Origin of the sequence: Streptomyces sp. NPDC014733, from assembly GCF_043083385.1 — a bacterium.
Classification (GTDB): domain Bacteria; phylum Actinomycetota; class Actinomycetes; order Streptomycetales; family Streptomycetaceae; genus Streptomyces.
Genome location: NZ_JBIBYO010000001.1, coordinates 964,055 through 1,018,318 on the forward strand (window position 1 = coordinate 964,055; position 54,264 = coordinate 1,018,318).

Here is a 54,264-nt window from a genome sequence, read left to right on the forward strand (position 1 = left end):
ATGGAGCCTCTCACCGAGCAGCGCGCAGTAACTGGTCCTGTCGTCTACGGCTTTCTGAGCCTGGTAGGAACCTCATCAGCCCGGCAACAGGCGCTTACCAGAGCTATAGCCGAATATTGCAGCACCCATGAGTTGACGCTCGGCGGCATGTTCGCTGAACGCTCTCCGTCGTCACCAGCCGCTTTCGCGGGACTTCTACAAGCTCTCAAGGTGCCCGACGCGTACGGGGTTGTTCTGCCCACGCTGTCTCATTTAGGCCCAAAGAAGACAGCCCGAGACCGCGAACGGCGCCTCGACATGGCGGGAGCCCGCGTGCTCTTGATGCGCGGCAATCGGCGGGGCCAACCAGTCCATCCCTTCTCGTTCAGGCCATCCACTCCCGTCGTTCCCTCCAAGGAGGCCGCGTCATGAACACCGTGCTCCCCTACGGTGCAGCGGCAAGGGCGTCTCGTCCTGATGACGCCAGCAGGACGGATCGCTTCCTGCGACTCATCGACAGGCTGCACGACGCGTATCTGGCCGAGTACGACGAAGACCTCAACCGGGTCCTCGGCGCGCCCGCTGGGCCGGAGGGCGTCGCCGGGAGCCGCCGGGCACCGGGCCTGATGCGCCGTCGCCTCGAGAGCCCCGCACGGGACCTGGTCAATCCCGCCGAGCTGCCGCACCTCGCGGAGCGGTTGGACCGGCTGCTGGGGCAGCTCGTGAACATGGCCCGCGCCGCGGCCGGCCGTTGCTCGTCTCCGGAGTTCGGCGCAGCACTCAACCATGCCGACCGGCTCCGCACGGGCCCGGCCGCAGCCGCGAGCGCCGATGCGGTCCAGGTGCGTCGGATGGCGATGGCCGCCCAGGACCTCCTCGACCAGCTGGAGCCGGACGTCGCCACCGAACCGCTGCCGACGTTCGAACCTCATCTCCGGGACCGGGAGCTGTGGTGCGCGTGACCCCGCCACCACCGTCCGCGTACTGGGCGCACCTGGACCGCACCAACGACATCGGTCTACCGGTCACCCTCAACGCCGACGGGCCGGTGCCACACAGCTTCGTCGCGGCGAGCCACGACCTGGCGATGGAGTGGCTGCGCGGCTCCGTCCGCGCCGCCCTCCTCGACCTGGACACCGTCGGTTTCGGGGTCGCGTGGGCGTGGCTGGGCGATCACCGCGCCGCCCGCCAGGCGACAGTCGGTCTCCGTCAGGGGCACCCCGTGCGCTTCACCGTGACAACACCATCGGGCTACTGGGCCTGGAGCGTCGCCCCCGTCAGTGCGCCCCTGCCTCTGGCCAACCCGTGCCCCACTCCGCCACCTCCCTCCCACAGCTGCGTCACGCCGCTGGCACCTGGCTCCTCTTTCTTTCCAACTGCCTTGATCTGAAGGGATTTTCTGATGCCGAAGGACCCCGCCGAAAGCGCGGACGTCGAGGTGCTCGCGCGCCGGATCGCCGTCCGCCACGTGTCCGAGGGACTGCGGGCTGCGGACCTACCCGGGGAGGTCTCCCTCAGCGTGGACGGCGGCGACGTCATCCTCAAGGGCCTCTCCGCGAGGCAGATGGATGTCCTGGCCGATCGCCTCTATCCCTCCCTCCTGCCGGTCGTGCAGGAGCTGCGCGAGGCGTTGAAGGTGCACAAGATCCGCGTCGCGCCTCGGATCGCGTTCGGGTTGATCCACCTCGGAGACCTTTGCATCCCGGACGTCGACACCCTCGCCCAGGCCCTGGGCGCATCGGTCCCGCCCACACCGGAGCGGGAGTACTACCCCGACTGGCATGTCGCTCAGGAGGCGTGCACCCGTCTCAAGGTAGCGAGCGAGTCCGCGATCGGATTTCCGCTTCTCGGCGACCTCGCTCCGTACTGCGACCGCTGCCGCCAGGTCGTCACCATGGAACTCCTCCCCCTCGGCGGCGACGAAGCACGCCGCCTGGCCGCGGCCCTGACCGGCGGCTCGAATCCCGCTCACGGAGACGCCTGATGACGGCGGGGTTGACGCCTGCGGAGGCGGATGTGGTGCTGGGGGTCGCCCTCGGGATGTCCGTGGAGGCGGTAGCGACGCAGACCACCCTGCGGGCGAAGACGGTCCGGGGCATGTTGGCGAGCGCCAAGGGCAAGCTGGGGCGCCGCGAGATGACGTGCGCGGGGGCCGTCGAGCGGGCCTATGCCACCGGTGCGCTGCCCGCGCCGCCGCCGGACCCGGTCCGTCATCAGATCTCGGTGCGTCTCTCCCCTGCGCAGGTCGCGCTCATACGGCTCCTCTCCCAGGGCGTGACCGCTCAGGACATCGCCGGGGCGGTCACCAAGCCGGAGTCCGAGGTCGAGCAGGACCTGCGCACGCTGTGCGAGATCACCGGCGCCGACTCCGCCGCGCACCTCATCACCCGCGCCGTCCAGCTCGGTGTCCCCTACCGCCACAAGCTCCCCCGCCGCCCTGTTCCCCTCTCCCGCCGCCACGTCGCGCTCTAGCCACCCGAACCGGAAGGACCCGGTATGTGTACCCACGTCCCCCCGTGCCCCGCGGCCGCTTCCCCCGACCGCGATGCCGCGCGCCCCCTCGTGTCCCACCCCGAGCAGGGATGGAGCCTGTTGTGCAACGGCGTCGTGCTCTTCGACGACACCGGCGACCTCGGCCCGGACGGCGAGGCCACCGGCCCGCGCCGCCCGGCCCCCCAGCTGGCGGTCGCCTGATGACCGTGACCACCGACCTGCTCCCCCTGGCTCCGACGGACGGGGCGCACGACGGACCGCAGCTGTGCGTGCGCCGCGGCGGCCCCGGAGACCACTTCCGGCTCGGCTTCGTCGACGAACGTCCCGGTCACCGGGACCTGCGCGATGTCCTGTGGGACCCCACCGCCCCGGCCGAGCAACGCGCGTTCATGCTCTACCTGACGTGCGTCATGTGCGGACAGCCCGTCCGGCAGATACACAGCACCCGCCCCAAGGTCCGGCCTGGCCTGCTGTTCCTCGTCCCCGGCGGTGCGGACACCTCGCAGTCGGTGCGGACGGTCCTGCCACCGGTGTGCCTGGCCCACGCCCGCATCGCCGCCCGCGAGTCCGCCGCCCTGCAGCACGGCCACACCGCCCTCCTCGTCGCCCGCCACCGCCTCCACGGCGTCATCGGCACCCGGTACCGCTGGGCCGGTCACCAAGTCCAGCAGCTCCCGCCGGCCCCCGAGACCGACGCGCTGCCCGTGCCCTACGGCAGCTACAACGCGCGCTGGACCCTCGCACGGCTCCTCGTCCGCGAACTGACCGAGCACACCGCCGTCGACCTGGACGACAGTGCCCATCTCGCGGAGGCCCCGTGAGTCAGTTCTGCTACGAGGAAGCGCCGCCCCGCGAGGCACTGGAAGACCAGCGCCGCACCAGCCAGCCCGACCTCGCCCCGCTGGCCGCGGCCATCTGGCGCCGCTGCTTTTGCATCCTGGTCGCCGACCACGAGGCCCTGCCCGACGTCGCCCACGCCCTGGCCCTGACCGAACTCCCCGACGGCCACGCCCTGTGGCGTGGCTGCGGTGGAACCACCACGACCGCGGGCGCCACTGCTGGTTCGAGACCCGGCCCAACTGCCCGCACGCGAGCGACACCGGCGAGGCGTGCGTGCTGTTCCTCCATCACTCCGGGCTCCACAGCTGGACCGCCACCCATTCGGAGGCACAGTGACAACCCACCACATCCCGCCCGCCCCCGCGCCGCAGCAGCGCACGATGTCGCCCGCACCCCGCCTCCTCGGCCACGACGTCCTGCTCCCACTCCGCAGACCAGCAGCCCTGTGCGCCCGGTGCGAAGAACTCCGTCACGCCCAGGTCGCCGCCCGCGCCCGCGGCGACGCCTCCGAGGCATCCGACCTCACCGTCCGCATGAACCGCTGCACCACCTGCTGCCCCCGCTAGCTCCCGCGCCTCAGGAGACCCCGTGCCCGCACCCGCCCCCGTCCCGTCCCTCGGCGGCGCCCCGCCCCCCGGCCGCATCGTGGCCACCGTCGCGCTCCGCACCCACCGCACCAAGTTCGGGACACAGAAGGACGCCGCCGCGGCAGCGCCATCCGCCCTCCACGCCGCGAGCCCAACCCCACTGCGCTCCCGCAACCGCCCCCACGGAACTACCTCTTCGGGCCGTCGGCCGAGCAACTCCTCAGTGTCCCGGCTGGAGCGGGCCCAGTACCCCCTGGACCCGCACGTCATCCGAAAACTGCTGACCACCTACGGCGTCGACCCGGACGAGGCCCGCGAGATCACCCACCTCGCCGGTGATGAGGACGGCGGCGAATGGACGGGCCGGATGATCTGCGACTGCGGGCCGAGGTGGTACCAGCGCCTGTCCTGGTGCGAGCAGGCGGCCACCACGATCCGTACGTACGCCGACCGGCTCCTGCCCGCCGTCGTCCGGACCCCCGCCTACGCACACGCGATCTCGATCGGGCCGAGGACCGTCATCCGGGCGCCGCGCGGCCTCCCTCTCCGCCGCGCGGCCTCCCTCACCGCGCTGCTCGACTACCAGACCCTCGCCCGCCCCGTCGGCACCGCCGCGATCACGGCCGCGCAGATGAACCACTTGCTGACCCTCATCGACCACGGTGCCCAGGTGCACGTCCTGCCGCACGGCGGCCCGCCCATCTGGGAGTGGGGCGGCAGCAGTGAACTTGCGATCTCCGCACAGAGGTTGTTCGTCCAGGAGTCCTACAGCGCCATCTATCACACCGGCGCCGAAGGCCGCCCGTTCATCGAGGTCTTGGACGAGGCCCAGGCCGCAGCCCTCCCCGCGGAAGAGAGCCGCCAGCTCATCGCCGCGGCGGCGTCCCGCTTCCGCGACGAAGCCGCCCGCGCCGGCACCGGGGAGGCGGGAGCGTGATCCCGCCGTCCGAACCCCGGTGTGCGTGCGGCGAACCGGCCGTCGAGGACTACTTCATCGACTCGGCCTCCGGCGCGGTGCGCGTCGTCTCCCACTGCCGCTTCTGCCACTACGTCCCCGACTACGTCCCCGACGACGCCCCGCCTCCGACCCTCTGGGACATCGCGGCCAGGGGGCTCCGGACGCTCCTCGGCACGCCGCCACCGAACGCACCCCGGTGACCACCTCTTCCCGGACTTATCGCAAGGAGAAATCGCATGACCGAACAACTGCTGCGGGTGGGTACCTACAACATCCGCGACGGCGGCGCACCGGACTCCCAGGACTTCGAGCGGCAGCTGGCCCTCGTCGCCGGCCTCGACATCCTGGGCATCCAGGAGGCCAAGGACTGGGACCGCGATCGCCAACGCCGCCTGCGGCACACCGCCAGTGCCCTGGGAATGGAGCCCCTGCTCACACCGAGCGCCTCCCACGGCTGCCATCTGCTGCTCCTCATCCGCACGCCTCGCGTGCAGATCATCGAGCACACCCCCAACATCGCCCCCGCGGACTTCCACCACGCCGCCAGCCGGACGCTGATCGAGGCCGACGGTCACCGCATCACCGTCCTGCACACCCACCTCAACCCCGCCAGCCCCGATATGCGGCTCGCGGAGACCGGCTGGCTGACGGAGTACGCGGAGCAGGGCCGCCGCAGCCTCTTGATCGGCGACCTCAACACCGTCGGCCCGGACGACCCCGAACCTCCGAGCTGGGACGCCATCCCCCCACACCTGCACTCCCGTCACCGCCAGGTCCTGCCCTCCGGCGGGCACGGCGGCCTCGACCGCCGGGCGATCCGCGCCCTGACCGCCGTCGGATACGCCGACCCGGCCGCCCACCTCGGCCAGCCGCCCACCCCGACCGCCGGGTACTGGCCGGGCGGCGAGGAATGGGAGCACCGCAGCGACTTCGTCCTTCCCTCCGAGGCTCTCGCCCCGGCCCTGACCGACTGGAGGGTCATCGACAACCCAGTCGCCCGCACGTCGAGCGATCACCTCCCCGGAATCGCCACCTTCGACCTGCGGACCCTCGTCCCGTGACAGCATCCGTGATCACCTACACGGCGATGTGGGGCCAAGAGGTCGACGTGACGCCGCCGGTCATCATGCGCCGGTGCCCGCGCGGCTACCCGCGGCTCGCCTTCCGGGGCGAGCTGGCGCACGACCGTGACCGGCACGAGATCCTGTGGCGCCGCCAGCAGACCGCCCCCGGGCGCGGTCCCCAGCTCACCGGCCGTGTCCACTCCTACCGGCAGCGGCGCGCGATGGACGATCTGCTGTGCCACGTCGACGCCGTCTCCGCTCTCGGCGGGCACCTCCTCCGCGGCGGGCCGGAGCGCACTGGCGACCGGCCTCTGTTCCTCCTCAGCTGCACCGAAGTGCGCGAAGGGCACATAACCGCCGTCCCGCCGGTGTGCTACCGGTGCGCCCCGCGCGTGGCCGGTGCCCGACACCGCCAGCGCCGCCCCTACACCGCCGTCCTCGTGGACGAGGTCCGCCCGTGGGGCGTCTCCGGTCTCCTCCACGACCCGGTCTCCGTCCCCCTCCGACCCACGACCGCCAGCCTCGTCCCCGTCGGTTACCGCAGTGCTCATGCCCGGTGGGTGGTCGCCCACCAGGCGCTTGTCTCCCTGCACGGCATCACGCCCGTACGCCCCCGCCTCCGCAACGCCGCTGCCTGACACGCCCGTCAGACGCGTACGCAACCCCGAGCCCCCTCCCCCTCAAGAAGAAAGAGCCATGACCGGAAAACATTTCTCCCTCCCCGCCCTGATCGCCATGCTTACCGCAGGAGGTGCTCTGCTGACGGGGTGCGGGATCACCCCCCAATACCCCATCGAGAAAGCGAGCCCTGCACATCACCAGCCGGCACCCACGCCATCACATTCCTCTGCCCGCCCTCCCCTGGAATCCATCCCGGGCCTCAAAGCAAAATTCGAATCGTGGTCCGCCGATGACGTCCAGGAGAAGTCAGTTCTCCTGGACGGGAAAATGGCCATTCTCACCGGATACTCAGCCGTCGCAAAAAGCGACCCAGACGCCCCGGAAATCGGGCACTACTACAGCGGCAAAGCTGCACAGGACGCGCGCACGGTGGTCCGCCAGGCGAAGGAGCGCCACCGCGCACCTGTGGGCACCATCCGGTATTCCGACCCGTACGTGGAATCCCTCGGCGAAAACTCCGCGTTCCTGAGCTACTGCATCGGTGATCGCGGACTTGCCGCGAAGGACCCTCGAACCGGCGAGCACTTCGACGGTGCGCCTGCGGGCCCTGAGCGCATGACGGTCGTCATGTACAGGGAATCCGGAGTATGGAAAACCGATTCAATGACACCTTCCGGAGAATGCTGACAGGCGGAGCACGAGCTTCCACCTAGCTCTCCTTTCACTATCACTCATACCAGTTAAAAGGAAACAAATCATGGTCCTGATGGGATACAACGGCGATCCCCTGCCGTTTCCGGGAAGAGACGAGCCCACCAAGTCGGACGGCACCGTCGACCTCGAACAGCTGGCGCTCCAGGGGATCGATAAGGCCACCGCCGCGCTCGCCGCCGAAAAGCTCAAGGACAGCGACCAGACCTAGACCACTGCGCACCGCAGTCAGCCCCACACCATCGCCGTAAGAGCCACGTTCCTTCGCCCCGATCCCGAGGAGGCCCATGCCCACCGCACGGTCACCGCCGTCCGCCGAAGAGGCTGTACCGCGCACCGTCCGCTGGCCGATCGAGGCCAGCCCGTGATCCGTGAACGACCCGCTCCGCACGGCGCGGAGCGGCATCCGGCACTGGGAGGAACCGTGCACGACCTGCTCGGCAGCAAGCCCTCAACGGACTGGACCGCCCTCCACAACTTCGCCGCCCTACGCGGTCAACTCCGCATCTCCCTCACGCCCCGCTGCAACATAGCCTGCTGGTTCTGCCACAACGAAGGCGACGTCCCGCCGCCTCTCACCCGCCGCGACCGCACCCAGCAGCCGCGCGAGCGCGCCCTGACCGCCGACAACTACCTCACGCTCATCTCCTCCCTGATGAGCGCCGGCCTCAAGCGCGTCTACTTCACCGGCGGCGAACCGCTCACCTCACCGCTCGCCCGCCCCGTCCTCGAACGTCTCCCCACACCCACGCCGGACGCCTCCTTCACACTGATCACCAACGGCACCCGTGTCCGCACGCATCAGTCCTGGCTGGCCAAGACCCACCTCGACAAGATCAAGGTGTCCCTGCACTACTTCTCCGACGCGTCCCTCAAGGCCATCGCCGGAACCCGCATCAGCATCGACGCCATCCTCGACGGCATCGAGGCCGCCCGCGAGAGCATCCCGCGCGTCGAGATCAACACTCTCCTGCTGAAGGAGAACGCGCACGAGGTCCCCGCCATCCTCGACTTCGCCCTCCAACGCCGACTGCCCGTGCAGTTCATCGAATTGGTCGGCACCGACTTCAACGCCGCCCGCGCCGCCAGCGCCATGCCCGCCGACGCCATCGTCAACCACCTGCGCACCCTCACACACGACGAGCACGTCGAGGTCGCCGGGACCGGCCAAGGCCGCCGCATCTTCCGCGTCGACGGGGTGGAGATCGACGTCATCCACCGCCACCTCGGCCGCCACCACGTCGGCCAGTGCGGCACCTGCCCCCTGCGCACCACCTGCGTCGAAGGGTTCTGGGCCCTGCGCGCCGACCACAACGGCGGCATCCAGCCCTGCCTGCTCCGCGACGACCTGCGCCTCGACATCCGCGACCAGCTCTCCGACCCCGACCGCCTGGCCCAGTCCGTCGCCGGACACCTGGCCGCCTTCACCGAGGGAGTCCTGTGACCACCCCACCCCCCTACACGCCGCCACCCGCGGCCCGCCGCGGCCCGTTCATCGTCCTCGAAGGCGTCTCCGGAATCGGCAAGTCCACCCTCACCCGCATCCTCGCCGCCCGCATCGGCGCCGCCGCACTGCACACCCTTCCGGCGCCGCACTCCGCCTGGTCCGAGACAGCCAACACCGCCATGAAGCCGCTTCCGCAGTTCGCGTTCTACCTCTCCGGACTCCTGCACGCCTCCGACCTCGTCCGACAACAGCTGGCCCGCGGCCCGGTGATCGCCGACCGGTACGCCTCCTCTGTGATCGCCTGCCACGCCGCCGTCCACCACCTCCACACCGACGACGTCACCCGCCTCCTGACGCCGTTCACGCCCTACCTCACCGCCCCCGACCACACCTTCTACCTGCGGTGCTCACCCAACGCCCTGCGCGAACGGATGACGACCAAACAGGACCTCAAGGCCGACGACACCGCCCTGTTCGGCGTCCCCGGGCGTCTGGAGCGCCTGGTCGCCAACTTCGACGCCGCGGCCGACGCCGACACCACCGCCATCCGCCTCGACACCGACGGCATCTCTCCACGCCAACTCGCGGATACCGTCCTCAACCACCTGGAGCAGGCCCGTGCTTAACCCGATCGACGTCAACGCCGTCCTCACCGGCGGATGCGCCATCGGCCGCTACCCCGGCCAGATCCACGAAGGGGTCGCGTGGTGGATCGGCTCCTGCCTCGTCGTCACCACCCACACCCACCGGATCGCCGTCTCCCACGACGGCCACCCGATCTCCGTCCGCTTCCACGAGCGGCTGTGCCGCGGCGCCATCAACGCACGCCACTACGCCGCCACCGTCACCGACCTCGGCCACGCCACCGAAGACAGCCTGCTGGCCGCCGCCCGCAATCTCGGCGGCGTTCCCAGCGTCTTCGTCTCCACCCTCGGCGACGCCGACACAGGCGCCACGGTGACCCTCACGCTCCACGACCACGCCGGCCGCCGCCTCACCGAGGACAGCGGGCTCGCCGTCATCCGCCGCATGATCGCCGAAGACCACGTCCCGATCCCTGTCAACGATGCCGCCCGCGGCCGCATCGAAGCCCACCGCACCGGCCCGAGGGCGGAGGTTCAGAGGTGATCGACGCGCGCGAGATCATCACCACGGGCACGAACATCCTCTTCGTCACCCTCGACTCCCTGCGCTACGACGTCGCCCAACAAGCCCTCGAACTCGGCGAAACCCCGCACCTCGCCCGCCTGCTCCCCGACACCGGCTGGGAACGCCGCACCACACCGGGCACCTTCACCCTCCCCGCCCACACCGCGTTCTTCCACGGCTTCCTCCCCAAACTCCCCACCCCGCACCAGCCCCCGCGCCTGTGGGAGTGCCGGCCCCCGGCCTTCAAGACCGTGAGCCCGCCGACCTTCGTCTTCGACGCCCCCAGCTTGCCCGCCGGACTCGCGCAGCACGGCTACCGGAGCGTGTGCGTGGGGGGCGTCACCTACTTCTCCCGCGAAACGCCGCTCGGCAACGTCCTGCCCGACATGTTCGACGAGGACCACTGGCAGCCCGCCTTCGGCTCCACCGAACCCGACTCCACCCGCCACCAGACCGACCACGCCCTGCACCTGGCCGAACTCCACGGCGAACGGCCGCTGTTCCTGTTCCTCAACGTCTCCGCCACCCACGTCCCCCACGGCCACTACCTCGGCCACAGCACCGACACCGCGCACTCCCAACGTGCCGCCCTCGCGTACGCCGACGCCCACCTCGGCCGCCTCATCGCCACCCTCACCACCGGCCGACGGTGGTTGATCATCCTGTGCGCCGACCACGGCGACGCCTACGGGGACGACGGCTTCCACGGCCGCGGCATCACCCACCCCGCCGTCACCACCGTCCCCTACACCGCCCTGGTGCGCGGGTAGCCGCTACGCTCCGCGCATGACCGACACCGAACACACCGCCCCGTCCCGGGACGCCTCCGTCGTGGTGGCCCGGGACGACCAGGGTCTCGTCGCCCTCCTCACCGCCGACTTCCCCCGCCACGGCGGCCACCACCTCTTCCTCCCCGGCGGCCGCATGGAGACCGGCGAAACACCAGAGGAATGCGCGCAGCGTGAGCTTCACGAAGAAGCCGGGGTCACCGCACAGCAGTGGCGCCCCCTCGGCTCCTATGCCATGACCTTGGCCTCGACCGCCCGCATCCACCTCTACGAAGCCCGGCACCTCACCCTCGGGCCCCAGCAACTCACCGCGAGTGAAGCGGACTTCAAACTCATGTGGTGGCCCATGGACGACGCCCTTGACGCTGCTCGTCACGGCCGCTTCCTCCTCCCCGCCGGCCCCCTCGCTCTCTTCCTCTCCGAGGCCGACAATCGCCCGCGACACCACCGGTAGCCAGCACGGCAGCTCACCACGCCGGAGAGTTCGATTGCCACCCATTCGCCGTACTGCCGATGCAACTCGGAGCAAGGGCGCCCTTCACCCGCACAGGGGATCATGCGCCGTCTACGTACCGCAGATCCTCCCGCCCCACGCGCACCTCGGCCTCAACATCACCGCCGCCGACAACGGCCGCGCCGCAGGGAAGGAGCTGTAGAGCGCACCGAGTGGCCACCACCGTGCGGCGCGCCTGGCATCTCCGAGCCTTGAGCACCGCTCCCCCACTACCGGTACCGGCGCCCCGGCGCCAGCCACGTCACCGCCAGCAGCCCGCCGCCCTCACCGTCGCTCTCCTCCGCGCCGGGCTCATCCGGAACGGGAGCTTGACGGACCTGCTCGATCTGCCGCTCGATGCCCCTCAGATTTTCCTGAAGGTCCATGGTCACGACGCCGTCGACGGTGACCTTCAGCGGGTCCGCCAACAGCTTCGCCCGGCGCTCCCCAAGCACTTCTAGCGCGACCGCACGCGCCGACCTCAGCCTGAAGTACCGGCGCTCCAGGTCCGCGGGATCGACGTCCGGGCCGAGCTGGGCGAGCAGCCACGACCGCTGGAACTCATCCACCCGTCTCACCTCTCCTTCTACGGCTGTCTCCCGCCGCCGAGCAGACGCCGACGGCGGGAGAGAGCTCACGACTCGGCGGCAGCCGGGCGGCGGCGGGCTCCGGTCCCCTTCCTGCCCCCGCCCGCACCGGGCTGCGGCGGGCCTGCCGGGTCGGGTTCCCCGACCGCGATCGGCACCGCCCCGGCGTCCTCGGGTGGCTCTTCCCAGGCGTGGGGGTTGGTGATCAAGGCGGCCAACTCGGGTGCCGGGCGTGCGCCCGGCACCAGCACCACCACCTCACGGGTGGCGGGGTCCTGGACGTACACGGCGGCCTTCAGCCGCCCCGAGCCCGCCATCACAGGACCTTCGCCACGAGATGGGCATCCGGGGTGTGCATGACCGGCATACCGACGGCGGCGCCCTTGGTCCAGATCTGCACGGGGTCGTCCTGCACACCGCGGGTGATGATCAGCCCCGGCGCGTCCTCCCGCACGATCTCCGGGTTGCTGCCCCGCGAGAGGACCAGGGCCTCCGCCGTGACACCGATCATCGTCTGCGCCCACTTCTCCCGCTCCGGCGGCACCAGCACCCACAGATCCTCAGGCAGCACCTTGCGGGGCGTCCCGTCGACCCGCACCTGGGCCTTGTAGAACTGGATCGGCGGCAGCGAGTAGTTGCCGCGCACCACGTTGATCTGCTGCGGGGTGAGCGTCGCCGTCGGCGTGGTCGACGGCGACACCGACCCGTAGTACGCGGCCCGGTAGGCGTTGTTCGCCGCGAGGAAGCTGAACGCCTTCCTCGACGTGATCACCAACTCCGGCTCCGGCGCGCCGATGTCGTCCAGGTGCGCGATCCACCGCAGCTCATCCGCGATCGGATCCGACGCCGGATCGGACCACGGCCGCGCCGCGACCGGCCGGTTCTCCACCGGCACACCCCAGTCGACCTCCAGCGTCAGCCCGTTCTCCTGCACGAGGGAGAACTTCCCATCAGCCAGCACATCGCCGGCGGCCAGCTCCAGACGGGAACGGATCGCCTCCACATGCCGCTCCACGTCGTCGTACAGCAGCTCGATGAGCCGGTCCTGATCCGCGCCGCGGGACGTCTCCAGCAGGATCTGCTCCTGCTCACCGACCACCAGCTTCTGGCCGAGCGCGGGCAGCGCCCCTTCACGGGAGGTCTGCCACGCCTCACGGGTCGCGAACGGCACCGAGGCGTCGAACGCCCGGTACTTCGCGGCATTCACGTACCGACCCTGGTCCTTCACACGCCACTTGACCTCCGGCAGCACCTTCGTCGGGAAGATCGACTGCGTCAGCAGGAAGTCCGCCGGGGACGGCACCGCGCGGGCGAACGCCGTCAGATCGGCGGCGGCCACATCCTTCAACAGGTCCTGAATCGTCACAGCTCACGCCCCTTTCACGCGAAGCGGATCTGCGCCGCGCGCGGATGCCAGGCCAACTGCGACACGTCCAGGCCACCGGGGACCTTCGACGACCGCACCGCGCCGTGCCACAGCAGCGCCGCCGGGACGCGGGTCTGCCCCGGCGCGAACGGCACCTCCGCGTAGACGAAGCCACGCAGCACCTGACGGCCGCACGACGCCTCCGGGTCGTAGGGCCCGTAGAGGCCGGACTCAGCGACCTTTCCGACCGGAACGCCGGACAGCACCCGCCCATACGGGTCGCAACCGTCACTGCACACGTAGTGCGTCCCCTCGCGGAACAGTGGCAGGTCAAGGGTGATCGTGTCGGTCGAGTCCGTACCGTGCAGCGACAGCAGCCACTCACGGTTCGCGGTCGTGTGCTCGGACGTCGAAACAGGCTGGATGGTCATCTTCTTCTCCATGGACGTGCGGTCTCTTCCCGCGCACCGCCCGCAGCGGCGCCGTCCACGAAGTCGAAGGGGCGTGGTCCCCGTACAGCACGCTTCAGCGGCCCTCGTCCGACGGCGTCAGACCCCGACGGCGGGCCATCTCCAGCCCCGCCGCCCCCGGCCGCGCCACCACCGCCGTACGCGACGGCCCCCGCCCCGCCGGAGCACCTGCCGGAGCCGCCGCGCCCAGAACACGGCCCCGGCCGAACAGCTCGGGCCGACGCCCCTTCAACGCCTCGCTCGCCGCCTGAACCTGCGGCTCGTCGGCTTCGTCGTCAACGTCCAGCAGACGCTCCGCGTCCGCCAGATCATCCCCCTCAGCACCGAGCCCCACCAGCACAGCCCGCCGCAGCGCCGACCGCTCCCGCTCCGCGGCCGCCGCCTCCCGCCGTGCCGCCTGCATCTCACGCTCTTTCGCCGCCTGCTCGCGGCGCTCTACCTCGGACAGTGCGGCCTGCTCCGCCTCCCGCTGCGCGGCGACGAACTCCGTCAGATCCTTCGGCGAATCGAAGCCCAAACTCGCCAACAGGCGTCTGATGGCCGCACGTTCGCCCTGAGCCTTCTCACGGGTCAACAGCTTGCCCAGGCGATCCTGGGACACCGTGACCTGCTGCTCTACGCCGCCGTTCTCCGGGGCAGGGGCGAGGCCGTCACGCGGCTCGTCGGGCACATCCTGCGACGTGCGGTCCTCGGGCGGCAGGGGCCGGACCATACAACTCCTCCAGTGCGCCCCCGCACCGCTGGCCAGTGTAGCCACGCCACCGCCCACCCAGCCCGACACACGCAAGCGGCGTACCGGCCAGCCACAGCCCGGTACGCCGCTGCGTGCTGTGCGGCACGCCCAGTCAGTCGGCGGTGATGACCTCGACCGGAGTGTCGGGACAGCCGTCGGCGATCCGCATCAGAGTCTGCTGCTCGGCGCCGTCGATGGACAGGCCCCACCGGAGCTTGATCGCCGTCCAGTCCGCGACGTACCGGCACCTCACATCCTCGGCGGGCAGCCACGTCGTCGGATCCTGGTCGGCCTTCTGCCGGTTGGAGCGCGCGCTGACCGCCACCAGCGCCCGCGCATCGCCCAGGTCGTTGGCGTACCGTTCCCGCTTCTTCGGCGTCCACGCCGATGCTCCCGAATCCCACGCCTCGGCCAGCGGAACGAGATGGTCGATGTCCAGGCCCCGCGGGCCCTCAATGTCGGCGTGGTCGTACCAGGAGTTCCAGCGTCCCTCGGTCAGCTTGCACCGGCCGGTGACCGTCGGGGCCTCGACGGCCTCTTCGAGCAGCACCTCTGCGCGGGTGTTGCAGCCGTCCCGGTCGGCGTCGATCCAGTGGCGGAAGAGGTGCCGGTCGTAGCCGGTGCGGTCCTCATCAGCCACCGGCAGCGAAGCGACAGCGGCACGCAACGGCAGATGAATGCCCTCGGCGTGGGCCGGAGGAGCGGCACAGAGCAACGAGACGCTGGCAATGAGCGTCGAAAGAAGGCGAGTTGGTGTCTTCACAGCATCGCCTTGCCCACGATCAGCACCTCGATGCGTCTACCGCACGCACTCCCCACCAGGGAGTGAATAGCCATACAACCAGGAGATCCGACAACAGGGCCCCGTCTTGCCGGCCCCCTGTCCGACCGCGCCCCCAGCATGGCCGGACGCCGAAAGGAGCAGCACATGACGATCGCCCCCTACACCACCGTCGGCCTCATCCCCGAGATCACCGAGATCCAAAGCCGCGACGACATCGCCACCAACCTCGACCACCTCTACGGCCTCACCCGCACCGCCGTCGCGATGGGCGGCCTCGACCACCCCGTCCGCCTCGTCGCCCTCCCCGAAGGCGCCCTCCAGGGCTTCGGCGACGAGATCCACGACCTCGACCACGCCGCCTACGCCCGCACCTGCGCCATCCAGATCCCCGGCGCCGAAACCCAAGAACTCGCACGCTGGGCCGCCGAGTTCGACGTGTACATCATGGCCCAGGCCAAGGCCCTCCACCCCGCCTTCCCCGACCGGTACTTCAACGTCGGCTTCGCCATCAACCCGAACGGCGAGATCATCCTGCGCCACTACAAGCTCAACCCGCTCCCGGGAATGGAGACCAGCCTCAGCCCCCACGACGTCCTCACCCAGTGGACCCGCCTCAACGGCAACGGACCCGACGCGTACTGGCCCGTCGCTCACACCGCCATCGGCCGCCTCGGCGTGATGATGGCCAACGAAGCGTCCTTCCCCGAAAACGCCCGCGGCCTGGCCCTGAGCGGCTGCGAGATCGCCTACCGCACCAGCTACCCGCTGCCCGGCGTCGCCTCCGACGCCTTCGACGTCCAAAACCGGGCCCGCGCCCTCGACAACACCATGTACGTCCTCGCCCCCAACCCCGCCTCCTACACCGGCACCGACGGGCCCCGCACCGACTTCTTCGGCGGCCACTCCACCATCACCGACTACACCGGCCACACCGCCGGACACGTCGACCACGGCGGCGTCGCCACCTTCGTCACCGCCACCATCGACCTCACCGCCCTCCGCGCCCACCGCTCCACCGCCACCTGGACGAACTGGACCAAGGACCTACGCGTCGAGCTGTACCGCCCCCTGTACGACCAGCCCATCTACCCAGCGAATCTCTACTCCGACCGCCCGCCGTACCACCACGACGACTACCGCGAACACGTCACCCGCCCCCAGATCAAGCTGATGCACACACGCGGCATCTGGCGCTGACCCTTCACCAGCCAGCCGACGGGCCGGCAGCGCCCGGTGGATCAGGCGACGCTCGGCTCCCGGCGGCTCCCGCTGACGAACGCCGCCAACGCCTCGCGCAGCCGCCCCGCCGGGCGGCGGCGTCCGTAACCGAGCAGCAGATCCCAGGACGAGGCCCGGTTCAGCTCCTGCCGCAGTGCCACCAGCTGCTCCTCGGAGAGCGCCCCGCTCTCCTCCAGGCAGAACTCCAACAAGCTCCGGTCCTCCGCCTGATCCAACTCGTCCCGGCCGCCCCAGGACTCCACCATCGCGTGCGCGACAATCGCACTGTTGTGCGGATCGTAGGTGCACCGCTCCGGATCGCCTTCACACCGGCCCTCCGTCCCCGGGCACCACTGCCTCTCCAATGCCCGCAGTGCCGATCGCACCGCCGCCGCCCGCAACGCCCACCGCTCCATACCCGCACACTGCGCGTATACGTCATCCGCCAGCACAACGACGTCGGACGCACCCCGGATCGTCACCGCGCTGTGCGCCCGCCTCACCAACGTGAACGCCGCATCCAGCTCCGTCTTCCGCTCCACCACGCCGAGGTCCGGAAGGCCCTCCAGCACACGATCGAAGCCGCGCACGGCATCAGCGAACGCCTCATACGCCTCCTGCTCGCGGGCCCGCTGCTCCACAGCCTCCTGCACCAGCACCAAGTCACGGGCCCGGCGCCCACTACACCGATCGATGCACCACGACACCACCGGGCCACACAGGGCGGCCACGGCGCCAACCACAGCAACAACACCTTCCGCATTCACACCCCCAGCCTGGCGGAAGCCGCCCTGCTAGGAACCTCGCCCCCGCAAAGTTCACCCCCAGGGGACATCGACCCTCACAAGCAGCACCGGCTCAGGCCCACTCGTCCGGGCCACCGCCGCGCCACTCGACGACTCCCTGCTCCGTCGCCAGCACCGCGTCCGGATCCTCTGCGCCCGCGCGCCGCAGAAACTCCTCCACATCCAGCAGGCTGTACGCCAGACCCAGAATTTCCCCGTCGACCGTCACCCGACGGCCGCCTGTCCGCGACACCGGATATACGACAACGGTTCTCTTCATAGGGCCATGGTCAGCCGGCGCGCCCCCCACCGCACCCCGAAAACCGCACGGGCGCCGCTCTCCGTCCGCCCCCTGCCGGCTCAGCTACCCGCGCAACACCTCCACACCAGCCCACGACACCCACCCACACCGCCTACGGACGGCGAGGAAGTCACTCACCGGCCACGAGGTGCGACGAAGCCGAACGCGCCGCCCCCACCTTCGCCCGCACCGGGGGCCCCGGGCTCCTCCTGCTCGACTCCCGCCTCACCCCCGGCACCCGCCTCCTCCGGCTGCATCCCCTCCAGGGCGGATTGCTCGGCGGCCGCCCGGATACGGTCCACCTCCTGCGCCGCGTCCTTGATGGGGTAGCCCGCCTCGGTGAGCATCGCCACCGCCGTCTCCAACGACAGCACCCCCGCCCCGAAGCCGGTGACGACCTCCTCCAGGACCGCGGCACGATCGGTCGGAGTGTGCGGCGCCCACGACAGCCTCGCCGGGAACGATTCCCCCGCCGCCCACCCCTCGCCCTGGCCCGCCTGGTAGAGACGCTGCACCATCTTCAGCAGCACCCGGTACTTATGCTCCCGCGCCAACCGCATCATCGCCACCAGCGCGTCCAACGGCCCAAGCGCCAGCTTCAACGCGTACCCCGACGGCACCTTCGAGGCATCCAGCGTGCCCAGACCGGCGGCCGTGACACCGCTGTTCGCCGCGATCCGGTCCAGCAGGTGCTCCACACGCGCCCGCAGCTCCGCCAACTGCCCCGACGTATCCAGCGCATCCATCCGGCCGCTCTCACCGAGCTGCCACACCGCCCCGGCCTCCACCTTCAGCTTCTCCGGACGGCCCGTCACCCGGTCCACCGGCAGCCGCGCGCCCGCCAGCCCGATGATCGGCGTACCCGTCGTCGCCGACGCCGCCGACCCGTCGGAGTCCGTGGCCGCCAGCTCATCCAGGCCCTGAAGAACCCGGGCCAGCGCCGGACGCCCCCAGTGCTCCCCGGCCGGCGGGATGGTGTTCGCCAGATGCACCACCGGCACGAAGTCGATCATCAAGTCGAGCCGGTTCAGCTCCGTGCCGTCCGGCCGCACCCGGAACGACGCCTTGTTCATCGGGAGGTGGTCCAGCGTCTGCCCGCGGGAGATGTCCTCCAGCAGCCACTCCGCATCCGTCAGATAACACGTCACGTTCGACGGCCGCCCCGGATCCCACGGATACACCCGCCCCCCGCCCCCGTCGATCGGCCCGAGTTCGTAGGTCACCCGCCGCACCCTTGCCTTCACCCCCGCCGCGGGATCCTCCGGCAGCTCCCACGCCAGATGCACCCGGGAGGGGAAATCATCGTCTTCCTCGTCGTCCCACTGCGGGAAGAAGAACCCCGGATCCTCCACCCGCAGCGTCGGCCGCTGCCGCTTCGGGTCCCAGGCCACCACCATCACGCCATCCCCGAGCAGCACCGCCGAACGTTCCGCCTGCTGCATCCGGAACGACAGCAGCTCCTTGCCCGCCCACATCCTCAGCCGGTCCTGGGCGGCTGCTGCCTCCATCGCACCGGCAGGAGGCGCCTCCTCCTCCGCGTGCTCGGCGCCCTCCACCACGATCTTCTGCTCCGCACCGAGCAGATACGCCAACGCGGTATCCACCAGGTTCGCGGCGTCACCCAACTCCCGCCGCTCCACCGCCGCCTCATCGCCACCGGCGGCAGCGATCTGACCGGCCTGGTTGTTGTCGTACGCCGCCAACACCTTGTACGCCGCCAGACGCCGTACCTCGTGAGGCGGCAGCCATGACGCGGCGAGTTCCGGAAAGGCCCGGCTTCCCGGGCGGCCGGCTTCAGCGAGGACCGGCTTGTAGTTCAGCCATGACCAGGCATCGATCACGAGTTGGCGCAGGCCCACATCCACTCCAGGAAGGTCGCCCCCGCGCCACCGCCAGCCTATCGGCCGCTCTCACACGCCCCGCCAGTCTCCCGGCGCAACTCACCACGCGCTCAGCGGTTGCCCATCCACACAGCCCTGTCCCTGAACCCGCCTCGCTCACGCGCTTTGGCCTCGCGGATCTTCTCCAGCTGAGCCGCGCCGACCCCAAGGTCCTCAGCGAGCGCGAGCACGACCTCCATCACGTCCGCAAGCTCCTCGGGCGCCGCGTCATCGTCCGCAGCGAAGAACTCGACGACTTCCTCGCCGAGCTTGCGCCGCAGCCTCCAGCGATACTCCTCAGGGCCTGCGGCATAGATGTGAGGGTCCGCTCCGTCCTCCCGGAGCAGCCGAGGAATCTCATCCCGCACCAGCTTGCCGTCCGTAGGGCAGCCCACAGTTGTCCCTTCGCCTCGGAGCGGTCCGATCGCCGCTCACCTGCGGGCGCACAATAGGGAAACGCCCGCAGGCCGCGCCACCCCAACTCCCCTATAACGAAATAGAGTCCGCGTCCGCCCGACGAGGAAGCTCATGCCGGAGGCTGCCCGGCGGCCATCACAGCCTCACCGCCGACCACTCAACCGCCGATCATCCCCGCCCCGTGGCGACGGCATCGCCGGGTCCAAGAACAAGTCCCACAACGCCCACACAGCCGAGTCCAACAGGTCCGGAGAGTCCTCCGTCTCCCCCTGACCGACGAACGTCGTCATCTGCTCCTCCAGCTCCGCAAACAGCCGGGCCGGACCGACATGCGACACCCTCGCCTGCTCGTACAGCTGTGCCGCAGGAGCCGCCCGCGCCCGCTTCCCCCGCGTCGCGTGAACGATTCGCCAGTTCACCGTCGGATCCACCTGCTCCAGGAGCGCGGGCAGGTAGTCGCCGCCGTTGTTCGCCTCGATGACCACACAGTCCGCACGGTGCTCGTGGTACAGCTCGGCGGCCCGCCTCATGGCCTGCGTCGGCGTGTGCCGGTCCTGCTCGCAGTGCAGCAGATACCCGCGGGGTCGGTCGTCCCCGAACATCGTCTCCACCGGGAACCCGCGCCCGGCCACCGTGAACGCCGTCATGTCCGCGTTCTCGTGGGACTTCGTGGCCGGGTCCACGGCAACTACCACCCGCTGAAGGTCCGGCAGATGCTCGGGCCTGGACCGGAAGCCCTCGACCTCCAGCATCCAGCCCTTCCACAGCGCGCCCTCCACATCCTCGAGTAGCTCCCCGGACAGCTCCTGCCGCCCCAGCCGGGTGCCGGCGTACTCCTCCTCCAGTTCCTCGCGGGCCGCCATGCTCAGGTTCGCGTCGTTCTCCCGCATGTGCCCGCGGGTCAAGACCACCCGCGGAGGAGCCCCGCCCTCCCGGTGCGCCTTCTCCTGCGCCCGGCCGCGCTCGACCAGCCGCTTGACGTGAGGAAGCGGCTTCGGCGTCGTGGAGATCACGGCCTGCGGGGTGTCTGCCTCACGCAGGCAGAACCACAGCATGTCGTACACCGCCTGTGCCGTCATCCGGTTCCAGGCGGCGTACTCGTCCAGCCACGCCTTGTCGAAGGCCCAGCCACGCAAGTTGTCGGGCGTCTCCGCGCCGAACCCCCGGATGACGGTGCCGTTCTTCAGCCGGAGCGTCGTCTCACCGAGTGAGGAGTTGTACTTCGCGATCTCCTCCGGCGGGAACACCGACAGCAGCCCGGACTTCGGGGACTCGAAGCAGATGTCCCTCACCAAGGTGGCGTTCCTCGCCACCACCGCGATCTGAATCCCCGGCGTCCGCGCCCACTCCCGCACTGCCTCCGCCGCCGTCCGGCTCTTGCCCCAGCCACGGCCGGTGAGCAGCATCCACACCGTCCACAGCCACAACGGCCGCCGCTGCGCCGCACGGGCATGGTGATGCAACCACCCTTCATGGGGCAAACCATCACAATCCGGAACCTCGCACGCCCACCGTCGCGCCGACAGCTCATCAGCCCGAACAAGGGCCACGACCTCGGCCCTCAACTGCTCGGCGCTCATCACCGACGGATCCGCGAAGCCTTCGATCTCCCGGCGCTTGGCCCGGCCCCGGCTCACCGCCCGTCCTCCGACAGTCGCCGCTCCAACTCCCGGCGCAACTGGTCCATCCGGGCCCGCCGCTCCTCGTCCGACAACGAGGCCACGTCCGCGCCCTGGTCCTGCTCCTCGACCGCGCCGACCGCCGGTGCCTCACCCACCGCCCGCCGCTCGATCTCCGCCGCGACCTGGACGTACCGCAACAGCTCGCCCGGCGACAGCTCCCGCGGGTCGAGCGTCTGGAGCCGCGCGATGGCCTTGCTCTGCACGGCCTGCGCCAACTTCGCGTGCCTGCGGGCGATATCCCGCCGCGCCTGCGCCTGCTCCGCGACGAACAGCCGGTCCTGCTCCCGGTCGTACGCCGCCGCACGCATCACCCACGCGTACTGCCGCGACCACCGGCCCACCAGCGCACGGGATTTATCCAACTCCCGTGCCACCTTCGTGACACTGCGCGCCGGACCGAGATCGCGGTACACGGCGAACGCCTCGAACGCCTGGACCGACTCGCTCTGCCGCTCCCAGGGATCGACGACTCCCCGGTCAACCACCGGTTAGCCTTCCTTCTCCCCAGCGCCAACAGCCATTCCGCCTGCTCAAGACTAGACAGCCACCACGCGGGCAACGACTGCTGCGGCAATCGCCATGCAGCACAATGGCCATAGCACCCCCGCGCGCAAAGGGATACAACGTGACTCACCCCGCCAGCCCGCGGCAGGCCGCCTTCGACGCACTGCGCTCCGCCCAGGAAGCAGAAGGCGGTGACCGGACCGACTACCTCCTGACAACCCTCACGCATGCCGTACTGGCCCTGTCCGAGCCGGACACCCAACCTGTGTCCGTACCACCGCAGGACGCGCCACGCGCCACGCAGCTCCTCACCATGAGGCGAAGCAACGGCGGCACATGGGACAGCAAACGGGCGCTGGCCACATACAAGGTGCTCGGGATCCGGGCCGAGGGCATCCGACCTCTCGATGCTGCGGCTGCCCGCCAGGACCTCATCGCCCTCGCGGACGCCGGGCTCGTCCGCCGTCTCGACCGCAGCAGCACCTCCACCGCAGACACGGCGTAGGCGGCCGAGAGACTGCCTCACGGCGTGATCGAGCGCGCAAGGACGTCCAGCACACGCCACGGCTCGCCCGCCGGCACCGTCCCCTCCTGCACCATCCGGTCGATGGCCGCCCGTACCGCAGCCGCCGTCTCCACGGGCACGTCCCTCACTCCGAACACCGTCTCCAGGGGAGCCACACCCGCCCGGAGCGGCTCCCCGGTGGCCGCGTCGAACCAGCCCTCGGCCAGCTCGCCCAGGTGCCGCTCGAACACGGCGAGGATCACGCCGAGCGCCGTCGCGGAGTTGCCGATCTTGTATGCGGCCCGGGAGGTCTCCAGCGCATCGAGCACCGGCTCGTACTGCTCCAGCCCGGCCACCCACCGCTCATCGGCCGTCGCCATCGCCCGGGCAGCGTCGAACGCGTTCCGCGCGCGTTCCAGTTCGTCGGGCAGGAACATGAACTGCACGCTGGCGAAATCCAAATTCGCCTCGCCCAGCGCGGCGACATCGACCTTCTCCAAGAGGTCCAGCGTCTTGTCATCCAGGCCGGTGTACTGCCTCCACTCCACCGACTCCAGCTCCTCGTACAGCTCCTTGAGCGTCGCCGGATCGTCCTGGCCGGAGATGGCGTTGTGGGAGAGCTGAAGCGCGATCTGGCGCTGCCTCGGCAGGGGCTCGGATATCTCCAGCCAGCCGATTCTCTCCAGGCCGGCCTCGATCGCCGCCATGGTGCGGTGGTTGCCGGAGAGAACGATGCGCCGGGCGCTCTCCGTGTCGTTCCACACCAGCGGCGCCGAGGTGAGGCAGCCGTCCCGTTCGATGTTGGTGACCAGCTGCCGGAACTGCTCGTACGGCATGTACCGCGCGTTCACGTCGAGCAGGGTCAGCGTCCGCGGGTCGCCCTCGACGTACTTCGGGGGCTCTAGGCGTTCAGCCACGGCGGGCCACCACCTCGGCGCCACAGCGGGAGCACTCGTCCTCGTCGCCGAAGTGGTGCTCCGCGTACTCCTCACCGTCCTCATCCACACACCCCCACGCGGCCCACCGCGACACCAGGGCATAACCAGTGCGGCGGTCGGCACCGGTGGCGGTCTGAGCGGAGGGGTGCAGCGCACGTGCCGATATCCAGCGCGGCCGCTTGGTCCTGCCGTCCTCGGCCGTCTCGATGAGAACTCGGCCGTCCCCTGGAACGTAGGAACGCACGACGATGCGCAATCCGTTCTGTCGGGGGTCACAGGCCGTGTAGAACTGGCCAGCTCGGATTCCGGTCATCGCTTCTCCTTGAGTTCGGCGGCGCGCTTGCCCCACTTAGCGCGCCAGGTGTTCCACGCCTGTTCGAGGGTGTGGGCGCCCATGGCTCCTTGGTACTGAAGCTGGTACTGCCAGCCGTCCTCGTTCGACGGGCCGCGCTTGGTCAGCCGCAGCAGCCCGCGGTACTTCATCGACACTGGGTTGTTGCTGAATGCCGTCGTGGACACCGCCCTGATGCGCCGGGAGAACGCTCGCTGGCACAGCAGTTGCGCTTCGAGGCTGATGGCCGCGAGGACGACCAGCTTCGACAGCCGGGGGTAGTCTGTCGGCGCGACCGCGAAGTCGGACAGCAGGTATGTCTCGTCGGGCGTGTAGCTGCTCGGTGCCATGGCGAACACGCCGATGATGCGGCCAGCACCGTCCTTCACCGCTACCGTGAGGTTCGCTGCTCCCGGCGCGATCCGGGGGTTCAGGTACCGGGAGCGCAGGGCGTTGAACTCGCCCGGCTTGAGCATTGCGAGCTTCAACGGGCCAGTGACTTCTTCGCCTCGCCGGAGCCGGGGCGCCTTGACCTGCTCGATCGGCTGGCGGGGCGCGACGATCCTCGTCGGAGCGGCGGAGGCGTAGACGTAGAAGGGGGCTGCGCGCGGCGTTGCCTTGATGACGCCACGTAGGTAGGGCTGTAGTTCCGGCACGTCGTGGTTGGAGGCTGTGAGCCAGTACGGCCGGTCGGTAATCGCGCCGAGCACATCGACAACGTCGGCGTCCGACAGCGGCTCGTACTCCGGCGCGTCCCACGTGAAGTGGGTGTTCAGCGGCTCGTACAGCTTCTCGTAGCCGCCGCCGTAGAAGGGAGGGAAGGAGCATACCGGAGCGTCCTTGGGCACCTTCCGGAGCCAGGACCGGACGTCTTCTACCTCGTAGGAGTCCAGGTGGACGTCCGAGCCGGATAGCCGCTCGACCGTCTGTGCGTGCTGGGCTGCCCATTGATCCCGGTAGGAGCGCACTACTCGCTGGTGCCACAGCCCCCCGCGGCCGACGCTCCCGAGGAACCGTGTGCCCAGCATCATCGTCGCGACGGTGCCAGCGCCATCGTCCAACGATCCCTCTAGCCAGCCCAGTTCGTCACGGCTCTCTTCCCGGAGTTGGATCCCGGCCGGTTGTCGTGTGAGCCACCGGCCGATGGCGGTGGTGTAGATGGACACGTCCGAGGAGTGGAGGGCGAAGCCCATCCCGGCGAGTGACCGCTCGATGGTGAAGTTGCCGCAGCACGGGACGTAGACCGGGCCGCGCGGCCACTGCCCGGCTGCCTCGCGCACTATCGCGCGCATGGGGCCGGGGATGGTGCCCTGGAACATCGTTCGCCTCCTGCACGACACGGCAACGCCCGGCCCGGAGTAGCCGGGCCGGCACGCCTCTCACCAATATAAGGCCGAACGAATACTAAACAGGTAACCTACTTCGCCCTCCACGCCCGCGCCCTCGTTCCGGCACCCCCCCTGGCCTCCTTCAGCTTCAGAAGCAGGGCAGTCACGTCAGATGCGCCGACACTTCAACCATGGACGCGGCCAGTCCTCCCCGGTACGGCGCCTCCGGCCCGGAAGCCCTCGGGAGGCGTCACCGGGGTTACACCAGGACCCCCTGTTCGTATGCGCCCCCCGGCCCGAGTTCCCGCACCGCATCACCGGTCACTTCCCTCCACCACGTAGCAAACACGCGACGGTGGCACCACAGCCCAGGAGCGGCCAGGTCCTCAAAGCAGAGCAGCACCAGGCGGTGATCCCCTTCAGCCTCTGCAATCCGCCGCAGCAGCGCCGCCACCCGCTCGGGGCCGAGCTTGTCGAGGTCGGCCCGGTACGCCTTCTCGAACTCGGGCTTCGCCGCGTTGAGGTAATCGCGACGTGGCGCCAGCTCCCGCACCGAGTGGGTGAGGGAGTAGGGGAGCTTGAAGCGGACACCGCCCAGGGTGATCCGTACCGGCACTCCTTGAGGGGGCCGGAATCCTTGAAACCGATTAGTGAACAGAGTGATCACTCAGCTGCTCCTTTCGCGCTGCTCAGCGGCCGGGCGCGCGCCGTCGGCGGGCCTGGATCCCTTCGATTCCGCCCGCTCGGGCCCTGGTGAATCTGGGCGGCACCGGGGGCGCAGGGAGCCCCCTCTGCGCCCCCGACCTGGGCCCGCTCCGCATTTCCTCCCATTCCCCCAATTCCAATCTGCGAGATTTCCCATTTCCAGCACTTATATCTTATTGAAATCGCCAGGCAGAGTACATATCCACTCGAAATCAAGGTCCCTGAATTCCACATTTTCGGCACTCATTGCGCAGCGGGCACGACCCCGGCGTCAGGCCACGCCCGCTGCGCGATGAGGAGAGGGGCGCGGCCATCGCCGCGCCCCTCATCTCAGTCCTACTTCGCCGCTTCGGCCTTCTTGGCGGGCGTCCGCCGCACCGGGGCCTTGGTGGCCGTGCTGCGCGCGGAGGGCTTCTGGCCGACGGGCTTCGCGGCCGTCTTCTTGACCGCGGGCCGCGCCTTGGCCTCGCCCTTCTCGGCGGCCTGCGGTTCGGCCGCCTTCTTGGGCTTCTCGGGCTTGGCCTCCGCCTCCGCCTTCTTGGCTACCGCCTCCTGCTTGACCTCAGTAGCCGCCTTGTTGAAGTCGGCCTCCATGGCTCGCTGGATGCCCTGGGACTTGCTCAGGATGTTCTTGACCATCTGGACCTTGGCGTGGAGGCGGGTGACGACCCGCAGGTGGCGGGCGAGATCGTCGCCGAGGATGACCGCCAGGTCCTCGGGCTTCTTCTTCGCCAGGTCCTCCAGGAGCGGAATGAGGACCTCTTCCGCCTTGCCGAGGCCGTCCTTCGTCTTGGCCTTGGCCGCCTTGCGCTGCTCCTTCTCCTCCTCCGTCGGCGCCTTCTCGCCGGTGAGAGTGGTCTGCGCTTCCATCATCTTGAGGCCGTTGGCGAAGTGCTGGGCGTCGGCCTCGCTGTCGAAGTCACCGCGCACGTACCGCATGGCTGCCACCATCTGGTTGGCCGGGTTGAGCTGGGCGATGTGCCAGGCCAAGTTGTTCTTGATCTTGCCCTCGTTGACCATATCGGCCACCTCATCGCGCAGGGTGAGCAGTCCCAGCCGCCAGACAATGTGGGTCTCAGTCTTCCCGAACCGCTTGGCGATCCCGACCGGCTCCCAACCTGCCGCCTTGAGGTCGGCGTACGCGCCAGCCTCCTCCATGATGGTCATGTCCTCGCGGTTCACATTCTCGGCGATGCTGAGGACGTAAGCCTGCTCGTCGTCGGCGTCCTTGATGACCTTGGCCGGGATGGCGGCCATCTCCAGCGCCTTGCAGGCCCGCCACCGACGCTCGCCCGCAATCAGCATGTAGGGAGCCCCACCGCCCTCGACCGGCCGGACGACGACCGGCTGAAGGAGGCCGTTCTCCTTGATGCTGCCCTTCAACTCCTCGTGCTTGGCCTCGTCGAAGAACCTCCGAGGCTGCTCGGGGTTGGCGGCGATCTCTTCAATCTTGAGGCTAGCGAACATATTCCCGCGCTCCTTATCCCCAAGGGGAATCCCTTTTAATTCCCCCTTTGTTCTTACATTTACATCTTATTCGGAAACACCCCTAAAGCAAGGGGGAATTCTTTTTAATTTCGAGAATTAAAATCCTCAATCCGCCACCCTCGAATTTCTTCTTGCGAGGGGGCACCCGTCGGCGAAGACGGGGGCGCTTGGAAACGAGGTGAGCCCGCCGCAGCCTCACGGCCGCGACGGGCTCCATTCCCATCACGCACCCCACCGGCCGCACCGAGACGGCCGGCTCCTCGCGGGCAGGGCGCGGGGGGTCGACCACCCGCGAGGAGCAGGGAAGGCACCGCCAGGGCTGGTGCCGTCGAGCCGGCGTGCGCCGCCCGACATCCATGAACGTAGCGCAGCTTTTAAAAAATGTCACCTACTTCGACGGACAGCCGTCACACCTCCTCACCTTCCTCCTCGCCACCTCCACTCCACCCGGCCAACTCACCGAGAACCGCGTGCGCTTGCGCCGCCGCGTCCGCCGACGCGTCAATCACATTGGGGGGCTCACTGGCGAGACGCGCCACCCGCTCCAAATCCAGGTCACTCACTCCACACCCCCTGCTCGCGCCGACCGCAGCGCAGACATCCCCCTCTTCGTCGAGGGATCTTCACGACCCCCCCACGCACCCCTACCGATCAACCCACACAAACACATGGTTGATGAATCAACATCGAAGCCACGCCCTGCCGCCGCCCCTCCTCTGGCGCGGCCGAGAGCCGGGGCGCGCGACCGAAGATCAACCGCCCCCAGGATCTTGCACTACGCTGCATACCGGGTGCAATGTAATGCATCGGAATGTTCGCCGAGGGGGTCGGGACGGATGCACGACGAGACCAGAGACAGTCAAAGACCGACGAGCGAAGAGCGTGATGACGCGATCCGCGACGCTCGTGCCGCGGTCGCCAGGCGCCTGCGCCACCTCCGAGCCCACCACCCCGAGGGGCCCTTCACCTTGGCCGCTCTGGCTGAACGCTCGGGCGTGTCGCAACGGACCTTGGCTCAGGTCGAGTCGGCCGAGGGGTCCAACGTCACCCTGGAGACACTAGTAAAGGTTGCTCACAGCCTCGGCGTCGCCCGCCCCGGCTACTTTCTCGACGAGGAAGTGTTCCGCCAGGTCAACGCGGAACTCACGGCGCTCAAAGAGATGCGCGACCAACAGCTCCAAGGGGTAGCCATGCGCACCTCGACGCACAGGGATTGGTCTCCCTCGGCCGTGCAGGAGATCTCCCTCCTCATCACGGACATCCTCGACAATGCAGCGAAGGTCAAAGGCGCATTGCAAGGCATGCCCAACGAGCAGGTGAGCGAAGACGAGAGCGGCAGGTAGCCATGGCGAAGCGGTGGCGCACCCCTTCGGGTATCCGGAACGACTTCAGGGCATCGTGTGAGAGGCGGGTCCAGGCCCTCGGTCTTCCCGCGGCGAATCTGACCACTGACGCTCTCGTCCAGCGGCTAAGTGACCTACGCAGACGCCAACTTGACGTCGTACCGATGGCTCTGCCGGTTGGCTGCCCAGACGGACTGCTGATCGAGACCGAATCGAGAGACTTCATCGTCTACGAGGAACGGCTCGCCCCAGTGCACCAGCGCCAAGTTTTCTACCACGAGGTGGGGCACATACTCTGCGACCACCCGAGCCACAAGGTCATGGACGCCTCCGTCTCCGCGTCCCTCCTGCCGTCCCTTGACTCCGCGATGGTGCAGCGCGTCCTCGGTCGTGATCATTCATGCACGGACATCGAGCGTGAAGCGGAGTACGTCGGATCGATCATCGGCAGACAGATCGGCACCTGGACTGAACACCGGGTGCGTGCCGTACCCCCCGAAGCCCGCGAACTCGTCTCCCGTTTGTCTGCACTCGAATACCTACCCCCGGCGAGAAAACAATGAATGCGTTCCTCTATCCCATATGCGCAGCCATTTCTCTGCTCGCCCTAGGTCTCAAGATCATCACGCTGCGCACGTGCCGTTCTTCCCCCACACAGCTCGCCCTCATAGGGAATTTCTTCTTCTTATCAGTGACCTTCGTGGTGTCAACACCAGTGGTGTGGGCGGCTGTCAGCGAAGCAGTCGGAATCGTTAACTTCAGTGGCCTGCTGACGCAAAGCTCGGTCATCCTCTCGGCCGCCTGCCAGCAGCTCGTTCTCCTGCACCTGTCTCACGAACCGAGCACTGCGTGGCGAAAGTCGATACCGCGACTGGCCGGGCTTGCCCTGATCTTGGTGCTGATGGTCTCCTTGTTCTTCCAGTCGACCAGTATGGAAGAACAGCCAAACGACTTTGCCTTGACCAAGGCCATTTACTACCCTGCCTATTTGAGCGTGTACTTGATTGGACATGCCGTAAATCAGGTAGACGTAGGCATCATGGGCTGGCGGTACTCCAAAGTCGCGCCCACCCCTTGGCTTCGCCGAGGTTTGCGCCTCGTCGCCATTGCTATGCCGTGCGCACTGATCTATACCGCGTGCCGGGCGGCCGACATCGTCGCCGGCGCACTCGGTGCAACAGGCCATCCCTGGGAGCCGTTGGCTCAGTTGGCTATCGCCGGCACTGTTGCCAAGACCATCGGATGGATCCTCCCCGACTGGGGCCGCTACATCAGCAGGGTGTGGGAAGGCATCGACCGCCGCGCCGCCTATCTCACTCTCACGCGACTGCACCGTTCACTGACCGACCAGGTTCCAACCGCTGTTCTGACCCTGGATGCCGGTACTGATCTGCGCACGCGCCTCTATCGCACCATGGTCGAAGTCCGTGACGCCCAGTGGTTCCTGCGTCTTTGGATACCGCCAGAAGTCGCCGCCGAAGCACGTCGGCGTGGAGAGGCCGCCGGCCTGAAGGGCAGCGCCCTCGCTGCTTCAATCGAAGCAGCGCAGCTCCACGCCGCCATCCAGGCAAAGATGGCCGACCTGCCTCCGGCTAAGAATCCGAGCACACCCCGCGCGATCGAGCCGCCCGATATCGCCGAGGAACTGGCATTCCAGCGCCAGCTCGCGAAAGCCTTCCGCGCGCAGAAGGCAGTTGATGCCACGGCCGTACAGGAGCACACAGCATGACCACCGAACCCACCGGCCTTCCCCAGCCCTTCAACGCGGAGTTCTTCACCGATCCCTACGGGGGGTATGCCCGCCTGCGAGACGCAGCCCCCGTACACAGAATCGCGTTGCCCGACGGCTCTCCTGTCTGGTTGGTGCTGCGTGAAGTCGACGTACGTGCCGGCATGACGGACCGGCGCCTGACCGTCGACAAGGCCCACGCGGGAACGGGATACACCGGCTTCTCCCTTCCGCCGGCGCTCGACGCGAACCTGCTCAACATGGACCACGAAGACCACCGTCGCCTACGGCGGCTTGTCGCCACGGCATTCACTCCGCGTCGCGTCGACGAACTGCGGGAATCTGTCGAGAGGGCGGCTCACCTAATCGCTGACCACATCAGCGGCTCGGAATCCGTCGATCTCGTCAACGACTTCTCTGTGCCCCTGCCGCTCGTCGTGATCGGTGACCTTCTCGACATACCGGAGTCTGCGCGCCGCCCCTTTTCGGAATGGGTGAGCAACATGCTGGTGCCGCAGAGTCATACGCAGGTCAGCGAGTCCGTGAAAGCCATCCACGCCTTTCTCGTGGATCTGGTGTCCGCCCGCAGGAAGAGCCCCGGAACCGACCTGCTGAGCGGGCTCATCGCGGCTCGCGATCACGACGACAAGCTGACCGAGGAGGAAATGGTCTCGCTCGCCTTCCTGCTCCTCATGGCTGGCAGCGAAAACGTCCAGCATCTCATAAGCAACGGAGTCCATACCCTCCTGCAACACCAAGACCAACTGGAGGCAGTCCGCTCAGACCCTGCGCTGCTCGCCCCCGCGGTAGAAGAGCTGATGCGGTGGGGACACCCCAACCACATGGCCATCCGTCGCTTCCCGATCGAGCCTGTCCGCATCGGAGGAACCCGCGTCCCTGCCGGTGACACCGTGCTGTTCTGCCTCGCCTCCGCCAATCGGGACCCCCACCGCTACTCGAACCCGGACGACTTCAACATCCACCGCGAGGACAAAACGCACCTCGCCCTCGGCCACGGTCCGCACTTCTGCCTCGGGGCCTCGCTCGCCCGTATGGAGGTACAGGGCGCCCTCCATGTCTTGACCGCCCGATTCCCCAAGCTGGGCCTAGCTGCGCCGGACGGCGAACTCCGGTGGCGAGCGTCTTTCCGCTCCCGCGCTCTCCAGGCGCTCCCGGTGAACCTCGGCGTGTAGCAGGGGTCGGCCCGGAGCGGTCAAACGTGGCGTCTACTGGTCCTGGCCCCAGCGTCGCCAGGTGAGGGCTACCCGGTCGGTGTCCACCGCTGCCCGGGAGCCCTTGGAAACGGCTGGGTACAGGGCGACCTGTTCCAGCATCAGGATCTGCAACCCCTTCTTCGACTTCATCGGCGCGTGCGTCCACCACCGTGCCAGGTCCGGGATATTCCCCACGGGCGCATGCTTGACCTGCTCCAGGAACCGGGCCTTGGTCTCCTTCTCCTGGATGGTCCGCTTCAACTCGGCGTCGGCCGCCCGGAATGCGGCCAGCGAGAGGTCCGGCGAGCGGACGTAGTCGTTACCGAGTGCCTTCTGCTCTTGCCGCGCGGCACGCGCCCCTTCGCGCAAGGCCGCGGCCTCGGCAAGCACCTCGTCGCGTGCCTGGCTGATCACCTTGGCAACTGCCGGCTTGGCCAGCTCGGCCACCACGTTCTCAGCGATGTAGATCTCAAACGGCTCGGCCTTGATACGGACCTTCCCGCATCCGGCTGGAAAATCCTTTGTGCCTGGTGGGCAACGGTAGCCGCGGCTCCCGTTCGCCGACGGCGCGGCACCCAGCCTGTGGCCGCACAGGCCGCAGACACTCAGCTTGCTTGGCGTCTGGTACTCCCGCGGGGCCGCGCGGTGGTAGTCCGGATTGTTGGACGGTCGCATTGCACGGATGGCCACGAAGTCTTCCCGCGAGATGATCGCGGGGCCGCCCGTCTCGATCAGTTCCCCGTGCTCGTCCTCCCGGAGACCGGCGATGGCTGGGTGATTGAGCACCTTCGCCAGGACATCGGGCTTCCAGAGCCCGCCGCGCGTCGTGCGGTACCCCGCCTCGTTCATCCACGCAGTAACAGCCGCGTTCGGCTGGCCGAGCAGCCGCCTGGAGGCGGCGGCCCGGATGCCCTCAGCCTCCGCTTCGCGCACCCGGCCGTACGCCATGTCCTCAAAGCCGTACAACCTTGGCATATGCCGCCCCTCCTACCGACCCCCTACATGTGCACCCAGTCTAGCGAAAGATAGGTCACATGTTTTTAGAGAGAGACGCACACCTCAAGGTTGCAATTTGCTACCATTAATCTTCGCTTCGCGCCACTCCCAGGACCTTCCACAGCTCAGCGGTCGGCACCTTCACCGTGGCCCCTACGGGCAACGTCCGCACCGGGAACGCTCCCGCGCGAATCAGTCCGTACGCCTTGTCACGGCCAATACCCAGAGCACGCGCGGCAGTTGTCACGTTGACCGTGGCGGGGAGCGCCAGCAGCTCATTCAACCCCATCGCTCCGGACGAATCCCGTCCGCTCTCTTCCTGCGCAGTCATGTCGTTGGTCGCCTCCTCCCCGCGCCAACTGAAATCCGACCATACAACACTGTCCGACAGCCCCCGGAAGATCGAGACAGATCGCGCAGCGCGATCACAAAGAAGGAACCGACAGCATCCCGATCACGGGTGATGCGAGGGCGAGGGGCAGCAGTGTTCGAGGAGAGGACCTATAAGCGGTGTGCGTGCAAGGGGCCCCTGGTAGATACGGAAGGCAAGCCAGTCCTCAAGGAGGACGGCACGCAGAAGATCGGCTACTTGGAAAAGCGGTGCCCCAAGCTGACCCGGCGTGACCACGGATCGTGGTACTACAGCATCGAACTGCCGCCAGGCCCTGGCGGTAAGCGCGACACCGCCAAGAAGGGCGGCTTCCGCACCCAGAAGGACGCAGCAACTAAGTGCAAGGAGATCTGGGACCTTGCCCAGGGCGGCATACAGGTCAAGTCGAAGGAAACCGTCGCCGAGTTCCTCCGCCGCTGGTTCGCCAAGCGAATCGACCTCAAGCGGTCCACCCGCGCCGGCTACGAAGACCACATCGAACGCGTCTTCATACCCGCCCTGGGCCATCTGAAGATGCGCGACCTCCGTACCCGGCACATCCAGGACATGTTCAAAGAAATCTGGGCGGATAACAAACTGCACCAGCAAAACCAGGAGAAAGCCGACGCAGCCCAGGCGACCGAGCGCGCCGCCCACAAGGCATGGCGCACCTGCACGATCCGCCCTCGGCCGCGTCAGCTGCGCCAGAGCTGGAGCGCCGCCAAGGCTGCACTCCGGGCAGCCCGCAGCAAACCACGCCACATCACCGGTCCCGGCACCCAGCTCAAGATGAACAACACGCTCAGCGCCGCTCTCGAAGACGCGCTCGCCGAGAAGCTGATCAGCGAGAACTGGGCCAAGGACGTCGTCCTGCCGAAGTACGTACGCCCCAAGCCAGTGGTGTGGACCGATGAGCGAGTTACCCGCTGGCGGGCCACCGGCGAGAAGCCGGGCAAGGTCATGGTCTGGACACCCGAGCAGACCGGAACGTTCCTCGACGCCGTCGCCGAGCACCGGCTCTACCCGATGTTCCACCTAATGGTCTTCCGGGGCCTGCGCCGCGGCGAAGTCGCCGGCCTGCCCTGGAGCGAGACCAACTTGACGATCGGCACCGTCCGCATCAGCGAGCAGCTCGTCGCCGCCGCGTACGAGGTCTGGGAAGACACGCCCAAGAGCGAAAGCGGAGAACGCACCGTCTCCCTGGACTCACAGACCCATGAACTATTCAAGCTGTGGCGGCAGCGCCAACAGGTCGAGTGCGAGGAATGGAACCGCGCCCACGAGCTGTGGCAGCGACACCGCCAGGCCCAGCCCGACGAGTCAAACCGCAAGGCCCCGAAGGAGCCCTGGAAAGACACCGGCCTGGTCTTCACGTGGCAGGACGGACGCGCCTACCACCCCGAGTACCTGTCACAGGTGTTCGAACGGCTGATCAAGAAGTTGGACCTGCCGCCAGTCCGGCTCCACGATCTCCGGCACTGCGCTGCCACGCTCTCCCTGGCCGCCGGCCTCCACATGAAGAAGATCCAAGCTCTCCTCGGCCACAGCAGCTACTCCCTGACCGCCGACACCTACACCTCGGTGTTGCCCCAGTTCGAGAAGGCCGAAGCCGAAGCTCCGGTCGCCATCGTGCCGCGAGCCCGGAAGCAGCAGGATCCGCCCGGCGAGCCCGAGGTCCCCAGCGCGGCCCCGTAGGACTCGACGCTCCCAGCAACGCCGGGGGAGACAGCCGCCTGACGGCATGTTCCCAGCGTGTTCCCATCCGGCGTCACGAAGGCCCTCCGTGATCTTCACGGAGGGCCTTCGTGACGCCGAACCAGACTCTGACCTGGTGTTTCTCAGAGCCCCCTGTCGGATTCGAACCGACGACCTTCGCTTTACAAGAGCGGTGCTCTGGCCAGCTGAGCTAAGGAGGCGTGCGGGAGCAGTGTACCCAGGTGGGGTGGATGCCGGTCGCCATTTCGTGACCTCTGGGGTGCTGACACCGGGCATCGCCGCAGGTAGCGTCGCGCCCGGCCCGCGGTTGTGGGCCACGCCACTCCTTTACTCGGATCGTCCGGCACGTTCCTGCCGGTGAAGGGACACATCATGGCTACGGTCACGTACGACCAGGCAACCCGTATCTACCCGGGTTCCGACAAGCCCGCCGTCGACAAGCTCGACATCGCCATCGAGGACGGTGAATTCCTCGTTCTGGTCGGCCCGTCCGGCTGCGGGAAGTCCACCTCGCTGCGGATGCTGGCAGGTCTGGAGGACGTCGACGGCGGGGCGATCCGCATCGGCGACCGCGATGTCACGCATCTGCCGCCCAAGGACCGGGACATCGCCATGGTGTTCCAGAACTACGCGCTGTACCCGCACATGAGCGTCGCCGACAACATGGGCTTCGCGCTCAAGATCGCCGGGGTGCCGAAGGCGGAGATCCGGCAGAAGGTCGAGGACGCGGCGAAGATCCTGGACCTCACGGAGTACCTGGGGCGTAAGCCGAAGGCGCTCTCCGGTGGGCAGCGGCAGCGTGTCGCGATGGGCCGGGCGATCGTCCGGGAGCCGCAGGTCTTCCTGATGGACGAGCCGCTGTCCAACCTCGACGCCAAGCTCCGCGTCCAGACCCGTACGCAGATCGCCGGGCTCCAGCGCCGGCTGGGCATCACCACGGTGTACGTCACCCACGACCAGGTCGAGGCGATGACGATGGGCGACCGGGTCGCGGTCCTCAAGGACGGGCTGCTGCAGCAGGTCGACTCGCCGCGGAACATGTACGATCGGCCGGCGAACCTCTTCGTCGCCGGGTTCATCGGCTCGCCGGCGATGAACCTCATCGAGGTGCCGATCGCCGACGGCGGCGTGAAGTTCGGCAACAGCGTGGTGCCGGTCGGCCGGGAGGCGCTGGCCACGGCGGCGGACAAGGGCGACACGACGGTGACCGTCGGCGTCCGGCCCGAGCACTTCGAGATCGTCGAGCAGAACGGCGCCGCCGCGTCGGCGCTGACGAAGGCGGCGGCGGACTCCCCCGCCGGTCTGGCCGTCACGGTCAACGTCGTCGAGGAGCTGGGCGCCGACGCGTACGTCTACGGGACCGTCGAGGTCGGCGGTGCGCCCAAGGACCTGGTCGTCCGGGTCAACGGACGTCAGGTGCCGGAGAAGGGCACCACCCTGCACGTCGTCCCGCAGCCGGGTGAGACGCATGTCTTCTCGACGTCGTCGGGCGAGCGCCTGGCCGACTGACCCAACTCGGCGGGACAGCAGGTCCGTTGGCCGGCCGTGGCGTTCGATCGCCGCGGCCGGCCGCTGCCGTTCCGGGGCTTCGGCCGCTACGGGAACGGGTGCGGGCAACGGGCCGGCGAGGGGCGCGGAAAAAAGCTTCCGCGCCCCCTTCGTCAACATCGCGCCCTCGCCAACGACCCCTCTCATCCCTCGATAAGGTGACGCAATGTCGCCAAATCATCACCGCTCGCTACCATCGCGACCGTGAACTCCGCAGCCCGCCGTATCGGCAGAACTCTCGCCCTTGTCCTCCCCGTCGTCCTCGTGCTCTCCGGGACGCTCGCGGTCACCAGCGTGCCGTGGGCCTCGAAGTCGACGGACACGCAGATGCTGACCGCGTCCAGCGGCAAGACCCTCGCCAAGACCGGGCCCCGCGCCCCGCAGGACGTCCTCCGCGACCGTCTGCTGCTCGAACTCCAGGAGAAGGACCCGGGCGTGGCGCTGACCCACCTCCAGCGGGCCACCACGGAGCGGCCGTCGCTCGCCAAGCACTGCACCTCCATCGCGCGGGCGCTGGGCCGGGCAGCCGTCGCCAAGTACGGCGCCGGGCACCGCGCGCAGGCGTTCTCCCGCCCGGTGTGCGACACCTCCTTCGCCTCCGGCGTCGCCACCGCCCCGTGACCTGCCCTCGCACCGCATAGGGTGCGAACCATGACAGTCGCCCCGTATCCCTATCCGACACAGGCCGTTGTCCTGGCCGGTGGCCAGGGCTCGCGCCTGCGGCCGTACACCGATGACCGGCCCAAGCCGATGGTCGAGATTCCCGGCACGGGAACCCCGATCATCGGCCATCAGCTCACCTGGCTCGCCGCCGAGGGCGTCACCGACGCGGTGGTCTCCTGCGGCCACCTCGCCCACGTCCTGGAGGACTGGCTGGCCGAGGCCGACCTCCCGCTGAACGTCACGACCGTCGTCGAGACCGAACCCCTCGGCCGCGGCGGCGGCCTCAAGCACGCGGCGGCGTCGCTGCCCCGCCCGGACGAGCCCTGGTACGCCACCAACGGCGACATCTGGACCCGCTTCCCGCTCACCGAGATGGCCGCCTTCCACCTCGAACGCGGCGCCGAGGCCACCTTGGCGCTGGCCCGGCCGCGGATCCCCTGGGGCGTCGTGGAGACCGACGAGTTCGGCCATGTCCTCGACTTCATCGAGGCGCCGCCGTCGCCGTACCTCATCAACGCCGGGGTGTACGTCTTCTCCGCCGCCTTCACCGCGCTGCTGCCGGACCGCGGCGACCACGAACGCACCACCTTCCCCCGGCTCGCCCGCGAACGGCGGCTGGCCGGCTATCCCCTGCCGCACGGCGCGTACTGGCGCGCCATCGACACCACCAAGGACCTCACCGAGGCCGCCAAGGAGCTGGGCGCCACGGGCAGTTGAGCGCGGCGGTTTGCCGGAACGGCAAATCCGTGTACGGGCCGGCGGGCGGGTGCCGCATCCTGGCGCGACCGACGTCCCCGGGAGGACCGATGCCGCAATCCGTACCGTCACCGCAGTGGACCCACCGCCTGGTGGACACCCCGGACGGCCGTCTCCACCTCGTCGAGCAGGGCAGCGGGCCACTCGTCCTGCTGCTGCACGGCTTCCCGGAGTCCTGGTACTCCTGGCGCCACCAGCTCCCCGCGCTCGCCGCGGCGGGCTACCACGCCGCCGCCCTCGACCTGCGCGGCTATGGCCGCTCCGCACGCCCCGCGGCCGTCGAGGCGTACGACATGGCGGCGCACGTCGCCGACAACGCCGCCGTGATCCGCGCGCTCGGCGCCCGCGACGCGGTCCTCGTCGGCCACGACTGGGGCTCCCCGATCGCCGCACACACCGCGCTGCGGCGGCCCGACGTCTGCTCCGCCGTGGCCCTGCTGAGCGTCCCGTACGCACCGCGCGGGCCGGTCCGGCCGTCCGACGCCTTCGCGGCGCTCGGCGGCGACGAGGAGTTCTACGTCCGGTACTTCCAGGAGCCGGGCCGCGCCGAGGCGGAGATCGAGCCGGACATCCGCTCCTGGCTCGCCGGTTTCTACGCCTCGCTCTCCGGCGACACCCTGCCCGCGGACGGCTCCACCGGCCACTTCTTCGTCCCGCCCGGCGGCCGCCTGCGCGACCGCTTCGTCCGCGACCGCACCCCGTCCTGGCTCGGCGACACCGAACTCGACTTCTACACCGCGGAGTTCACCCGTACGGGACTGACCGGCGCCCTGAACCGCTACCGCAACGCCGACCGCGACTGGGCGGCCGCCGCCGACCTGGAGGGCGCCCCGATCGCCCAACCGTCGCTCTTCGTCGGCGGCACCCGGGACGCCTCCACCACCTGGCTCGCGGACGCCATCGACGCCTTCCCCACCACCCTGCCGGGCCTGGCCGCCGCCCATCTCCTCGACGGCTGCGGTCACTGGATCCAGCAGGAGCGGCCGGACGAGGTCAACCGCCTGCTCCTCGACTGGCTGCGGGGCCTGGACCTCGCCTGACGGCCGCCCGCCTCCCGATACGGAACGGCCCCCGCGGACGGAATGGCTCCGTCCGCGGGGGCCGTTCGCCCACTGCCCGGCCGGGGCACCGGCCGGCCCCTACGGGATCACCCCAGGAGACCGCCCAGGGCCCCGGTGTGGTCCTTCGGCTTGCCGGTCGAACCGTCGCCACCGGAGCCGGTGGTCCCGCCGCCCGTGCCGCCGGACGGCTCCGCCGTGGTCGGCGCCGGGGCCCGGGTCGAGGCGGAGTGCTGCGGGGCGCCGGTCGTGGCGCCCGCGCCGGGCTGCCGGCCGGCGCCGCTGGTCGCCCCGGCCGTCGGGGAGCTGCTGCCCGCGGTCGAGGACGGCGCGCCCGTCGGACCGGCGGTGTGCCCGGCGCCCGGCAGCGGCGTACCGGGGCGGTGCGGGGCCGCGGTCCGGGTCTGCTGCGGGCGGGTCGCCTGCCGGTGCGGGCTGGGCAGCGGCCGGCCGGGCAGGTTGTTGATCGCCGGTTCGCCGGGCCGCGGCACGGACGTGACCGTCGCCGACCGTACGGCGCCGCCGAGCACCGAACCGATCAGCAGCGTCAGCCCGGCGATCACCGCGGTCATCGCGGCGCCGCGGCGCAGCACCCGGCGCCGCAGATCGATGACGTCGACACGGGGGCCGAGCCGCCGCCACGCCTCGCCGGCCAGCCGGGCGTCGAGGGAGTACACCGGGGCGCCCGCGATGACCAGCGGACTCCAGGCGGCGAGATAGATGATGTCCGGCGCGTCGTACGCCGGGATGCTGTGCCAGGTGACGGTCATCAGCAGCACCGCGGAGAGCAGCGCGCCGATCGACGCGGCCAGCCGCTGCCACAGGCCGCAGATGGTGAGCACACCGACCACGACCTGGAGGAACGCGACGGTGAGCCCGGCGCCCACCGGGTGCGCCAGCGCGAAGTCACGCAGCGGGACGGCGAGCGCCCACGGCTCCAGCGACGACAGCCACTTCACCATCGAGCCGCGCTCGCCGCCGTCGAAGTAGACGGGGTCGCAGAGCTTGCCCATGCCCGCGTAGATCGAGATCAGGCCGAGGAAGATGCGCAGCGGCAGCAGGACGACGCCGAGGTTCATCCGGCGGCCCGGGTAGTAGGCGTGGCGGACGCCGTCGCGGCGCCGCTCGGCGGCGTAACTCTCCCGCGCCTCGAAGCGGTCCGCGTCGCCGTCACCCGCGTACGCGTCGTCGTACGCGGCCTCGCGCCCGCCCGCGAACGCCTCCCGGTCGGCGCCGTACGGATCGTACGGGCCGCCGCCGGGGCGCACCGGGTGCAGCAGGGTGGTGTCGGCGTCGGCGGGGGTGCGCTGGCCGATGACGGTGGGGCCGGTGTCGGCGGTCACCCGCGGCAGGATCTGCGTCGCCGCGGCGTCGTCGCCCTCGTCGGTGTCCAGGCCGATGCCGGAGGTACGGACGGCGCGCAGGAGCTGGGTGGTGGCGCCGGCCGAGCCGCCCGGATCGGTGCGGCCGCTCCACACCACGGGCGCCCGGCGCCCGCCGGCCCGCGCGCCGAGTACGGGGGCCCGGGCCCCGGCCCTGACCCGGCCGACGACGGGCGCGGCGAGCTGTACGCGGAAGCTGGCGTGGTTGACGATGACCTGCGCGGGATCGCACGGCACCTTGACCGCGCTCAGCGGCGGCTCGTCATCGAAGCCCGGTGAGCGTCCCCCCGTAGGCATGCGGGGTGTTCTGGTGTCCACGCTCATCTAACCGAGTGACGAGCGGTTAAGACACTGCCTTGACCTGGCCGATCTGTCCGAGACCCGTCAAAAAATCACAGGATCGCCGGATGCCGCACGGAGCGTCACGCCTTGCCCTGTGACTCCGTGCGGCGCGGCCGCCGGACGCGGGCCACGGCCCGGCGCCCGGCGGGATGCCGTGCTCAGCCGCGGCGGCGGGCCGCCTCCCACAGGACGACACCGGCGGCGACACCGGCGTTCAGCGACTCGGCGCCGCCCGGCATCGGGATCCGCACCCGCACGTCGCAGGTCTCGCCGACCAGCCGCGACAGGCCCTTGCCCTCGCTGCCGACGACGATCACGACCGGGCCGTCCAGCGCCTCGACGTCCTGGAGCTCCATCTCACCGTCGGCGGCCAGCCCGACGACCATGAGCCCGGCCTTCTGGTACTGCTCCAGCGTCCGGGTCAGGTTGGTGGCCCGGGCGACCGGCGTACGGGCCGCGGTACCCGCCGAGGTCTTCCACGCACCGGCGGTCATCCCGGCCGCGCGGCGCTCCGGCACGACCACGCCGTGGCCGCCGAACGCGCAGACGGAACGGACGACCGCGCCGAGGTTGCGCGGGTCGGTGACGCCGTCCAGCGCCACGATCAGCGGCTCCTCGCCGTCGTCGAACGCGGCGGCCGCCAGGTCCTCGGGGTGCGCGTAGTCGTACGGCGGCACCTGGAGGACCAGCCCCTGGTGGTTGAGGCCGTTGGTCATCCGGTCCAGCTCGGGGCGGGGCGCTTCCATCAGGTTGATGTCGCCGCGCTGGGTGGCGAGCTGGAGCGCCTCGCGGACCCGCTCGTCGGAGTCGATGAACTGCTGGACGTAGAGAGTGGTCGCGGGCACGCCGTCGCGCAGCGCCTCGAAGACCGGGTTACGGCCGACGACCAGCTCGGCCGTGCCCTTCGCGCCGCCGCGCCGCGGGGCGGGACGGCGCGCCGCCACGTGCTTCGCCTTGGCGTTGGCGATGCGGTTCTTGACATGTCCCTTGCGGGCGGAGGCGGGCGGGGTCGGGCCCTTGCCTTCGAGGCCCTTGCGCCGCTGGCCGCCGCTGCCCATCTGCGCGCCCTTCTTGTTGGACGTGCGGCGGTTCCTGCGCTGGCTGTTGCCGGCCATGGGTCACCCGTTTCTTCACTGCGCTCGACGTCTCGCGACGTGGAGTGGATACGTACGTATGGATTGAGTGTCGCCCGCGGCCGCCGGGGAGGGCGAATCCGGACGGCGGCCGGGGTGCCACGGTGGCGGTGCCGCCGCGGCGTGCGACGAGGTCAGGGCAGCGCGGCGGTGCGGTGCCCGGGGACGGTCACGACAGCGACCAGCGCGGACCCGACGGGGTGTCCTCGATGGCCAGGCCGGACTGCTGGAGCTGATCGCGGATGGCGTCGGCGGTGGCGTAGTCCTTCCGCCCCCGGGCGGCCTGCCGCTGGTCGAGGACGAGGCGGACCAGCGAGTCGACCACGCCGTGCAGGTCCTCGCCGCGCTCCGCACCGCCGGACCAGCGCTCGTCGAGCGGGTCGAGGCCGAGCACGCCGAGCATCGCCCGCAGCTCCGCGAGGCGGGCGACCGCCGCCTCCTTGTCGTCGGCGGTCAGCGCGGAGTTGCCCTGCCGGACGGTGGTGTGCACGATCGCCAGCGCCTGCGGGACGCCCAGGTCGTCGTCCATCGCCTCGGCGAAGGCCGGCGGCACCTCGGCGGCGGGCTCGACGGTCCCGGCCTTCTCCACCACGCGCTGGACGAAGCCCTCGATCCGCGCGAACGCGGCCTCGGCCTCGTGCAGCGCTTCCTCGCTGTACTCGATCATCGAGCGGTAGTGCGGGGTGCCGAGGTAGTAGCGCAGCACGATCGGGCGCCAGCGCTTGACCATCTCGCTGACCAGCACGGAGTTGCCCAGCGACTTGGACATCTTCTCGCCGCTCATGGTCACCCAGGCGTTGTGCGCCCAGTACATGGCGAAGTCGTCGCCGAACGCCTTCGCCTGCGCGATCTCGTTCTCGTGGTGCGGGAAGACCAGGTCGACGCCGCCGCCGTGGATGTCGAAGGCGCTGCCCAGATACTTGTGCGCCATCGCGGAGCACTCCAGGTGCCAGCCGGGACGACCGCGGCCCCAGGGCGTCTCCCAGCTGGGCTCGCCCTCCTTGGCCGCCTTCCACATCGCGAAGTCCCGCGCGTCCCGCTTACCGGTCTCGCCCTCGCCCGACGGCTGCCGGAGGCTGTCCAGCTCCTGGTTGGACAGCTCCAGATAGCCGGGGAAGGAGCGGACGTCGAAGTAGACGTTGCCGTCGGCGGCGTAGGCGTGGCCGCGCTCGATCAGGCCGCGCATCATCTCGATCATCTCGGGGATGTGGCCGGTGGCCCGCGGCTCGTAGGTCGGGCGGAGGCAGCCGAGCGCGTCGTACGCCTCGTTGAAGGCGACCTCGTTGGCGTATCCGATCGACCACCAGGGGCGGCCCTGCTCGGCGGACTTCTTGATGATCTTGTCGTCGATGTCGGTCACGTTGCGGACGAACGTCACGTCGTAGCCGCGGTGGCTGAACCAGCGGCGCATGATGTCGAAGTTCAGACCGGACCGGATGTGGCCGATGTGCGGGGCAGCCTGCACCGTCGCGCCACACAGGTAGATCGAGACACAGCCCGGAACGAGCGGGGTGAAGTCACGGATCTGCCGGGCGCTGGTGTCGTACAGGCGAATCGTCACGGAACCAGGGTAGTCGGAACGAGGGAGTGCCCCGTGCCCCCTGGGGGCCGCGGTCACCGAAGCGTGACCCTCGCCCGATGCGCTCCCGATCGCCCACCGCGCCCGACGCGCGCACCGCGGCCTCCTCCCGCGGTTTCCGGCCACCGGTCACCGGCGGCGCACCGGCCGCACGGTCAGAGGCGCTCGATCACCTTGTGCGGCGTGATCCGTATGATCACCCGCTCCTCGGGCCCCTCGGCCGCCGATTCCGGTGCGTACTCCACGAAGTCCTTGCCGGTGTACTTCCGCGACACCGCGTCGAGCATCCTGCGGCCTTCGTCGGTGGTGAGGGTGGCGGTGCCGCGGATCTCGGCGTAGGACTCCGGTGCGCCGACGGGCTGGACGAGGACGCCGACGCGGGCGTCGCGGTGGAGGTTCCGCGCCTTGCGGCGGCTGCGGGTGGTGGAGATCAGCAGCTCCTCGCCGTCCCGCTGCACCCAGACCGGCGAGAGCTGCGGGCTGCCGTCCGGCTGGAGCGTGGCGACGGTCACGACGACGGGGCTGTCGAGGAGCTTCTTGAGGGCGTCGGAGAAGGTGGCGGTCACGAGGGGCCTTCCTGGGACTCGGTCCGGCGGCGAACACTCCCTACCCTCCCCCCAACTCCCCACCGTTCCACGTCATTCCCGCGGTGATCAGGGAGATACCGGGGCTCCCCGTAGGGGCCGCCCGCCGCACCGGCGGACCGCCTCCGGCGTCTCCCCTACGGGCTCCCGCCGTGGAACGGGCCGGGCCGCCGCACGACGCCCGGCCCCGCCCCGTCCGCGGCTCACGCCGTACGGACCACCAGCGCCGTCGCGACCGCCGCGAGACCCTCCGCGCGGCCGGTGAGGCCGAGGCCGTCCGAGGTCGTTCCGGAGACCGAGACCGGCGCGCCGACGGCGGCGGACAGCGCCCGCTGCGCCTCGTCCCGCCGCTTGCCGACCTTCGGCCGGACGCCGATGACCTGCACGGAGACATTGCCGATGGCGAAGCCCGCGGCCCGTACGATGCGCGCGGCCTCGGCGAGCAGGGTCACACCGGAGGCGCCGGACCACTCCGGGCGGTCGGTGCCGAAGTGCGCGCCGAGGTCGCCGACCCCGGCGGCGGAGAACAGCGCGTCACAGGCGGCGTGCGCGGCCACATCGCCGTCGCTGTGCCCGGCGAGGCCGTACTCGGCGCCCTCCCACAACAGCCCGGCGCACCACAGTTCCCGCCCGCGCTCGAAGGCGTGGACGTCGGTGCCGATCCCGACGAGCGGCATCCCGGGCAGCCCGGCGACGCCCCCCGCCTCCGGCCCGGACTGCTCGGCCGGCTCAGACATACCCATCAGTGGCCCTCCTACGGGCGAGTACGGCCTCGGCCAGGACGAGGTCCAGCGGCCGGGTCACCTTGAACGCTTCCTCATGGCCGGGGACGACGACGACCGGCGCCCCGAGCCGTTCCACCAGACCCGCGTCGTCGGTGGCGCCCTCGCCCTCGACGACCGTGTCGTGCGCCTTGAGCAGGGTCTCCCGGTCGAAGCCCTGCGGCGTCTGCACGGCGCGCAGCAGCGCCCGCTCGGGGGTGCCGGTCACCGGCTCCGCCTCGCCCCGGGGGCGCGGTTCGACCTGCTTGACGGTGTCGGCGAGCGGCAGCGCCGGGACGACCGCCGGGGCGCCGGAGCGGACCGCGGCGATCACTGCGTCGACGGTGTCGACGGGCACCAGCGGCCGCGCCGCGTCGTGCACGAGGACCACGTCGATGCCGTCGGGCAGCGCGTCGAGCCCGCGGCGCACCGACTCCTGGCGCGTTTCGCCGCCGGGCACCACCAGCAGCTCGGCACGGCCGGAGGAGTGCTCGTCGAGGAGGGTGCGCACCTCGGGCGCGCCGTCCGGCGGGGCGACCACGACGACGAGGGAGACGGCGCGGGACGCGGCCATCGCGCGGACCGCGTGGACCAGCATCGGGGTGCCGCCGAGGGTCCGCAGCGCCTTGGGGGCACCGGGTCCGAGGCGGACGCCGCGGCCGGCCGCGGGGATCACCGCGGCGGTACGGATCGGACGGGAGGGATCTGGCATCGAGGGCTCCGGAGTCCGGGAGGTCCCGGAATTGGGGCAGACAGGTTTGTTGTCGCGGCCGACGTGGGTATGGCCTCACCGTGCCGGGCGCCACGCCTCAACCGCCCCTTCCGTGACAGTGGTCGAGGCTGTTGTCCGAGCCCGGCACACCACTTCGCCGCCCGGCAGGCGTCAGCCGTCCCGGGATCGGCCGCGCGGGGCGCAGATATGCCGCAGCGCCCGGCGACAGATCCTCCCGAAGGGATCGTCATCGGGCACCGCGGCATCACTGCGTACTCACTGGTGCGGCGCGTCGTGCGCCGCTCACCACGCCGGTCCGTCCGTGTCGTCGCACGGAGCGCTACGGCGCGGTCTGCGCGTCGTCAGGACGCGAGGACCTCGTCGAGCAGGGCCTCGGCCTTGTCTTCGTTGGTGTTCTCCGCGAGGGCGAGCTCGCTCACCAGGATCTGGCGGGCCTTGGCGAGCATGCGCTTCTCACCGGCGGACAGTCCGCGCTCACGCTCCCGGCGCCAGAGATCGCGCACTACTTCGGCGACCTTGATCACGTCACCGGAGGCGAGCTTCTCAAGATTCGCCTTGTAACGACGGGACCAGTTCGTCGGCTCTTCGGCGTACGGTGCACGCAGCACCTCGAAGACCCGGTCCAGCCCGTCCTGGCCGACCACATCGCGCACACCGACGAACTCCGCATTGTCCGCCGGTACGCGAACCGTAAGATCGCCCTGGGCGACCTTCAGCACCAAGTAGGTCTTGTCCACGCCTTTGATCTGGCGAGTTTCGATGGCCTCGATCAGCGCGGCCCCGTGATGGGGATAGACCACGGTGTCGCCAACCTTGAACGTCATGTGACAGGTACCCCTTCCGTGGCTATCCATGCTAACACGGGAACGGACCGTTCTGAATGGCGTTTTCGCAGGTCAGGGCATATCTCGGGGCTTGACAACAGCGGCCGCGTCGTGCTGCGCGGGGGTGCGGAATGCAGGTATCCGCAGGTGAGAGCTGTTTCTCCGGTGAAGGGAAACGCGTCCGCGACGAGCCTTGAAGTACCCGTCCGGCCGGGCGAAAGGTCCGCTTTGCACCGATCCGTATGAGCGACTTCCGCTACTCCGTTCGGACTCCGCCGATCTCTCGGACGGGTTTCTGGAATTGATCACCTTCGGCTGCGCGGACCCGGTGATCAATTCCGTGGACGGACGGTTTTCCCGGCGAATACTTCTTTCGTCGGGGAACGGTACGGAATCCGGCCGCCCGACGTCGGTAACCCGCTCTCCGTGCATATTCCCGTCACAAACCACACGCCGTCACAGCCCACGGAAGACACATGTGGAAGGAGTGGCTCCGGTGCCTCGGGGCGGCCCGTGATCGCTCTGGGGGCGGGTCGGGTGCGGCGGCGCGAAGGCGGCTCGGTAACCTAGCGGCGCTGACACACCCTTAGGGCGGCTTTACGTACCCGTAGATCATGACGCGTACGCTGCGCCGCCCAGCCGTCCATCCGCGACCGGACGCCGTTCGGCCGCCGAAGCTCGTCCAAGGAGATGCCGCCGCCGTGAGCCGCAGCCTTCGACGCGGCGTCCTCGCCGCCACCGTCCTCACGCTCTCCGTCGCCTCGCTCTCCGCGTGCAGCGCGGGGAACGACGCCCAGACCCTGGGGATCAAGCCGGACAACGCCGAGACCTCCGTCGGTGACATCAAGGTCCAGAACGCGAATGTGATCACCCAGCCCGACCTGAAGGCCAAGGGCCCGGCCGTGGTCACCGCGACGGTGTTCAACACCGGCACCAAGGACCAGAAGCTCAACTCCATCACCCTCCCGGGCACCGGCCAGAGCGCCGAGCTCAGCCCGGCGAAGGGCGCCAAGGGCCCCCTGACGGTCCCCGCCGGCGGCTACCTGGTGCTCGGCGGCAAGGGCAACGCGTCCGCGGTCCTGCACAGCGGCCGGGAGGCGGCGCAGGACGGCAACGCGCAGTCGGTGACGTTCAGCTTCAGCAGCACCGGCAAGGTCCAGATCCCGGCGCTGGTCGTGCCCGCGCACGGCTACTTCAAGGACTTCGGCCCAGAGGTCGTCCCGCAGCCCGGCACCACGCCGACCGGGACCGGCCAGCCCTCCGAGAGCGGCAAGCCCTCGGAGTCGGGCAAGCCGTCGGAGTCCGGCAAGCCCACCGAGTCGGGGCAGCCCGGTGCGCCCGCCGGTCACGACGGAGAGGCGCACTCCGGCCACTGAGCCGCCGCCACCCGCAGCACAACGCCACTGGGGCGCTCCTCCGATGCGGAGGGGCGCCCCAGTGGCGTCCGGTGGCCGCCCCGGAGGGCGGCCGGCCCGGTCACGGCTCGAACTTGTAGCCCAGGCCGCGGACGGTGACGAGGTAGCGCGGGGCGCCCGGATCCGGTTCGATCTTGGCCCGGAGCCGCTTGACGTGGACGTCCAGGGTCTTGGTGTCGCCCACGTAGTCGGCGCCCCAGACGCGGTCGATGAGCTGCATACGGGTCAGCACCCGGCCGGCGTTGCGCAGCAGCATCTCCAGGAGGTCGAACTCCTTGAGGGGCAGGTCCACCTTGCCGCCACCGACGGTCACGACGTGCCGGTCGACGTCCATGCGGACCGGACCGGCCTCCAGGGCCTGCGGCGCGACCTCCTCGGGCTCGCCGCGGCGGCGCAGCACCGCGCGGATCCGGGCGACCAGCTCGCGCGAGGAGAACGGCTTGGTGACGTAGTCGTCGGCTCCTATTTCCAGGCCGACGACCTTGTCGATCTCGCTGTCCTTGGCGGTCACCATGATGACCGGGACGTTGGAGCGGCCCCGCAGCTGGCGGCAGACCTCGGTACCGGGCAGGCCCGGCAGCATCAGGTCGAGCAGGACCAGGTCGGCGCCGTTGCGCTCGAACTCGTCCAGGCCGTCGGGGCCCGTCGCCGCGATGGCGACCTCGAAGCCCTCCTTGCGGAGCATGTACGACAGTGCGTCGCTGAACGATTCCTCGTCCTCGACGACGAGCACTCGGGTCACGGAAGGACCTCCGGGGCGGGGTGAGCAGGAAGTGGATCGTTGAAGGTCTCGTACGGGCGGTCCTCGTCGTCGAGGCCCTCCGCAGCGGTGCGGTCGTCGGGGCGTTCGCGGTCGCGTACGGCGCCGGCTTCCGGGAGACGCAGGGTGAAGGTGGAGCCCTGTCCCTCAGCGCTCCACACGGTGACCTCTCCGCCGTGGGAGGCGGCCACGTGTTTGACGATGGCGAGACCGAGGCCGGTCCCGCCGGTGGCGCGCGAGCGCGCCGGGTCCACGCGGTAGAACCGCTCGAAGATGCGGTCCCGGTCCTTCTCGGAGATGCCGATGCCCTGGTCGGTCACGGCGATCTCGATCAGGTCGCCGCCGGGTGCGGACACCCGGCGGGCGGCGATGCCGACGCGGGTGTGCGCCGGGGAGTAGTTGACGGCGTTCTCGACGAGGTTGCCGAGGGCGGCGGCGAGCTGGCCGCGGTTGCCCCAGATGTGCAGGTCGGGGACTGGCAGCGGGCGGCGGCCGCTCTCGCTCTCCGCGGTGGAGCCGGTGGGCACGCCCATGTTGGAGGCCATGGTGATCTGTTTCGTACCGGCCGGCTGGCGGCAGCGGTCCATCGCCTCGGCGACCAGCTCCTTCACCGGCACCGGCTCGGCGTCCTCCAGCGGGTCGTCGTTCTGGACCCGGGAGAGGTCGATCAGCTCCTGGACGAGGTTGGTGAGGCGGGTGGCCTCGTTCTGCATCCGTCCGGCGAAGCGGGTGACGGCCTCGGGGTCGTCGCTGGCGTCCATCACCGCCTCGGAGAGCAGGGAGAGCGCGCCGACCGGGGTCTTCAGCTCATGGCTGACGTTGGCGACGAAGTCCCGGCGGACCGCCTCGATGCGGCGGGCCTCGGTGAGGTCCTCGACGAGGAGGAGCACCAGCCGGGAGCCGAGCGGGGCGACGCGGGCGGAGACCGCGAGGGTGTCGCCGCGGCCGGTGCCGCGGCGTGGCAGGTCCAGCTCGACCTGGCGTATCTCGCCGTCGCGGCGGGTGTCGCGGGTCATCTGCATCATCGGCTCGACGGCGAGCTTCCCGCCGCGGACCAGTCCGAGCGCGTACGCGGCGGAGCTGGCCTTGACGACGGCGCCGGACTCGTCGAGCACGACCGCGGAGGAGCGGAGGACGGAGAGGACGGTGTCGACGCCGGGCGGCAGGACCGCTTCGGTGTGCAGGGAGGTGCGGGTGGGTTTGACCTGGTCCCGCTCGCTCCAGCGGAACGCCAGCATGGCGAAGACGCCGGTCCCCAGACCGGCGACAGCTGCCACTGCGGCGAAGGCCGCGTCCACGTTCATGACTCCAGGTTATGCGGCAGGTCCGACACTTCCCCAGCCGTCCGGGTGTCTGCTCGAACACCCGTCGCCCAGAGTTCACCGTGGCGTCAGAACTGGTTCATTCCGGCGGTCACGAATCGGCCGTTCGGGGCGATTCCCTGCCGTTCCGGCCCCCTCGATCGCGCCGGGCGGTCCCGTGTGCTCCTCCGGAAGGGGCACGTCAGGGGCGTACGCCGCCGCTCCGAGGGGCGGTCGGGGCGCCCGCTCCGGCCGTGGCCGCGTCGCCCAGAGTTCACCTTGAGGCCGTCCCGGCTTCACCCCCGATGGCACCGCTCTTCGTGATGCCCGCGCACTGTGAGCCGTGCGGATGCGGGCGCGCAGCGGTCCCGCGGCGGCGCACGGCCGTGGTGCCGGGGCGGTCCGCCGGAGGCAGCGCTTCCGGTGTCCGTGCCGGATCCGGCGTCCGGATGCGCTCCGGGTCCGCCCGGGCCCCCTTCCCCGGGCCCCGGGCGGCCGGTGGGCTCTTCGCGGAGTCCGGTCCGTCCGCACACCGTCCGTGGGAGCGTGGGAGCGGAACGTGTGTGCGCACCGTCCGCGCCCCCGTTCGCCCACGTCACCAGTCGATGCGAGAGAAGGTCACAGATGCGGGACGCGTACCACGAGGAGCTGGATTCGATCGGCGAGGGCCTGGTCGAGATGGCCCGGCTCGTCGGCTCCGCGATCGGGCGCGCCACCACGGCGATCCTGGACGCGGACCTCAAGCTGGCCGAGAGCGTGATCGCCGCCGACGAGAAGGTCGACGATCTCCAGCGCGATCTGGAGGCCCGGGCGATAACCCTCCTGGCCCGGCAGCAGCCGGTCGCCACCGATCTGCGGATCGTCGTCACCTCACTGCGGATGAGCGCCGACCTGGAGCGCTCCGGCGACCTCGCCCAGCACGTCGCGAAGCTGGCCCGGCTGCGCTTCCCGGAGACGGCCGTCCCGCGTGACCTGCACGCCACCATCCTGGAGATGGGCCAGCTGGCGCAGCGGCTGATGGCGAAGGCGGGCGAGGTCATCATCACCAAGGACGTCGATCTGGCGCTCCAGCTGGAGCAGGACGACGACGCGATGGACCGGCTGCACCGCGCGCTCTTCCAGCACCTGATGGACGACCGCTGGAAGCACGGCATCGAGACGGCCGTCGACGTGACGCTGCTGGGCCGCTACTACGAGCGGTTCGCCGACCACGCGGTCTCGGTGGCGAAGCGGGTCGTCTATCTGGTGACCGGTGAGCACGCCGACGAGATCGCCCCGCCGACGGGCGTCGAGGGCGCCTGATCCGGCCGTGTGCGGCGGACGCGGACGGGCCCGGAGGCGGGCCGGCCGGTGCGGGGGCGCCGGTCGGCCCGCCACCTGGTGCCGGTGGCGTGCGCCGGGGCTGTGTGCCTCCACGCGCCGTTGACGCGCCGCGGTGCGCGGGCTTGGAATGGCGACAGGTGATCCAGAGGAGGCAAGTCATGGCACGCAGCACGGAGAACCACGAGACGACGGCCCGCGCCGAGCAGGTCCCCGGCGAACGGCCCCGTCTCCCGCTGCTCGGCGCATGCGGCTGCGGCGCCGGGTGCAGCTGCGGCTGCCAGGGCGGCGCGCCCTGCCAGTGCGGCGGATCCTGCGGCTGACCTTCGGGCGGCCGCCCTTCGAGGCACGACGGCCCCGCGCACCTTCGGGTGCGCGGGGCTTTGTGCTGGGTGTCTGCGTGACGGCGGTGGCGCACGAGTCGTGGTCCCGCAGGTCAGGGGGCGGCGGGTCCCCCGTACGGCCGTAAGCTGACGGAGCGGCGGGCCGGGGGGCCCGCGGCATTCGCATCAGGGGGAACGCACACGCCATGCCGCAGCCGACCGACGCGCACACCACGGACGCCCTGATCGGGCACCGCCGGGAGATCGCCGACCTCCAGCAGCGGATCAAGAACCGGCGCCTTCAGGTACTCGGCCTGTACCTCACGCCCGTGCTGCTGGTGCTGACGCCGATGGTCTGGGCGGCGCTGAATCTGCTGGTCTGGCTGCACTCGGACATGCCGGGGGCGCTCAACGGCACCCTGCTCGGCCTGATCGTCGTGCTGGCGATCGCCACGTTCGTGCAGTTCGTGAACGAGTTCAGCGTCGACTCCGTCTGGGAGGACGCCCGCACCCCGCTGAAGAAGCTGAGGCTCGAACTCGAACTCACCGAGGAGCGCCGCATCCTGGAGGCGCGGCGGCTCACCCCGCCCACGGTGGAGCGGCAGGCGTCGTACAAGGAGCGCATCCCCGGGGAGATCGCCCGGCTGCGCCGGGAGTCGCGGCACTACCGGCGGGTGCATCTGGTGATGCAGTGGCTGCTGTTCCTCAGCTCGGCCGCCATCTCCGCGGTCACCGCCTGGTACGACCCGCCGCAGCCGGCGAAGGGCGCACTGATCGTCCTGGCGTTCACGGTCACCGTCGTCACGGGCGCCGCCGGGTACTTCAAACCGCGGGAGCGTGCCTTCAACCTCCAGCAGACGGCCGACAGCATGGAGCAGCACACCACCGCGCTGGAGCTGGGGATCGCGCCGTACACCCTCCCGGACGACCGGGAGAACCTGGAGGCGTTCGCCACCACGGTGGAGGAGCTGCGTGCGGACCAACGGATGCGCGAACAGCAACTGGACCAGCCGCAGCAGGGGCAGCAGGACGTGATCTGAGCCGCGCCTTGGGAGTGGCGAAGGGCGCGGCGGACCGCCTGCCGCCTGTGGCTGAGTGGATATCGATCTTGTATGTGCCTGTCACGGGGGCGGAAATATGACCGAGGAACAAGGGCCCCACGTCAAGAAGAAGCACGAGTTCACGTGGACGGACTGGGTGGAGGGCGCAGTGCTGCTGGTGGCAGCGGTCCTGTTCGTGCAGTGGCTGATCGACAAATAGCCCGCCGGCCCACCGACGGCCCCCGAACGCCGACAAGCCCCCTACCGGCGAAAACCGCAGGTAGGGGGCTTGTCGCCAGGGATTACTTCTTCTTGCCCTGGTTCTTCACCGCTTCGATGGCGGCCTTGGCGGCCTCCGGGTCGAGGTAGGTGCCGCCCGGGGTGACGGGCTTGAAGTCGGCGTCCAGCTCGTAGGAGAGGGGGATGCCGGTGGGGATGTTGAGGCCCGCGATGTCGGCGTCGGAGATGCCGTCGAGGTGCTTGACCAGGGCGCGGAGGCTGTTGCCGTGGGCCGCGACCAGGACCGTCCTCCCGGCCCGCAGGTCGGGGACGATGCCGTCGAACCAGTACGGGAGCATCCGGACGACGACGTCCTTGAGGCACTCCGTCTGCGGGCGCAGCTCCGGCGGGAGGGCGGCGTAGCGCGCGTCGTCGAACTGGGAGTACTCGGCGTCGCGGTCGAGGGCCGGCGGCGGGGTGTCGTACGAGCGGCGCCACTTCATGAACTGCTCCTCGCCGAACTCGGCGAGGGTCTGCGCCTTGTCCTTGCCCTGGAGGGCGCCGTAGTGGCGCTCGTTCAGGCGCCAGCTGCGGTGGACGGGGATCCAGTGGCGGTCGGCGGCCTCCAGGGCCAGCTGCGCGGTGCGGATGGCGCGCTTCTGGAGGGAGGTGTGCACGACGTCGGGGAGCAGACCGGCGTCCTTCAGCAGCTCTCCGCCGCGGACCGCCTCCTTCTCGCCCTTCTCGTTGAGGTTGACGTCCACCCAGCCGGTGAACAGGTTCTTCGCGTTCCACTCGCTCTCGCCGTGGCGGAGCAGGATCAGCTTGTACGGTGCGTCGGCCATGCCTTCGAGCCTAATCGACGCCCGGCGGGGGAACGCCCCGAGGCCGGGCCTGGCGGGGAGCGGCGCCGCGGGCTGCCGCCGGGCCGAAGCCGCAGGTGGGCGAGGGGGCGGGCGGCTGTGGCCGGTGTGTGCGGCGGGGCGCGGGGCCAGGGCCGCGCGCCCCGGGCGGCCGGGGGCTTCCGCCGGTCCGGGGTGCCCGGGGCGGGCCGCGTGCGCCGGGGGCGCACGGACGGTGTCGCCCGCCCCCGGGACGTTTGACGGTTCCCGTCAATCCGTTGGCCGTGGCGCCGGGCGCTCAGTAGTTTTCCGAGCGGTGGCGGTGCCCGGTGGGGGCGCCGCCGGTCCGGTCGGGTGCCGTGCGCGGTGCCGTCGTCCGCTCACCGTCGGGGGAAAATGACATGCCCGCAGCATCGCGGTTCGCCAGGGCCCTGCCCGCGAGCTTCGCCGGTCTTCCGGCCCAGTTCTGGTGGCTGTGGACCAGCACCCTGGTCAACCGCCTGGGCGGGTTCGTCTCCACTTTCCTGGCCCTCTATCTGACCGTCGAGCGCGGCTACTCCGCCTCGTACGCCGGGCTGGTCGGTGCGCTCTACGGGCTCGGCGGGGTGGTCGGATCCGTCGGGTCGGGGGTGTTGACGGACCGGGTCGGGCGGCGGCCGACGATGCTGTTGTCGCAGCTGGCGACGGCCGGGTCGGTGGCGACGCTCGGGTTCATGACGCATCCGGTGGCCATCGCGGCGGTGGCGGGCGTGGTGGGCGCCGCCTCCAGCGCCTCGCGGCCCGCCGTGCAGGCGATGATGGCGGACATCGTCGCGCCCGAGGACCGTACCCGCGCCTTCGCGCTCAACTACTGGGCGATCAACATCGGCTTCGCCGTCTCCTCGACGGCCGCCGGGCTGCTCGCCGAACACGGCTATCTGCTGCTCTTCCTCGGTGAGGCGACGCTCGTCCTGGTCTGCGCGCTGGTGGTGTTCCGCAAGCTGCCGGAGTCCCGCCCGCAGGCGGCGGAGGCGGACACCGGGACGCGGGAGGCGCCCGCGCGGGTGTCGATGCTGACGGTGGCGCGCGACGGCCGCTTCATGACGGTCGTCGGGCTCAACCTCCTCCTCGCGCTCCTCTTCCAGCAGGCGTATGTGTCGCTGCCGGTGTCGATGGGGCTCG

General features: G+C 69.9%; 64 protein-coding genes, 1 tRNA gene and 1 pseudogene (1 of these 66 running past the window's edge). 36 read left to right on the forward strand and 30 right to left on the reverse strand.

Features of this window, described 5'->3' with window-relative positions:
* Window positions 1-407 precede the first annotated feature (407 nt).
* The 19 genes from ACF1BH_RS04305 (at window position 408) to ACF1BH_RS04395 (ending at window position 11,091) form a co-directional block, all read left to right on the forward strand.
* Entirely contained in the window at window positions 408-941 is a 534-nt protein-coding gene (locus tag ACF1BH_RS04305) for a DUF6415 family natural product biosynthesis protein (RefSeq protein WP_391640849.1), read from the forward strand.
* The gene (locus ACF1BH_RS04310) at window positions 938-1,369 is read left to right on the forward strand and encodes a hypothetical protein (RefSeq protein ID WP_391640850.1); all 432 of its coding nucleotides are present in this window, start codon (window positions 938-940) and stop codon (window positions 1,367-1,369) included. The genes ACF1BH_RS04305 and ACF1BH_RS04310 overlap by 4 nt, the downstream gene beginning before the upstream one ends.
* A gap of 12 nt (window positions 1,370-1,381) precedes the next feature.
* Window positions 1,382-1,963 (forward strand): hypothetical protein, encoded by a 582-nt coding sequence (locus tag ACF1BH_RS04315; RefSeq protein WP_391640851.1) that lies wholly within the window; start codon window positions 1,382-1,384, stop codon window positions 1,961-1,963.
* A complete protein-coding gene (locus ACF1BH_RS04320; RefSeq protein WP_391640852.1) occupies window positions 1,963-2,451 on the forward strand; it encodes a hypothetical protein in 489 nt (162 codons plus the stop codon). The genes ACF1BH_RS04315 and ACF1BH_RS04320 overlap by 1 nt, the downstream gene beginning before the upstream one ends.
* 24 nt (window positions 2,452-2,475) lie before the next feature.
* Window positions 2,476-2,673 (forward strand): DUF5999 family protein, encoded by a 198-nt coding sequence (locus ACF1BH_RS04325; RefSeq protein ID WP_391640853.1) that lies wholly within the window; start codon window positions 2,476-2,478, stop codon window positions 2,671-2,673.
* On the forward strand, window positions 2,673-3,293 hold the full coding sequence (locus tag ACF1BH_RS04330; protein WP_391640854.1) for a hypothetical protein: 621 nt from the start codon (window positions 2,673-2,675) through the stop codon (window positions 3,291-3,293). The genes ACF1BH_RS04325 and ACF1BH_RS04330 overlap by 1 nt, the downstream gene beginning before the upstream one ends.
* A gap of 193 nt (window positions 3,294-3,486) precedes the next feature.
* Window positions 3,487-3,648 (forward strand): hypothetical protein, encoded by a 162-nt coding sequence (locus ACF1BH_RS04335; RefSeq protein ID WP_391640855.1) that lies wholly within the window; start codon window positions 3,487-3,489, stop codon window positions 3,646-3,648.
* The gene (locus tag ACF1BH_RS04340; RefSeq protein WP_391640856.1) at window positions 3,645-3,878 is read left to right on the forward strand and encodes a hypothetical protein; all 234 of its coding nucleotides are present in this window, start codon (window positions 3,645-3,647) and stop codon (window positions 3,876-3,878) included. The genes ACF1BH_RS04335 and ACF1BH_RS04340 overlap by 4 nt, the downstream gene beginning before the upstream one ends.
* Window positions 3,879-3,900: 22 nt before the next feature.
* Entirely contained in the window at window positions 3,901-4,836 is a 936-nt protein-coding gene (locus tag ACF1BH_RS04345; protein WP_391640857.1) for a Scr1 family TA system antitoxin-like transcriptional regulator, read from the forward strand.
* Window positions 4,833-5,057 carry a hypothetical protein gene (locus ACF1BH_RS04350; protein ID WP_391640858.1) on the forward strand — a complete coding sequence of 75 codons (225 nt, stop codon included), beginning with the start codon at window positions 4,833-4,835 and terminating at the stop codon, window positions 5,055-5,057. The genes ACF1BH_RS04345 and ACF1BH_RS04350 overlap by 4 nt, the downstream gene beginning before the upstream one ends.
* A 36-nt stretch (window positions 5,058-5,093) precedes the next feature.
* Window positions 5,094-5,918, forward strand: coding sequence for an endonuclease/exonuclease/phosphatase family protein (locus ACF1BH_RS04355; protein WP_391640859.1), 825 nt, complete (start codon window positions 5,094-5,096; stop codon window positions 5,916-5,918).
* A complete protein-coding gene (locus tag ACF1BH_RS04360) occupies window positions 5,915-6,559 on the forward strand; it encodes a hypothetical protein (RefSeq protein WP_391640860.1) in 645 nt (214 codons plus the stop codon). The genes ACF1BH_RS04355 and ACF1BH_RS04360 overlap by 4 nt, the downstream gene beginning before the upstream one ends.
* 58 nt (window positions 6,560-6,617) lie before the next feature.
* Window positions 6,618-7,229, forward strand: coding sequence for a hypothetical protein (locus ACF1BH_RS04365; RefSeq protein ID WP_391640861.1), 612 nt, complete (start codon window positions 6,618-6,620; stop codon window positions 7,227-7,229).
* A gap of 70 nt (window positions 7,230-7,299) precedes the next feature.
* Window positions 7,300-7,464, forward strand: coding sequence for a hypothetical protein (locus ACF1BH_RS04370; RefSeq protein WP_391640862.1), 165 nt, complete (start codon window positions 7,300-7,302; stop codon window positions 7,462-7,464).
* A gap of 213 nt (window positions 7,465-7,677) precedes the next feature.
* Complete coding sequence (locus ACF1BH_RS04375) at window positions 7,678-8,697, forward strand: radical SAM protein (protein ID WP_391640863.1); 1,020 nt, start codon at window positions 7,678-7,680, stop codon at window positions 8,695-8,697.
* A complete protein-coding gene (locus ACF1BH_RS04380) occupies window positions 8,694-9,326 on the forward strand; it encodes a thymidylate kinase (RefSeq protein ID WP_391640864.1) in 633 nt (210 codons plus the stop codon). The genes ACF1BH_RS04375 and ACF1BH_RS04380 overlap by 4 nt, the downstream gene beginning before the upstream one ends.
* Window positions 9,319-9,828, forward strand: a complete 510-nt coding sequence (locus ACF1BH_RS04385) for a hypothetical protein (RefSeq protein ID WP_391640865.1) — start codon at window positions 9,319-9,321, stop codon at window positions 9,826-9,828. The genes ACF1BH_RS04380 and ACF1BH_RS04385 overlap by 8 nt, the downstream gene beginning before the upstream one ends.
* Window positions 9,825-10,619: an STM4013/SEN3800 family hydrolase gene (locus tag ACF1BH_RS04390; RefSeq protein ID WP_391640866.1), complete on the forward strand. Its 795-nt coding sequence runs from the start codon at window positions 9,825-9,827 to the stop codon at window positions 10,617-10,619. Before ACF1BH_RS04385 ends, ACF1BH_RS04390 begins: the two co-directional genes overlap by 4 nt.
* 16 nt (window positions 10,620-10,635) lie before the next feature.
* Window positions 10,636-11,091 (forward strand): NUDIX hydrolase, encoded by a 456-nt coding sequence (locus ACF1BH_RS04395; protein ID WP_391640867.1) that lies wholly within the window; start codon window positions 10,636-10,638, stop codon window positions 11,089-11,091.
* A 269-nt stretch (window positions 11,092-11,360) separates the two neighbouring features.
* Here ACF1BH_RS04395 and ACF1BH_RS04400 read toward each other — a convergent pair whose 3' ends face one another.
* From ACF1BH_RS04400 to ACF1BH_RS04425, 6 genes are all read right to left on the reverse strand, one after another.
* Entirely contained in the window at window positions 11,361-11,699 is a 339-nt protein-coding gene (locus ACF1BH_RS04400) for a hypothetical protein (RefSeq protein ID WP_391640868.1), read from the reverse strand.
* Between the two features lie 65 nt (window positions 11,700-11,764).
* Complete coding sequence (locus ACF1BH_RS04405; protein ID WP_391640869.1) at window positions 11,765-12,034, reverse strand: hypothetical protein; 270 nt, start codon at window positions 12,032-12,034, stop codon at window positions 11,765-11,767.
* On the reverse strand, window positions 12,034-13,083 hold the full coding sequence (locus tag ACF1BH_RS04410) for a major capsid protein (protein ID WP_391640870.1): 1,050 nt from the start codon (window positions 13,081-13,083) through the stop codon (window positions 12,034-12,036). Before ACF1BH_RS04410 ends, ACF1BH_RS04405 begins: the two co-directional genes overlap by 1 nt.
* Window positions 13,084-13,097: 14 nt before the next feature.
* Window positions 13,098-13,526, reverse strand: a complete 429-nt coding sequence (locus ACF1BH_RS04415; protein ID WP_391640871.1) for a head decoration protein — start codon at window positions 13,524-13,526, stop codon at window positions 13,098-13,100.
* 82 nt (window positions 13,527-13,608) lie between these two features.
* The gene (locus ACF1BH_RS04420) at window positions 13,609-14,265 is read right to left on the reverse strand and encodes a hypothetical protein (protein ID WP_391640872.1); all 657 of its coding nucleotides are present in this window, start codon (window positions 14,263-14,265) and stop codon (window positions 13,609-13,611) included.
* Between the two features lie 133 nt (window positions 14,266-14,398).
* On the reverse strand, window positions 14,399-14,926 hold the full coding sequence (locus ACF1BH_RS04425; RefSeq protein WP_391640873.1) for an HNH endonuclease family protein: 528 nt from the start codon (window positions 14,924-14,926) through the stop codon (window positions 14,399-14,401).
* 288 nt (window positions 14,927-15,214) lie between these two features.
* Between ACF1BH_RS04425 and ACF1BH_RS04430 the strand changes: the two genes are divergently transcribed.
* Entirely contained in the window at window positions 15,215-16,267 is a 1,053-nt protein-coding gene (locus tag ACF1BH_RS04430) for a nitrilase-related carbon-nitrogen hydrolase (RefSeq protein WP_391640874.1), read from the forward strand.
* 41 nt (window positions 16,268-16,308) lie between these two features.
* On the opposite strand, the gene ACF1BH_RS04435 is transcribed toward ACF1BH_RS04430, so the two are convergent.
* The 6 genes from ACF1BH_RS04435 to ACF1BH_RS04460 form a co-directional block, all read right to left on the reverse strand.
* On the reverse strand, window positions 16,309-16,941 hold the full coding sequence (locus tag ACF1BH_RS04435) for a hypothetical protein (RefSeq protein ID WP_391640875.1): 633 nt from the start codon (window positions 16,939-16,941) through the stop codon (window positions 16,309-16,311).
* A 205-nt stretch (window positions 16,942-17,146) separates the two neighbouring features.
* The gene (locus ACF1BH_RS04440) at window positions 17,147-17,302 is read right to left on the reverse strand and encodes a hypothetical protein (RefSeq protein WP_391640876.1); all 156 of its coding nucleotides are present in this window, start codon (window positions 17,300-17,302) and stop codon (window positions 17,147-17,149) included.
* Between the two features lie 206 nt (window positions 17,303-17,508).
* Window positions 17,509-19,239, reverse strand: coding sequence for a hypothetical protein (locus tag ACF1BH_RS04445; RefSeq protein WP_391640877.1), 1,731 nt, complete (start codon window positions 19,237-19,239; stop codon window positions 17,509-17,511).
* An 86-nt stretch (window positions 19,240-19,325) separates the two neighbouring features.
* Window positions 19,326-19,622 carry a hypothetical protein gene (locus tag ACF1BH_RS04450; protein ID WP_391640878.1) on the reverse strand — a complete coding sequence of 99 codons (297 nt, stop codon included), beginning with the start codon at window positions 19,620-19,622 and terminating at the stop codon, window positions 19,326-19,328.
* Between the two features lie 192 nt (window positions 19,623-19,814).
* The gene (locus ACF1BH_RS04455) at window positions 19,815-21,134 is read right to left on the reverse strand and encodes a terminase large subunit domain-containing protein (RefSeq protein ID WP_391640879.1); all 1,320 of its coding nucleotides are present in this window, start codon (window positions 21,132-21,134) and stop codon (window positions 19,815-19,817) included.
* Between the two features lie 170 nt (window positions 21,135-21,304).
* On the reverse strand, window positions 21,305-21,838 hold the full coding sequence (locus ACF1BH_RS04460) for a hypothetical protein (RefSeq protein ID WP_391640880.1): 534 nt from the start codon (window positions 21,836-21,838) through the stop codon (window positions 21,305-21,307).
* A gap of 140 nt (window positions 21,839-21,978) precedes the next feature.
* On the opposite strand from ACF1BH_RS04460, the gene ACF1BH_RS04465 reads away from it, so the two are divergent.
* Window positions 21,979-22,362, forward strand: a complete 384-nt coding sequence (locus ACF1BH_RS04465) for a hypothetical protein (protein WP_391640881.1) — start codon at window positions 21,979-21,981, stop codon at window positions 22,360-22,362.
* A 17-nt stretch (window positions 22,363-22,379) separates the two neighbouring features.
* On the opposite strand, the gene ACF1BH_RS04470 is transcribed toward ACF1BH_RS04465, so the two are convergent.
* From ACF1BH_RS04470 to ACF1BH_RS04490, 5 genes are all read right to left on the reverse strand, one after another.
* The gene (locus tag ACF1BH_RS04470) at window positions 22,380-23,279 is read right to left on the reverse strand and encodes a ParB/Srx family N-terminal domain-containing protein (protein WP_391640882.1); all 900 of its coding nucleotides are present in this window, start codon (window positions 23,277-23,279) and stop codon (window positions 22,380-22,382) included.
* On the reverse strand, window positions 23,272-23,613 hold the full coding sequence (locus ACF1BH_RS04475) for a hypothetical protein (RefSeq protein WP_391640883.1): 342 nt from the start codon (window positions 23,611-23,613) through the stop codon (window positions 23,272-23,274). Before ACF1BH_RS04475 ends, ACF1BH_RS04470 begins: the two co-directional genes overlap by 8 nt.
* Window positions 23,610-24,950 carry a hypothetical protein gene (locus ACF1BH_RS04480; protein ID WP_391640884.1) on the reverse strand — a complete coding sequence of 447 codons (1,341 nt, stop codon included), beginning with the start codon at window positions 24,948-24,950 and terminating at the stop codon, window positions 23,610-23,612. Before ACF1BH_RS04480 ends, ACF1BH_RS04475 begins: the two co-directional genes overlap by 4 nt.
* Before the next feature lie 268 nt (window positions 24,951-25,218).
* Complete coding sequence (locus tag ACF1BH_RS04485; protein WP_391640885.1) at window positions 25,219-25,626, reverse strand: DUF488 family protein; 408 nt, start codon at window positions 25,624-25,626, stop codon at window positions 25,219-25,221.
* A gap of 374 nt (window positions 25,627-26,000) precedes the next feature.
* Entirely contained in the window at window positions 26,001-27,131 is a 1,131-nt protein-coding gene (locus ACF1BH_RS04490) for a ParB/RepB/Spo0J family partition protein (RefSeq protein ID WP_391640886.1), read from the reverse strand.
* Between the two features lie 857 nt (window positions 27,132-27,988).
* Here ACF1BH_RS04490 and ACF1BH_RS04495 point away from each other — a divergent pair.
* The 4 genes from ACF1BH_RS04495 to ACF1BH_RS04510 all read left to right on the forward strand — a co-directional run bounded on the left by ACF1BH_RS04495 (window position 27,989) and on the right by ACF1BH_RS04510 (window position 31,417).
* Window positions 27,989-28,495, forward strand: coding sequence for a helix-turn-helix domain-containing protein (locus ACF1BH_RS04495; RefSeq protein WP_391640887.1), 507 nt, complete (start codon window positions 27,989-27,991; stop codon window positions 28,493-28,495).
* Between the two features lie 164 nt (window positions 28,496-28,659).
* Window positions 28,660-29,058, forward strand: a complete 399-nt coding sequence (locus ACF1BH_RS04500; protein ID WP_391640888.1) for a hypothetical protein — start codon at window positions 28,660-28,662, stop codon at window positions 29,056-29,058.
* The gene (locus tag ACF1BH_RS04505; RefSeq protein WP_391640889.1) at window positions 29,055-30,224 is read left to right on the forward strand and encodes an MAB_1171c family putative transporter; all 1,170 of its coding nucleotides are present in this window, start codon (window positions 29,055-29,057) and stop codon (window positions 30,222-30,224) included. The genes ACF1BH_RS04500 and ACF1BH_RS04505 overlap by 4 nt, the downstream gene beginning before the upstream one ends.
* Window positions 30,221-31,417 carry a cytochrome P450 gene (locus ACF1BH_RS04510; RefSeq protein ID WP_391640890.1) on the forward strand — a complete coding sequence of 399 codons (1,197 nt, stop codon included), beginning with the start codon at window positions 30,221-30,223 and terminating at the stop codon, window positions 31,415-31,417. Before ACF1BH_RS04505 ends, ACF1BH_RS04510 begins: the two co-directional genes overlap by 4 nt.
* Before the next feature lie 33 nt (window positions 31,418-31,450).
* On the opposite strand, the gene ACF1BH_RS04515 is transcribed toward ACF1BH_RS04510, so the two are convergent.
* A complete protein-coding gene (locus ACF1BH_RS04515) occupies window positions 31,451-32,413 on the reverse strand; it encodes a recombinase family protein (RefSeq protein WP_391640891.1) in 963 nt (320 codons plus the stop codon).
* Window positions 32,414-32,519: 106 nt separating this feature from the next.
* Window positions 32,520-32,765 carry a DNA-binding protein gene (locus tag ACF1BH_RS04520; RefSeq protein ID WP_391640892.1) on the reverse strand — a complete coding sequence of 82 codons (246 nt, stop codon included), beginning with the start codon at window positions 32,763-32,765 and terminating at the stop codon, window positions 32,520-32,522.
* A gap of 153 nt (window positions 32,766-32,918) precedes the next feature.
* On the opposite strand from ACF1BH_RS04520, the gene ACF1BH_RS04525 reads away from it, so the two are divergent.
* On the forward strand, window positions 32,919-34,499 hold the full coding sequence (locus ACF1BH_RS04525; RefSeq protein WP_391640893.1) for a tyrosine-type recombinase/integrase: 1,581 nt from the start codon (window positions 32,919-32,921) through the stop codon (window positions 34,497-34,499).
* 147 nt (window positions 34,500-34,646) lie between these two features.
* Here the strand turns inward: ACF1BH_RS04525 and ACF1BH_RS04530 are convergent.
* A tRNA-Thr gene (locus tag ACF1BH_RS04530) sits at window positions 34,647-34,720 on the reverse strand.
* Between the two features lie 172 nt (window positions 34,721-34,892).
* On the opposite strand from ACF1BH_RS04530, the gene ACF1BH_RS04535 reads away from it, so the two are divergent.
* The 4 genes from ACF1BH_RS04535 to ACF1BH_RS04550 all read left to right on the forward strand — a co-directional run bounded on the left by ACF1BH_RS04535 (window position 34,893) and on the right by ACF1BH_RS04550 (window position 38,527).
* On the forward strand, window positions 34,893-36,029 hold the full coding sequence (locus ACF1BH_RS04535) for an ABC transporter ATP-binding protein (RefSeq protein ID WP_391640894.1): 1,137 nt from the start codon (window positions 34,893-34,895) through the stop codon (window positions 36,027-36,029).
* A 243-nt stretch (window positions 36,030-36,272) separates the two neighbouring features.
* On the forward strand, window positions 36,273-36,689 hold the full coding sequence (locus tag ACF1BH_RS04540) for a hypothetical protein (RefSeq protein ID WP_391640895.1): 417 nt from the start codon (window positions 36,273-36,275) through the stop codon (window positions 36,687-36,689).
* 30 nt (window positions 36,690-36,719) lie between these two features.
* Window positions 36,720-37,448 (forward strand): NDP-sugar synthase, encoded by a 729-nt coding sequence (locus tag ACF1BH_RS04545; RefSeq protein ID WP_391640896.1) that lies wholly within the window; start codon window positions 36,720-36,722, stop codon window positions 37,446-37,448.
* An 89-nt stretch (window positions 37,449-37,537) separates the two neighbouring features.
* Entirely contained in the window at window positions 37,538-38,527 is a 990-nt protein-coding gene (locus ACF1BH_RS04550) for an alpha/beta fold hydrolase (RefSeq protein WP_391640897.1), read from the forward strand.
* Between the two features lie 107 nt (window positions 38,528-38,634).
* Here the strand turns inward: ACF1BH_RS04550 and ACF1BH_RS04555 are convergent, their stop codons facing one another.
* From ACF1BH_RS04555 to ACF1BH_RS04585, 7 genes are all read right to left on the reverse strand, one after another.
* Complete coding sequence (locus ACF1BH_RS04555) at window positions 38,635-40,224, reverse strand: DoxX family membrane protein (protein WP_391640898.1); 1,590 nt, start codon at window positions 40,222-40,224, stop codon at window positions 38,635-38,637.
* 203 nt (window positions 40,225-40,427) lie between these two features.
* Window positions 40,428-41,384, reverse strand: coding sequence for a 23S rRNA (guanosine(2251)-2'-O)-methyltransferase RlmB (gene rlmB / locus ACF1BH_RS04560; protein WP_391640899.1), 957 nt, complete (start codon window positions 41,382-41,384; stop codon window positions 40,428-40,430).
* A 187-nt stretch (window positions 41,385-41,571) separates the two neighbouring features.
* A complete protein-coding gene (gene cysS, locus ACF1BH_RS04565; protein WP_391640900.1) occupies window positions 41,572-42,963 on the reverse strand; it encodes a cysteine--tRNA ligase in 1,392 nt (463 codons plus the stop codon).
* Window positions 42,964-43,136: 173 nt separating this feature from the next.
* On the reverse strand, window positions 43,137-43,547 hold the full coding sequence (locus ACF1BH_RS04570) for a PPOX class F420-dependent oxidoreductase (protein ID WP_391640901.1): 411 nt from the start codon (window positions 43,545-43,547) through the stop codon (window positions 43,137-43,139).
* A 221-nt stretch (window positions 43,548-43,768) separates the two neighbouring features.
* Window positions 43,769-44,302 (reverse strand): 2-C-methyl-D-erythritol 2,4-cyclodiphosphate synthase, encoded by a 534-nt coding sequence (ispF, locus tag ACF1BH_RS04575; RefSeq protein ID WP_391641014.1) that lies wholly within the window; start codon window positions 44,300-44,302, stop codon window positions 43,769-43,771.
* A complete protein-coding gene (ispD, locus tag ACF1BH_RS04580; RefSeq protein WP_391640902.1) occupies window positions 44,295-45,038 on the reverse strand; it encodes a 2-C-methyl-D-erythritol 4-phosphate cytidylyltransferase in 744 nt (247 codons plus the stop codon). The genes ispF and ispD overlap by 8 nt, the downstream gene beginning before the upstream one ends.
* A 362-nt stretch (window positions 45,039-45,400) precedes the next feature.
* Window positions 45,401-45,883 carry a CarD family transcriptional regulator gene (locus ACF1BH_RS04585; RefSeq protein ID WP_003953493.1) on the reverse strand — a complete coding sequence of 161 codons (483 nt, stop codon included), beginning with the start codon at window positions 45,881-45,883 and terminating at the stop codon, window positions 45,401-45,403.
* Window positions 45,884-46,584: 701 nt separating this feature from the next.
* Here ACF1BH_RS04585 and ACF1BH_RS04590 point away from each other — a divergent pair.
* On the forward strand, window positions 46,585-47,259 hold the full coding sequence (locus ACF1BH_RS04590) for a DUF461 domain-containing protein (protein WP_391640903.1): 675 nt from the start codon (window positions 46,585-46,587) through the stop codon (window positions 47,257-47,259).
* 100 nt (window positions 47,260-47,359) lie between these two features.
* Here the strand turns inward: ACF1BH_RS04590 and ACF1BH_RS04595 are convergent, their stop codons facing one another.
* Together ACF1BH_RS04595 and ACF1BH_RS04600 are read right to left on the reverse strand one after the other, a co-directional pair.
* Window positions 47,360-48,040: a response regulator transcription factor gene (locus ACF1BH_RS04595; protein ID WP_052856056.1), complete on the reverse strand. Its 681-nt coding sequence runs from the start codon at window positions 48,038-48,040 to the stop codon at window positions 47,360-47,362.
* Window positions 48,037-49,362, reverse strand: a complete 1,326-nt coding sequence (locus tag ACF1BH_RS04600; protein WP_391640904.1) for a sensor histidine kinase — start codon at window positions 49,360-49,362, stop codon at window positions 48,037-48,039. The genes ACF1BH_RS04595 and ACF1BH_RS04600 overlap by 4 nt, the downstream gene beginning before the upstream one ends.
* 621 nt (window positions 49,363-49,983) lie before the next feature.
* Here ACF1BH_RS04600 and phoU point away from each other — a divergent pair.
* The 4 genes from phoU (at window position 49,984) to ACF1BH_RS04620 (ending at window position 52,262) form a co-directional block, all read left to right on the forward strand.
* Entirely contained in the window at window positions 49,984-50,661 is a 678-nt protein-coding gene (gene phoU / locus ACF1BH_RS04605) for a phosphate signaling complex protein PhoU (RefSeq protein ID WP_030288826.1), read from the forward strand.
* A gap of 179 nt (window positions 50,662-50,840) precedes the next feature.
* Window positions 50,841-51,002: a hypothetical protein gene (locus ACF1BH_RS04610; protein WP_391640905.1), complete on the forward strand. Its 162-nt coding sequence runs from the start codon at window positions 50,841-50,843 to the stop codon at window positions 51,000-51,002.
* Between the two features lie 206 nt (window positions 51,003-51,208).
* Window positions 51,209-52,042 carry an SLATT domain-containing protein gene (locus tag ACF1BH_RS04615; RefSeq protein WP_391640906.1) on the forward strand — a complete coding sequence of 278 codons (834 nt, stop codon included), beginning with the start codon at window positions 51,209-51,211 and terminating at the stop codon, window positions 52,040-52,042.
* 97 nt (window positions 52,043-52,139) lie between these two features.
* Window positions 52,140-52,262 carry a hypothetical protein gene (locus tag ACF1BH_RS04620; protein ID WP_391640907.1) on the forward strand — a complete coding sequence of 41 codons (123 nt, stop codon included), beginning with the start codon at window positions 52,140-52,142 and terminating at the stop codon, window positions 52,260-52,262.
* Between the two features lie 82 nt (window positions 52,263-52,344).
* Here the strand turns inward: ACF1BH_RS04620 and ACF1BH_RS04625 are convergent, their stop codons facing one another.
* Window positions 52,345-53,106 (reverse strand): phosphoglyceromutase, encoded by a 762-nt coding sequence (locus tag ACF1BH_RS04625; protein ID WP_391640908.1) that lies wholly within the window; start codon window positions 53,104-53,106, stop codon window positions 52,345-52,347.
* 398 nt (window positions 53,107-53,504) lie between these two features.
* On the opposite strand from ACF1BH_RS04625, the pseudogene ACF1BH_RS04630 reads away from it, so the two are divergent.
* Window positions 53,505-54,264, forward strand: a pseudogene (locus ACF1BH_RS04630) (MDR family MFS transporter) (its annotated part continues 410 nt past the right edge of the window); the annotation flags it as partial.

What these genes read in the sequence shown, in the direction of transcription:
- ACF1BH_RS04305 (WP_391640849.1), top strand. Translation starts at nt 408, where the DNA reads ATGAACACCGTGCTCCCCTACGGTGCAGCGGCAAGGGCGTCTCGTCCT.
- ACF1BH_RS04315 (WP_391640851.1), top strand. Translation starts at nt 1,382, where the DNA reads ATGCCGAAGGACCCCGCCGAAAGCGCGGACGTCGAGGTGCTCGCGCGC.
- ACF1BH_RS04320 (WP_391640852.1), top strand. Translation starts at nt 1,963, where the DNA reads ATGACGGCGGGGTTGACGCCTGCGGAGGCGGATGTGGTGCTGGGGGTC.
- ACF1BH_RS04325 (WP_391640853.1), top strand. Translation starts at nt 2,476, where the DNA reads ATGTGTACCCACGTCCCCCCGTGCCCCGCGGCCGCTTCCCCCGACCGC.
- ACF1BH_RS04330 (WP_391640854.1), top strand. Translation starts at nt 2,673, where the DNA reads ATGACCGTGACCACCGACCTGCTCCCCCTGGCTCCGACGGACGGGGCG.
- ACF1BH_RS04355 (WP_391640859.1), top strand. Translation starts at nt 5,094, where the DNA reads ATGACCGAACAACTGCTGCGGGTGGGTACCTACAACATCCGCGACGGC.
- ACF1BH_RS04365 (WP_391640861.1), top strand. Translation starts at nt 6,618, where the DNA reads ATGACCGGAAAACATTTCTCCCTCCCCGCCCTGATCGCCATGCTTACC.
- ACF1BH_RS04370 (WP_391640862.1), top strand. Translation starts at nt 7,300, where the DNA reads ATGGTCCTGATGGGATACAACGGCGATCCCCTGCCGTTTCCGGGAAGA.
- ACF1BH_RS04395 (WP_391640867.1), top strand. Translation starts at nt 10,636, where the DNA reads ATGACCGACACCGAACACACCGCCCCGTCCCGGGACGCCTCCGTCGTG.
- ACF1BH_RS04405 (WP_391640869.1), bottom strand. Translation starts at nt 12,034, where the DNA reads ATGGCGGGCTCGGGGCGGCTGAAGGCCGCCGTGTACGTCCAGGACCCC.
- ACF1BH_RS04415 (WP_391640871.1), bottom strand. Translation starts at nt 13,526, where the DNA reads ATGGAGAAGAAGATGACCATCCAGCCTGTTTCGACGTCCGAGCACACG.
- ACF1BH_RS04420 (WP_391640872.1), bottom strand. Translation starts at nt 14,265, where the DNA reads ATGGTCCGGCCCCTGCCGCCCGAGGACCGCACGTCGCAGGATGTGCCC.
- ACF1BH_RS04430 (WP_391640874.1), top strand. Translation starts at nt 15,215, where the DNA reads ATGACGATCGCCCCCTACACCACCGTCGGCCTCATCCCCGAGATCACC.
- ACF1BH_RS04475 (WP_391640883.1), bottom strand. Translation starts at nt 23,613, where the DNA reads ATGACCGGAATCCGAGCTGGCCAGTTCTACACGGCCTGTGACCCCCGA.
- ACF1BH_RS04480 (WP_391640884.1), bottom strand. Translation starts at nt 24,950, where the DNA reads ATGTTCCAGGGCACCATCCCCGGCCCCATGCGCGCGATAGTGCGCGAG.
- ACF1BH_RS04490 (WP_391640886.1), bottom strand. Translation starts at nt 27,131, where the DNA reads ATGTTCGCTAGCCTCAAGATTGAAGAGATCGCCGCCAACCCCGAGCAG.
- ACF1BH_RS04495 (WP_391640887.1), top strand. Translation starts at nt 27,989, where the DNA reads ATGCACGACGAGACCAGAGACAGTCAAAGACCGACGAGCGAAGAGCGT.
- ACF1BH_RS04500 (WP_391640888.1), top strand. Translation starts at nt 28,660, where the DNA reads ATGGCTCTGCCGGTTGGCTGCCCAGACGGACTGCTGATCGAGACCGAA.
- ACF1BH_RS04505 (WP_391640889.1), top strand. Translation starts at nt 29,055, where the DNA reads ATGAATGCGTTCCTCTATCCCATATGCGCAGCCATTTCTCTGCTCGCC.
- ACF1BH_RS04510 (WP_391640890.1), top strand. Translation starts at nt 30,221, where the DNA reads ATGACCACCGAACCCACCGGCCTTCCCCAGCCCTTCAACGCGGAGTTC.
- ACF1BH_RS04515 (WP_391640891.1), bottom strand. Translation starts at nt 32,413, where the DNA reads ATGCCAAGGTTGTACGGCTTTGAGGACATGGCGTACGGCCGGGTGCGC.
- ACF1BH_RS04520 (WP_391640892.1), bottom strand. Translation starts at nt 32,765, where the DNA reads ATGACTGCGCAGGAAGAGAGCGGACGGGATTCGTCCGGAGCGATGGGG.
- ACF1BH_RS04535 (WP_391640894.1), top strand. Translation starts at nt 34,893, where the DNA reads ATGGCTACGGTCACGTACGACCAGGCAACCCGTATCTACCCGGGTTCC.
- ACF1BH_RS04545 (WP_391640896.1), top strand. Translation starts at nt 36,720, where the DNA reads ATGACAGTCGCCCCGTATCCCTATCCGACACAGGCCGTTGTCCTGGCC.
- ACF1BH_RS04550 (WP_391640897.1), top strand. Translation starts at nt 37,538, where the DNA reads ATGCCGCAATCCGTACCGTCACCGCAGTGGACCCACCGCCTGGTGGAC.
- ACF1BH_RS04555 (WP_391640898.1), bottom strand. Translation starts at nt 40,224, where the DNA reads ATGCCTACGGGGGGACGCTCACCGGGCTTCGATGACGAGCCGCCGCTG.
- rlmB (WP_391640899.1), bottom strand. Translation starts at nt 41,384, where the DNA reads ATGGCCGGCAACAGCCAGCGCAGGAACCGCCGCACGTCCAACAAGAAG.
- ispF (WP_391641014.1), bottom strand. Translation starts at nt 44,302, where the DNA reads ATGTCTGAGCCGGCCGAGCAGTCCGGGCCGGAGGCGGGGGGCGTCGCC.
- ispD (WP_391640902.1), bottom strand. Translation starts at nt 45,038, where the DNA reads ATGCCAGATCCCTCCCGTCCGATCCGTACCGCCGCGGTGATCCCCGCG.
- ACF1BH_RS04585 (WP_003953493.1), bottom strand. Translation starts at nt 45,883, where the DNA reads ATGACGTTCAAGGTTGGCGACACCGTGGTCTATCCCCATCACGGGGCC.
- ACF1BH_RS04600 (WP_391640904.1), bottom strand. Translation starts at nt 49,362, where the DNA reads ATGAACGTGGACGCGGCCTTCGCCGCAGTGGCAGCTGTCGCCGGTCTG.
- phoU (WP_030288826.1), top strand. Translation starts at nt 49,984, where the DNA reads ATGCGGGACGCGTACCACGAGGAGCTGGATTCGATCGGCGAGGGCCTG.
- ACF1BH_RS04610 (WP_391640905.1), top strand. Translation starts at nt 50,841, where the DNA reads ATGGCACGCAGCACGGAGAACCACGAGACGACGGCCCGCGCCGAGCAG.
- ACF1BH_RS04615 (WP_391640906.1), top strand. Translation starts at nt 51,209, where the DNA reads ATGCCGCAGCCGACCGACGCGCACACCACGGACGCCCTGATCGGGCAC.
- ACF1BH_RS04620 (WP_391640907.1), top strand. Translation starts at nt 52,140, where the DNA reads ATGACCGAGGAACAAGGGCCCCACGTCAAGAAGAAGCACGAGTTCACG.
- ACF1BH_RS04625 (WP_391640908.1), bottom strand. Translation starts at nt 53,106, where the DNA reads ATGGCCGACGCACCGTACAAGCTGATCCTGCTCCGCCACGGCGAGAGC.